Here is a 53,717-nt window from a genome sequence, read left to right as displayed (position 1 = left end):
GGTTAGTACTTTTTTTATCCCTTATATTGGTCATTTATTCGAGCTGAACAAAACCTGAATGGTGATTGGTGCGACTTCCAGCAGAAAAAATAGAGCAAAATACTAATTGACACTTAACTCATTATTAACACCGTTGTCATGTTACTGACGCATTGCTAGCATAAATCCACATTCACTCGACACAAGTGGATGACGCTTACATCGCTAATACATAAGCGAACGTCAAGGAATAGACTGTCGCTAAGTGTTATTTATCGGATAAAAAGCCGATACGTGTATCGTTGCGTTCAATGGAGTAATGCGTGCACGAGGAATAATTAAAACGCGACAGTACTCAGATGTTTTTTAAAGAAGGGATACTTTAAAGTGAGTAATACTATCCAAAAAACAGCGGTTGCCGCTGCAATCACGCTTGTCAGTGCCACCAGTTTTGCTGGAGAGCTCGGTTCACTGACTAGTGAAGTCAAGATTAATGATTATGAAAAAGGCCTCACTAAAACCGAAGTCACTATTGGTAAAGGGTCTTATAAACTCAGCGACGATTACAGCTTTCTTTTTGATGTCGACAAAGACTTCATTAAAAATGAAGGTGAAGCAAGAAAAGAAGGTTGGGATACCCAATTTGGCTTAGCACAAGGTGCAGGAAGTGTCGGCAGTTTTGATGCAACCATGTATTATTTATTCCGCTACGACGCATCATGGAAAGCCAGTGATGAGTCCGACTCTTCAGATACTAAACAATATATTATTGCACCTTACTTCAGTAAAGATGTCACTCTGGGTGGAAAAGATTTTTCATTCGGTATCGAATTATGGGCTCAGCTTGGTAACGCTAATGATGATAGTTTGAAAAATAAAAGTGGCGTCGAAACTAACTTTTACCTATCCGGCGATCTGTCTAAGCACTGGAACCTCGAACTCGCTTGGTATAACTTCGATTACTACGACACAGAGGAGGAAGAGTACGACTATCAGATTGGTACCGAAAACTATCTAACTTACTCGCTACCACTTCCTGCTGGCTTCATGTTTAATATCGAGAACTATGTTGAGGCCTATCATACGCCAGACTCAGATACAACATTGGCCTATGCGCATATCCAGCCTGAATTAGAATTTAAAAAAGCGGTAAATGAACATTTCTCTTGGCATGCAGGTGTTTCCTATGAAGCATTTAACTGGGAATTCAAAGATGCCCAAGGAAATGAAAAAGACAAAGATATCTTCGATAATAATGAGTTCCAAGCTTATTTAGGCTTCACCATCAAGTAAACGCTATACACTGCAGGCAAATTCACTGCCTTTTTCCTGCAGTGCTTCTTTTCTCCTCTACCAACACCACATTTGATAAGTCAGTCAAACTATCGATTTTTTCTCCCCTACCGAATGTGATTTTTCTTCTAGACTCAGTTTTTATCTCGCGCCTAAAAACAAAATAGTCAATACATTATAAGCACATCCAATAACTAAGGTGCTTATAATGAAAATAATACACTATGCGTTAATTCCTCTTTTTTTCTTTGTATCCTTAAACACCAACGCGACAGCCATTTTACACGCTTTTAATTGGCCGTATCAGCTTGTAGAAGCAAGAGCGGAACACATTGCTGAGGCTGGCTACAAAAAGGTGTTAGTGGCGCCGGCCATGAAGTCGTCCGGCACAGCGTGGTGGGCACGCTATCAACCTCAAGATCTGCGTGTTATCGACTCTCCTCTCGGAAATAAACAAGACTTTCAAGCCATGATCACTGCCCTCGACCAGCATGGTGTGGCTGTTTATGCCGATGTGGTGCTCAACCACATGGCGAATGAAAGCGGATTACGTGACGATCTTAATTACCCCAGCGCACACGTCTTAGAACACTACGCACAAAACCAAGAAGCGTTCGAGCAGCAAAAGCTGTTTGGGCAGCTCTCGCAGCATTTGTTTTCCAGCACGGACTTTCATCCTGAAGGCTGTATCACTCAGTGGCATGACCCAGGCCATGTGCAATATTGGCGTTTGTGTGGTGGAGAGGGAGATGCAGGCTTACCCGATTTAGACCCGAATCAGTGGGTGGTTGAACAACAGCGTACGTATCTATCAGCACTAAAAGCCATGGGCGTGAAAGGTTTTCGGGTCGATGCAGTCAAACATATGAGCATGTATCACATCAATCAGGTCTTTACGGATGCCATTCGTGAAGGCATGCATATTTTTGGCGAGGTGATCACCAGCGGTGGGGCCGGCGATCAAAGCTATGAGGCGTTTCTTTTGCCTTATTTACAACAAACCACCCATAGCGCTTATGACTTTCCTTTATTTTCACAAATGCGTCGCGCGTTTTCGTTCCAAGGTAGCCTCACTCAGTTGCATCATCCTGAAAGTGTTGGTCAAACGCTGGATAAACACCGCGCGATCACCTTTACCATTACCCACGACATACCGACTAACGATGGCTTTCGCTACCAAATCATGAACCCCACTGATGAAGCGCTCGCCTATGCCTATATTCTTGGCAAAGACGGAGGGAGTCCTCTGATCTATAGTGATGAGCTTTCTGCAAACGAAGACAAAGATAACGGCCGGTGGCAAGGCGTGTGGAAGCAGCCTGCGATGAAGGCCATGCTCCGCTTTCATAATGCAATGCATGGTGAGCCAATGACGGTAATTGGCAGCACCCAATGTCTGCTGTTATTTAAGCGCGACCAAGCCGGTATTGTGGCGATCAATAAGTGTGGAGAGCCTCAATCTTACACCATCAATACACGCGAATACCCACTTAACTGGTATCGCCCTTATTATGATGTGTTAAGTGATGCGACCACCACCGTCTCATCGGATTTTCACACCATCACCATTCCTGCCCGCTCGGCGCAGATGTATATGCATTAATCTATGTCGCCGCCGTCTTGCTATGCCAAGCGGCGGATTGACAGTCAGTGAAATCCGCCGCACTCTATCTTAAAAAGTGGACAAGCTGGGTGTCATGATGACTGTGAATTTTAAGCAAAAAATCCGTCCAGATCGGCCTTTTAGAACGCAAACAAACGGCGATTTGATGAAGCAGTTTGAAAGCGATCGTGGACGGATCATTAACTCTGCTGCCGTGCGCCGTTTGCAACAAAAAACCCAAGTTTTCCCTCTTGAACGCAATGCCGCCGTGCGCAGCCGTCTCACCCACTCTTTAGAGGTCCAGCAAGTCGGGCGCTATATCAGTCAACTGATTGCCGACAAACTGTCTGCCTCGCAACTCGCTCCCCCGCTCGACCGCTGCTTGGAGACCTTGGTTGAGATGGCTTGCCTCATGCACGACATAGGTAACCCACCGTTTGGACACTTTGGCGAACAAGCGCTCAGTGATTGGCTCAGTGAGCACGTCCCGTCTATCTACCGCCAACATTTTAATGACGAACTGCCTGAAGAGGTACAGCGCGACCTCTGTCATTTTGAAGGCAACGCACAAGGCATACGGCTGATCCATACCTTACAACAGCTGAACCTCACCTATTCGCAAGTCTCCGGCATTCTTAAATACACTCGGTGTGGTAGCGAGCCGAAACCTGCGAATGACGACGCGCGCGCTTACCTGAAAAAGAAGGTCGGCTATTTTCTCAGTGAACAAGCGTACATCGGCGATTTACAAGAAACGCTCGCCATCTCGCCCGGCTGTCGGGCCCCAGTCAGTTACATCATGGAAGCGGCCGACGATATTTCTTATGGCATTGCCGATTTAGAGGACGCCGTTGAAAAAGGCGTACTGACTCTCGCGGATTTGAAAGCGGCCCTAAAAGCAACCTTTGTACAGCTTACCCAGGCCAGTGAAGGGCATGACGCCAACACCATGGCGACCATGTTAGAGAACGCGGAAAAGCGCAGCCACGGTAGTGACAGTCAGTTTTTTGTCTTCTTGCGTGTGGAGGTCAATAAACGCCTGCCTCGCCATGCCGCCCAACGCTTTATCGACCATTTACCCGCTGTTATTGATGGCACCTTTAATCACGCGCTAATTGAAGATAACAGCGTCAATCATTTACTTGTGCAAACCTTTAAAAACGTCGCCAAAGCGCATGCCTTTTGCCACCCTGAAGTGGAACGCCGCGAGCTACAAGGTTATCGCGTCATCCATGGTTTGATGAGCATCTATCGTCCACTCCTCACCTTACCCAGTGAGGTGTTTACGGCTTTAGTCAACGGCGAGCCGGTCAAGCTACAAGCGTCGATATACACCCAGCGGCTATTTAAAAAGCTGCCTGAAAAACATAAAAAAGCCTATCGCGACGCGGTACGAAAACAGGCACTGGCGGAGCAGATCCCTTCTTCTACTGCGCGAGAGTTCTATTTTCGTACTCGCCTGTTGATTGACTATATCAGCGGTATGACGGACCAATACGCTTTCGACGAATACCGCGCCTTTCATGTGATTGAAGAGGGCTAAAAAAACCGCTCCGTGGTTGGGAGCGGTTTTTTGCGATATAGCCATTAGCCAAAGCGCTTTTGCCACTTATCAATCACCGTGGCACCTATCAAATCGCCTTGCACATTGACCGCAGTACGGAAGGTGTCGAGTGGGCGCTCAATGATCAGCAAAATAGCAATGGCTTCCAGTGGGATCCCCGCAGCCAGCAACACCAACTGCATACCCGACATCGAGCCTGACGGCATGCCCGGCGCGCCTACCGACGAAACCATCGCCATAATGAAGATCATCACAATGCCGGTCGTTGACAGATCAATCCCGAACAGTTGTGCCAAGAACACTGCAGCAATGCCTTCAAATAACGCGGTGCCATCCATATTCATCACCGCGCCCAACGGCAAGACCATGCTCGCGGTCGACGGAGTGACCTTGAGCTCGTCTTTGGCAGCCTGCATCGAAACGGGCAGTGTCGCAGCACTGGATGAGGTGGCAAACGCCATCGCCAGCGGTGCAGAAATGGCGCGAAACAGGCTCACAAAGCCAATGCCGCCAGCAACGCGTGCAATAAGCGGCAACACGATCACTGCATGGACCATCGTGAGTCCAAACACCAGGGCGGCGAAACTGAATAACTGGCCAAATAGATCGTTATCCCCTTGATGGGAGAATTGGAAAACAATTGCAAACACAGCAAACGGCGCCAGCTTGATAATCCCTGCCACCATAGTGTTAATGCCTTTATTCAGCCCGCGAATGGTCTCGAATAATGGGTGCGACTCTGGCAGCGCGACATTCAGCGAAATGCCGAACAAAATGGTGAACACTACAATTGCCAAAAGGTTACCCTGAGTCACCGCGGCAAACGGGTTCACCAACGCCATATTGATAAGTTTGGTGGCAATGGCTCCGACACCCGCGGCCTCTTGGTTGATAAAGCTAATGCTCTCATCCACAGGCGGTGCATTGGTGAGCGGTTGCCATTCGGGCATCATCAGCGCTGCGCCAAGACCAATGGTGATCGCAATGGTGGTGGTAAAACCGTAAAACAAAAGTGTTGCACCACCTAAGCGCTTAAGGCGAACCACATTGCCAATATTACTGATCCCTTCCAGTAACGAGAGCAATACCATCACGCCGACCACGGCTTTGAGTAGACCGATATAACTGACCTTGGCAAGCATAAGCAACGGATACCAAGTGGTCTGTTCCGCGTTCTCAATGGGGCCGAATACCGTGCCCACCAGCCAAGCTAGTGCGGCCGCCACCGCAATTTGCAATGGCAAAGAATGTCTAAGGGTTTTCCACATTGTCTTTTCCCTACTGGCAGCATTGCAGCTGCATAATGATGATTTGTCTATTTTTTTGGCGTCAAGAAGCGATAAAGCATACCAAGCTGTCAGACTGGGCTCATGTAAAAATTATGAACAATCTGGAATATCTAGTAACAAAATGGTTGGTTGGAAAGTTTGGCCACACTTTTCGCTACAAAATGGGGACAGACAATGATAAAAAGCCCGCCTAAAAAGACGGGCTTGTTGATAAGCACTATTTTTGCTTATTGGGGACGCTGATTTTGCGGATTGAGCTCAAGGTTAACAGGGGTCTCTAACTCTTGGTTCAACGCTTTTTCTAACTCAGCAACATTGGTGCCTGGGGTCGCTTCCAGCAACGCCACSCCATCAAGGTAACTGACAAAGTCGAGGCCGTATTTTTGTGCGAGCTGGCTGGCGCTTGCCTCACTGACTTTGACCAAAATCGAGCCAGTGACCGTTAATGGTGTGCTTTGTGCCGATACAGCGACTTTATCGCCGACCATGACACCCATTTGCTCGCCACTCATATTACGCGCGTTGCTGTCGGTTTCGACGACCACATAATCTTTGCCATTTAGCTGTACCGTGCCTGCGCTTACACCAAGGCTGATACCCATGACGGCGAGGGCTATCATTAATTTTTTCATACTTCGTCTCCTATTAACCACGGTGACCAATGACACGCAGTGACCATTGCGTCAATTTACCATTCACGCTGTTATTCGCCATCGACTTCATCTCACCCCCTAGGCTGTATTGACGCGTCTTGCCGTCTGTATCTGTGACGCAGAGTGTCCATTGCCCTTGCGATACTTCACCATTGAACTTATGGCTGAGCATCAAGTGGTCAGTAAAGCCTTCTGGGTAGGTGCTATCTAGCGTATTCGATAGCATGCTATTGCGTGGAGACATCAATACACTCCGAGTCCCTGCGGGCGACTCTAACTCGATGAGCAGATCAGACATACGGCTGTGTTCGATCGAAGTCCGCACTTGTACCGCCTCGATAGTGAGGTTATCAGCGACTTGCACACTGTCTGCTGTCGCCACCGCCCCAGCATCTGCAATCGCGAGTCCAGTTTCACCCTCTTGGTTGTGATAAGACCACGCCCAATCGGTGAACACTTGTGCAGGAAGTGGCTGATATGTCTTCGCGGCTTCGAGTGCCGCATTAACATCAATCAAACCAAATCCATAGGTTGGGCTATACCAGCGCCCCGCGGCATTTTGCTTCCAACCTTCTAGGCCAGTCACCGTGCGCTCGCCACCAAGTGCCGTTTGATAGGTTAAAAGAACATCGGCATCGTCTGCATCCACGCGTGTCGCGGTTGTCGCCAATAGGTGGCGAATATCGCGCTGCGACAGATTTGGATAGGCTGACATCATCAACGCAAATGCACCTGAGGTATTTGGCGCTGCAGAAGACGTACCATTCATCACACTGTTGAAATCACAGGTGTTGTCTATCTCTGTCCCACCGTGTAGATCGTGTGACTCATAAGGAATACGATCGTCGCGGTTATAGCCCATGGTACAACCGGTCAAATCTGTGGTGATATGCGCCGGTTTATCGGTCCCATACTCGCCACCCGGCGCGGTCAAGAAGACGCTGCTGCCTACTGAGGAATAGGATGAACGCTCACCATCGGCATTCAACGCACTCACCGTCACGTTCCAGTAATTCGCATTGCTGGATGATTGGTTGCTGTTTTGCCACGGTAACCCATGGTTATCGTCCGCTGGACGGAAGCGCTCACGATTAAATGAGGTACGCTTATAACCATTTCCCGCTGATTTGATGAAAACTGCGCCAAGTCCGCCAAAGGCTTCCGTGCTCATTTTTTTGTACTGGGCGTTTTGACGGCCATCATAGCTCATCGGATCATCACTGTAAGGATAACTGCGGATACCAGAGCCGCCATAGCTTTGGTTGAATACGCGGACATCATCCGAATAGCCTTCGCGACCATGGCTGATTTCCCACGCATTCTGGCTTTGGTATTCGAGATAGTTATAGCCTTGCAGGTTGGCAAGCGGTGCAACCCCCATCCCACCAATACCATTATCACGAACCGCCGCGATAATCCCCGCGACCGACGTACCATGGGCAGTATTGCGACTGCTCCACCCCTCCGGTGTAGGATCATCATCACGCTCTACAAAGTCATAGGACTTTCCAGCGCGGACGTTAGCGGCCAGATCGGGATGCGCAATTTCTAACCCATCATCGACGACGGCGACGTTAACGTTTTGTCCAAGCACTTCTTGACGATGGGCTAACCATACGTTGAGGTCATTGCCAGGTTGGCCTCCTTCGCGAGCAAAGGCATTTTGACCACGGTTAAGCAAATGCCATTGTTCGGCCGTAAAGGGATCGTCACCGGGCAAGCAACGCTCTTCACTGGTACGGCTGCCATCGATGCTATTATTGCCAACCAGTGAGACACAAGCTTGTGGGTCTGGATCGGTAGGAGGATCGACAGGATCTGGCACTTGGGCCATCGCCCATACCCCTGAGGTATGAAATAGTGCGCCGATAATCAGCGCAAGAGAGCTGTGTTTGTGCATTTATCATTCCTTTTTACACTAACTAGACGTGTCTCAATTCTGAGAGACCCATCATTAGTAAAAAGAAACAACCTCAATAGAAACAGGCTATTATAAGAAACGTGATCTTATGCCTAATTATTAGAGCATAAGATCTAATTAGTTGAACAAAACCTGCAAAAATTAACCTCTTTGTTACATAGGCATGCAAGGAATGTGAAGTGGAAAACACTTATCATGTAATAAGTTATACCTTTTTGTTTTATAAGACAGCATCAATCACTGGGTCACCCCTCCGTCTTACACAATTCACTGACCACATAATTTGCAATCGCGGTATCCTGTACCCCTGTCCCTGTTAAATCGCACACGGTGATCGCCGCATCACTTCGCGCAATGGGACGCCCCGATGCCACTGTGTTTCCTAATTCTTCCACACATCGTGACAGTGCCAGCCCTTTAAGCTCACCCAGCTCCTCCGACTGAGCACGTCTATCCACCAGCACCCAATCCGCATTGTGTAAAATATGAGGATCAAGCTCGCGCTTCTCTGCGCTATCCGAGCCCATTGCCGTGACATGGGCACCCTGAGGAATATCTTGCCAATGCAAAATCGGCTGTTTAGCCGGCGTCGTGGTAACAATAATATCGGCCTGTTGACAAGCCTGCGCCACATCTTGGTGGGGGATCACTCGCACCCCCAGCTGAGCTTCAACCTCCGCTTGATACCGCTTTGCTTGTGCACTGTCTCGCGCCCAAACATGAACCGTGTCTATTTCTCTAACCAGTTTCAGCGCGGCCACTTGCAACCTTGCTTGCGTGCCCGCGCCTAATACAGTGACCGTTTTGGCATTATCACGCGCGCAATACTTGGCACTTAACGCCCCCGCGAGTGCCGTGCGTACATCCGTGAGATACCCTTCATCAAACAGCACGGCGTCCACTACACCGGTGGACGCCGAGAAAACCACCATTAAACCATTGAGGCTCGGCAAACCTATCGACGGATTGTCGAAAAAGCCGGGACTGACTTTAATCGCAAACCGCTCAGCACCTTGAATGTGAGCGGTTTTCACATCAACTTCGCCGTTGTGCTCGTGAATGGCCATGCTTAACACTGGTGGCATAGTTACCTCGCCACGCCCTAAAGCACTGAACGCATTTTCAATCACGCTGAGACTGTGCCGATTAAACGTGGCGACAGATTCGATTTTCTGACGGTGATATAACTGCATACGGACTCCTTTGACACCCATCAAGATTCAACGACGAGCTAAGGACGAACCTGCTCACTTAATGCTGTAACCGCTGCCAGGGTGTCGGTTGACACATTGTTTCCACTGACCACGATCACCACTTTCTTGTCCTGCCAATCTAACTGGTGTTGACGCGCAGCGGCCAATCCCACTACCGCGGCACCTTCTACCCACCTATTTTCGCACTGCCACATATCGATCATCGCACGGGCGATATACGCTTCATCCACTTGATAATGTTGCGTCATCACTTGGGGCACCAGGGCAAAGGTATATTGGTTATTAAGGCCAATGCCTCCCCCGAGGCTATCTGCCAACGATTCAGATTCAGGCACAGCTACTGGCTTCCCCGCTATGATGCTTTCATGCATTGCAGCCCCGTCTCGAATGGAAATGCCAATCAGGTCGATATGTGGGGCGATGGTACGCGCCGCTAAGCCAATTCCTCCCACCAAGCCGCCCCCCGACAAGCCCGCAGCAATCACATCAACATCTGGCGCATCTTCGAGGATCTCAAGCCCAATGGTCCCTTGGCCGGCAATAATATCGGGATGGTCAAAGGGAGGGATATAGCACAAACCATCACGCGAAACGGCCTCAAGCGCGGCTTGTTCGGCTTCATCCTGCGAGCGACCCACTACCCACACTCGCGCGCCCATTGCTTTAACAGCGTCCACTTTATTGTCAGGCACCAACGAAGAGAGACATACGGTCGCCGGGATCCCAAGCTGCTTGGCCGCATAGGCAAGTGCACGGCCATGGTTGCCTGTCGAGCAGGTGATCACACCACGCTCACGCAGCGCCTTGGGCAACCGACTCAATGCATAGGTCGCGCCTCGTAACTTAAACGCGCCCGTCGGCTGGCTTGTTTCGAGCTTGAGCCAGATTTGGGCATGATAACGCTGAGACAGCATCGGGGAATAAACAAGCGGTGTGCGCGCCGCCACGGCTTGTATCGCTTGGCGGGCAAGGTATATATCATGCAAGCTCGGTGACACACTCCCTCCTAGTTCGCGTTGCTTGGTCAGTTAGCGCGGAGAAATACTACACGGTTAGTAAACAGATTAGTTGCCCAATCGCTGAGGATCCAACCCACTATTTTCGCCGTGAAATGAAACGTTACACGTACTTATCGCGTAAACTACAAGCGGATAAGGAGTACTTATGAATTGGATTGAAGCGCACGAAGCCGGTTTTAGACTCAGCCTTTTCGTTGCCGTCCTTGTGGTGATGCTTGTCGCCGAATGGCGCTGGCCAAAACGCAAACTGACTCGGACGCGGCGAGAACGCTGGTCCGGTAATATCTTATTGACTGTATTTAATACTCTTACGCTACGTGTACTCGCCCCGGTTTCTGCGGTGGGCGCGGCCAGTCTTGCCGCCGCCTCTGGTTTTGGCATTTTTAATCAGTTTTCGCACCCTGAATGGGTCGCGGTTCTCGTCACATTAGTTGTGATGGATATGGCGATTTGGTACCAACACAAACTCTTCCACCAGATACCATGGTTGTGGCGGCTACACTTGGTGCATCATGCCGATATGGACATTGATGTCACGACAGGCGCGCGATTCCACACGGTGGAAATTTGGCTGTCGATGGCCATTAAGTGCGTGTTAGTCGCGCTACTGGGTGCACCTGTTGTCGCCGTGATCGTGTTTGAAACGCTACTCAGCGGGATGGCAATGTTCAATCACAGTAATGTGCGCCTCCCCAAGCGTCTAGACGCTTGGCTGCGTCGCGTTATCGTCACGCCAGATATGCACCGCGTGCATCACTCCACCCGGTTTCATGAGTGTAACGCTAACTACGGCTTTAATTTATCGTGCTGGGATCGCTGGTTTAATAGCTATGTGCCACAGCCACGTAAAGGGCATCAAGGCATGCGAATTGGTCTAAACGAAGTCGGCCAAGCGACGGACGCTAGTCGTGTTTGGGGAATGCTGCGTTTGCCTCTCCGTTGGCGTATACTGCAGCGCGCCTATCAGAATAAAAAGGAGCACTGGGCGCATGAACCAGGTGATCGTCACATCCAAAAATCCCGCGAAACTATCCGCCGTTGAAGCCGCCTTTCGTGACGCTTTTCCCGATACCCTTTTCACCTTCACGGGCGTTTCCGTTGCCAGTGGTGTCGCAGAGCAACCAATGACCGCGCAAGAGACCTATGCCGGTGCCTGTAACCGCGTTCGTCACGCCAAAGCGGAGTATGACGGAGACTTTTACGTCGGAGTAGAAGCCGGCTTAGACGGCCAACATACCTTTGCTTGGATGGTGATAGATGATGGGACAACGCAAGGCGAGGCGTGCTCAGCCTCACTGCCTCTGCCGCAAAAGGCGTTAGACGCTCTCCATAAAGGCGAAGAGCTTGGCGATGTGATGGACAGAATGTTTGCCACTGAAAATGTAAAACAAAAAGGGGGCGCCATTGGCATGCTCACCGGGCATCGGCTTACACGTTCAAGCGTTTACCATCAAGCGCTAATCATGGCGCTGATTCCGTTTATGCACCCACACTTGTATCGCTAACACCAATAACAACGGCGCCCTGTGGCGCCGTTTCAGAACATTAGTCTAGCTCGTCGACCCAAGGCGTATCTGCCATTTTAGGATAACCTTCCAAATAGGTTATCTTTGCACCTGTCTCTTCTTTAATTTGCTTAGCAATATCGAGAATTGTTTTTTCTGTCCACTCTTCGGGCGTACCGACCATGGCACTTGCCATATCACGGCTAATTTGCATCAAACCACCTTCTTTCTTATTGAACGTGGCGTATGTGTCCAAATGATATCCATCCTGATATTGCCACAAACAAGCTGTAAGATTCAGATTCGACTGTCCTGAAATATCTCTAACAGCTTTAGCGGTCCAAACGGCACCATCGCAAGTGGCAACTTTCATACCCACAGAGCCTGTAGCTCCCGCCAAAGCAGCAAGTTGAGACCCCTGAAAAGGATTGGTTAGAGTGAAACGCCCAGGTTTCTCTGGCGGCTCTGAAAAATTAGGAATAGGGGTTGCTTCTGTTGCGCTATTAACATTTTTACCCAGCCCATCGCTTGCGGCTTCAGCGACAGTATAACGATCAGAATCTGTTTTGATATCGAAGATTCGGTAATACTCAACTGACTTGTTTTTCTCAAGTAAAGCGTTATTTACGCCACCACAACCAGCAAGTGCTGCGCACATACCAGCAACAACGAGTGTTTTTTTCATCTGACTCTCCATGTGTTAGTTGGATGCCCAATTATTCAAACTCACTCATGAATTACAAGTACATGCGTCTCACTATCAAACAACGGCGCCCTGTGGCGCCGTTGTTTGTCTATTTAAGGCTTTGTTGATTAGGTCGATGAGGTGGACTGTTCAGCTTCACGTTTCAATAAATCAGCCAGCCAGTTTTTGGTTTCGTCATCCATCCGCTTTAACTCATTAGAGCCGCGTGTCACGGTCGCGATCCCCACGCCTAGCAATTGACTCAACTGGCGCTGACTCATTCTCCCTTCTAACAACTCATGCAAGATATTAATCCGGGCCACCAAGGTATCTCGCTCATCGGGGGTCAGTAACGCTGTCAACAAGGCATCATCATTATCATCTTGTCCAGCACGGCGCACTAGCGCGATAACATCTTGCCAACCAGAAAATGCAGGCGATTGCGACATGGGTTCCTCTCGCTCTTTACGTGATGGTCGCGATTGTAACATTAATAACGCTGTGCCAACTCGTGGGCTCGCAAAAATTGCACGGGCTCACCTAAAAGTTGGCGATAGTAAATATCGAACATCAACACGTTCTGCACATAATGGCGCGTTTCATAAAACGGGATCGACTCGATAAAGGCAATGGCATCCATGTGCCCTTTCGAACGTGCCAGCCAACGACTCACTCGATGTGGTCCGGCATTGTATGCCGCAAAAGCGAGAACGCGATTGCTATCGAAGCGATCAAGCATCATTTTCAAGTAGCCACTGCCCAAGCGAATATTCACGCCAGGATCGCTAAGACTGGCCGGCCCTTGGTAATCGAACCCTAATCGACGAGAGGTTTCACGTGCCGTACGCGGCATCAATTGCATTAATCCTCTTGCGCCCACGTGAGAGACCGCGCGAGTGAAAAAAGCACTTTCTTGGCGTGATAGCGCCATCAATGTGGTTTTATCCACCCCGCGCTCGCGACTGAAAAATTCAAACCACCACTGATGGGCAAGCGGAAAACGCAACGACAAGTGATCCCACATTTTTCCAGCGATGGTGGCTTGTACCGCGAGATGATACCAATGCTGTTTATTGGCATAGGCCGCCAGTAGCGCAATTTGCTCATCACTGGCGCGCTGCAACACATAATACCACTCGCGCTTAGCCGCGTAGATTTTATCAAGCGCAATCAGCTCATCGACTCGCGCCAGCACATCATTGACAGGCATCAGTCCCGCCTCTTWCAACACGGCGGTACGCGAAGGGATATGAATCGGCTTTTCCAGGTGCTGAGCGGCAGCCACACTGTAAAAATTACGCTCACCCAACATGGTTTCAAACGCCTGGTTCGCCGCGTGACTGTCGCCAAGCTCTAATTGAATTCGCGCCTGCCAATATCGCCATTTTAATGACTGTTTCGCCTCATCACTGAGCAGTGAAAGCCATTGATTCAATACGTGCCAATCACCCTCCACCAGCGCCAAGCGAAACCGTCGCTCGAGCAGACCATCATCGTCGCTTTGTCTCAGCATACGATCGCGCCACGCAGCCAATGCAGGCTCATCGTCATTCATCAATTGGCCAATAAGATAATCGGCAATGGCTTGTCGTTCATCCTTATCGTAATGTTGCCCTTCTACGGTGCGGCGGAAATGACGAATGGCTTGTGCTTCGTCTTTGCGCGCCAGTCGCTCAAACGCGAGACGAGTAAGCGTTTGGTTAAAGGGGGTCACTTTGCTTCGCTTGGAAAAGTCAGCGACTTGATCAGGCTTGTCGTAAAGATCAATGATTTGCTTTCCCGTCGCTTGGTGGGTGTCGGGAAGTTGTCCTTGTAGGTAACGCATTAAACTGCGATTGCGCCCTTCAAAGGTCAGCAACATCCGCTGTAAGATTAAATCACCAGTGAGTTGCTTTTGCTCGGAGAGGTAATCAAACAAGGGGTCACATGCACTGTCGACCGATTGACCGGATAAGTACAGAGACTTGGCACCACTGCGCGCCAACGCACGGTTACCAGCTTGGCTGTGAGCATAGTAATACTGACATTGATAACGCTCTCCCCTTGGCACATCGGGTTGGAAAGCGACCAAGGTTGCCCAATCTTTTCGATCTGCTAATAGTGTGAGGTAATCGGCGCGCAAACTATTAGCAAACGGCATAGTGGTGTAACGCTGAATAAAGTTGTTCACCGAGTCATGCGACTTTTCTGCAAGGTTGCGAGTAAAATCACGATAATCTAAATATGGATAAAGTGGATAATCGCGCAACTTGGCTTTGAGGCGGCGAAATTGACGTAATTCACCACGCTCAATCGCATCAATGGCCGCCTCATATTGACGCTGTGCAGGCGTCATTTGCCCACTGTCTGGACTGGCCGACGCCAGCGTGAGAGAAGGAGAAAAAGCGGCCCCTAGAATAAGTCCTGGTAGCAGTGAACGGGAGAAGGCACGGACACCACGACGCGCTGCGTAAGATGCATTGCGCAAAGGCCCGGACAAAGCGATGAATCGTTCCATGTTAAAGGTCGCTCCTAATCAATTAACACCGTGACGAATGTGTCACATCCAAAATGTGTGACAACGAATAGACAACAATCCCATCAGCAAATTCCCTCGCGCTGTGGCAAATGGTTTGCCGCCCATGGGCTATATTACCCAGCGAATATGACAATCACTGTTAAACTTGGCAAAGTTAACGTTAGAATAGCGTCTTTTACACCACAACAATTAGCGTGAGCAGAAATGGCTGAGTACGTATATACCATGTCGCGGGTGAGCAAGATCGTGCCACCTAAGCGCCAAATTCTTAAAGATATTTCTTTGTGTTTCTTCCCAGGCGCCAAAATTGGGGTGCTAGGCCTCAACGGGGCCGGTAAATCGAGTCTATTGCGCATCATGGCCGGTATCGATACCGAGATTGAGGGCGAAGCCCGTGTGCAACCAGGCATTAAAATTGGCTACCTCCCGCAAGAGCCTGCGCTAGACGAAGACAAAACCGTGCGTGAAACCGTTGAAGAAGCGGTCTCGGATGTGAAGGATGCATTGACGCGTCTCGACGCAGTCTATGCGGCCTATGCCGATCCTGACGCCGACTTCGACGCCTTGGCGCAAGAGCAAGGTGAGCTTGAAGCACTAATACAAGCCAAAGATGGCCATAACCTTGATAATGCGTTAGAGCGTGCGGCCGATGCCCTGCGTCTGCCCGAGTGGGATGCACAAATCAAAAACCTGTCTGGGGGCGAGCGCCGCCGTGTGGCGATTTGCCGTTTGCTACTCGAGAAGCCCGATATGCTGCTACTCGACGAGCCAACCAACCACTTGGACGCCGAATCAGTGGCATGGCTAGAGCGTTTCTTGGTCGACTATACCGGCACGGTTGTGGCGATTACGCACGATCGCTACTTCCTCGATAACGCTGCTGGTTGGATCCTTGAGCTTGACCGTGGTGAAGGCATCCCTTGGGAAGGCAACTACTCATCGTGGCTTGAGCAAAAAGATGTCCGCTTGAAGCAAGAAGCCTCACAAGAAAAAGCCCGCCAGAAAACCATTGAGAAAGAGCTTGAGTGGGTACGTCAAAACCCGAAAGGCCGTCAAGCCAAATCAAAAGCGCGTATGGCACGCTTTGAAGAGCTTAACACCTCCGATTACCAACGCCGTAACGAGACCAATGAGTTGTTTATCCCACCCGGCCCACGCCTTGGTGATAAAGTCATTGAAGTTAACAACCTAACCAAGTCGTTTGGTGATCGCGTCTTGATTGACGATCTGTCTTTTAGCGTTCCGAAAGGCGCTATCGTCGGTATCGTTGGTCCCAATGGTGCGGGTAAATCAACACTGTTCAAAATGCTCAGTGGTACCGAAACACCGGATGCGGGCACAGTAGAGGTCGGTGATACCGTGCAATTGGCCTCGGTGGATCAGTTCCGTGACAGTATGGACGACAACAAAACCGTTTACGATGAGATCTCGGAAGGTGCCGATATTATTCGCATCAATAACTTTGAGTTGCCTGCGCGTGCTTATGTCTCTCGCTTTAACTTCAAAGGAAGCGATCAACAAAAACGTATCGGCGATTTGTCCGGCGGTGAACGCAACCGCGTCCACCTGGCCAAGCTATTGAAAGCAGGCGGAAACGTACTGCTGCTCGATGAGCCAACCAACGATCTGGATGTTGAAACCCTACGCGCCTTGGAAGAAGCTCTGCTCGAGTTCCCAGGCTGCGCGATGGTTATCTCGCACGACCGCTGGTTCCTTGACCGTATCGCCACCCACATTCTTGACTATCGTGATGAAGGCCAAGTGAATTTCTTCGAAGGTAACTTTGCCGAATACACCGATTGGTTGAAGAAAACGCTGGGCGCACAAGCGGCTGAGCCACACCGCATCAAATACAAGCGCGTTGCCAAGTAACGCCGCACTCATGAGGGCAGCCAACGCTGCCCTTTTTCTTTCGGGGCGATGTAATAGGCGCCTCACGCCCTCGCAGTCATATGGCCAACTTCCCCACCCACAAACCGCATTCCATCCGTTTAATAACGCCAAGACATCAAAAAATGTTTCAGAATCGATACGCCCACACAGATTATTAGGTCGCTCGCCATGCATCGCCTACACTTTAAGCAAAGGAATGAGGAGATGCGATCATGCCAGAGCGTAGAAAATTTTCCCGCGTGATGTATCGTGCCCCCGCGATACTCAAGCAAAATGAACAGTCGTGGCACGCACATGTACTCGACCTTTCTTTGAAAGGGGTGCTTTTGTCTCGCCCAGATAATTGGCAAGCCAACCCACAACAGACAACGTTTTCGCTGATCTTTTATCTGCATGACTCTGACGTAGAATTAGACATGGACTGCATTCTCGTCAATAACTGCGAGAATTACCTCCATCTTTATATTGATCACATTGACATTGATAGTGCCAGTCATTTAAAAAGGCTTGTTGAACTTAACGTTGGCAACGATGAGCTCCTTCATCGCGAGCTAGCGCAGTTGACCGACCCTATGACGGAGCCCGAGTCTTAGTTCCGTGTCGTCATGGGCGGTACCAAACGCAGGCCAGCAGTAACCAGTCATGACAGATCACATCCACATCGCCATCTCACACCCAAACGGTGTGAAGCATTATACGCTTTGCCCTACCCGCAAAAAGGTAGTGCAGACGTTGGCGTTGGTATTGTTGGCCGTTCTCACCGTGACCTTCGCCAGCCTCTATTTACTCTCCGAGCGTTCTACTGAAGCTGAAGCCGCCGTTAACCGTTTACGTGAAGAGCGTGCTGCATTGAATAACGAAGTGGCCATGCTGCAACAAAAACGCGATGAGCTGTCACAAACCATCGAAAACAAAGATGTCGAGCTAACCGCTCTCACCCAACGCGTCGTGACGGTAGAAGATATGTTAGGGCTGCAATCGGTGGCCAAAGACGCCTCACTGACCCATCGGCTTGATGTGGCAGCGATTAACTCCGCTGTGCGCTACACCATGCTTCAGCTCATTCCTAATGGTAAACCCATCCAGAGTTATCGGCGCTCCTCCGGTTATGGCTCACGGACGCATCCGGTCACTGGCAAAGAAAAATTCCATATGGGGTTAGACTTAACCGCAGACATCGGCACCCCGGTGTATGCCCCGGCCGATGGCGTGGTGGAATACGTCAGACCCAGCCGTCGCAAAGGCTATGGCAACTTTGTAAAAATAGACCATGCCTTTGGCTTTATGACCCTCTACGCCCACCTTGATAAGTTCAACGTACGCAGTGGGCAATTCGTGAAAAAAGGGGACTTGATTGCTTGGTCAGGCAACACAGGTTTATCCACTGGCCCTCATTTACATTACGAAGTGCGTTTTTTAGGACGGGCGCTTAACCCGCGCCGGTTTATTAAGTGGAGTGCTGAACAGTTTGATACCTTGCTCGAAAACGAGAAGCGCGTCAGTTGGGGACATTTAGTCGCGGTGGTGGAAAACTTGGTCGAAACACAGGTACAAGTCGCCAATATGCCAGACGCTGAGCCGCCACTGAGCACCGCGCAGCAGCGTGAGGCCGATGTACAAACCACTCCGACGAAAGCCTCCATGTAATGGAGGCCGTAGCGCGATGATAAAACCGAGCGTCTTTGTTCGGTTAACTGGCCGTATCATCGCCCACCACTTCGCTATTGGTACTTGCGCTCGACTACAAGTCTTCTAACACATCCAGGGCGTCGGAGAGTTTGCTAACGCCATAAACCGTCATCCCTTCAATACGCTGTTTCGGCAAGTTTGCTTTGGGCACGACTGCTTTTTTAAAGCCATGTTTTGCCGCTTCCATCAGACGTTCTTGCCCACTTGGAACAGGGCGGATCTCCCCGGCTAAACCGACTTCACCAAAGACCACCAGCTCTCTCGGCAGCGGGCGATCCCTAAAGCTCGATATCAGCGCTAACAGCAGGGCAAGATCGGCACTGGTTTCGGTGACTTTAACCCCACCAACCACATTCACAAACACATCTTGGTCAGACATTTGCAGCCCGCCGTGTTTGTGTAAGACGGCCAGAAGTAAGGCAAGACGGTTTTGCTCTAGCCCCACCGCCACCCGGCGTGGATTGGCCAATTGTGAATAGTCGACCAAGGCTTGTAACTCTACCAATAGAGGGCGCGTGCCTTCCCACACCACCATTACCGAGCTACCGGAGGTTTGCTCCTCACCACGTGAAAGGAAAATAGCGGAGGGGTTACTGACCTCTTTTAAACCCTGCCCTGTCATCGCGAACACGCCAAGCTCGTTGACCGCACCAAAGCGGTTTTTATGGCTGCGCAGCGTACGAAAACGGCTATCACTGGAGCCATCGAGCAAAATCGAACAATCAATACAGTGCTCCAGCACCTTGGGGCCAGCCAGTGTGCCATCTTTCGTCACATGCCCCACCATGAAAATCGCCACATTGTGTTGCTTGGCATAACGGGTCAAGGCTGCGGCAGACTCCCGCACCTGCGACACGCTACCGGGCGCGGATTGCACATCCGCGACATGCATCACCTGTATCGAGTCAATCACCATGATTTTCGGTTGTTCTTTTTTGGCCACCTGGCAGATGGTTTCTACGCCCGTTTCTGACAACAGCTTCAAGCGGTCTTTGGCAAGCCCCAACCGATCAGCGCGCATCGCCACTTGCTGTAATGACTCTTCCCCTGTGATGTACAAGGTCGGCAAATGGTGTGCGAGCCCGACCATAGTTTGCAACAGCAAGGTACTTTTCCCCGCGCCTGGGTTACCACCAATCAAAATAGCGGCACCAGGGACGATCCCCCCGCCGAGCACACGATCCAGCTCTTTAAAACCACTGCTCAGGCGTGGCACTTCTTGTAAATCGATATCCTGCAGGGTTTGTACTTGTCCTTCTGCGCTACCTGCATACCCGGCATACTTTTCATTGCGCGCGACCTGGGGCGATGCTGCCAGTCTTACTTCTGTAATGGTATTCCACGCGCCACAGGCTGAGCACTGCCCTTGCCAACGGGGAAAATCCGCGCCACAGTCGTTACATACGTAGGCTCGTTTTGTTTTTGCCATTCGCTCTCCAAGACGTATGATGTCAGCTAATTCACAAAATGATTGCTATCTTATTAATTATTCCGACACTTTTTCCGACGCGTGCCGTTAATATACAAGGACAATACTTTACCAGACTTTGCCATGAAGCAGGATGATTACCAGGGACTGATTGAGCAACTGCTTCCGATGTCCCAAACCCCAAAATTTGAGGTGCTGCTCGATAAGCTAACCGCCAACGAGCCAAGCTCTGCCAAACTTCTGATCAAAATGGAGATCAGACGTTTGATGACGCCATGCAACCGTACCATCGACCTGCGTGGCAAAGTGGATGGTGAGTGTCATCAATACGAGCTCAACGGCAAAAAGCATTGGCTGGATGATGTCGCGATTAACCGCTATTACGAGCGTTTGCCTTTATACAACGGGCAAATGACTCAAGGGTTGTGGGAAGATTTGCACAATACCCCTAATAACTTTCGCGTCAAACACGAACAAGAAAAGCAGACGCAGCAACAAGGAAAAGGCCCAGTCAGTGATAGCGCCCAGGCGGCATTATTACCCGAGAAACTCACCTTTGGACGTTATTTAGCGCGTAGTGAAAGCCGCATCCATTTTGCTACCCAAGTATTAATAACACTGAATACCGGCTATGAGGTACATGGGGTCACCAGCGACTTGTCTAACTCAGGCTGCCGAGTACGTGTCCCCGCGGCATTCGATTACCCGCCTAGCGCTGAAGTCATCGTTCGGTTCACAGCACTGGCGCAAAAGTATCAAGACCCTGATCTGGAACAAGGGCTGAGTTATCGCATTATTGGCGTCGATCAAAACAAAGAGTCCACCAGCAGTGCTTGGCTACGCTTACGGCTTGACACCAGCAGTGACGCGATTAAGCAGGCCCTCGATGCAGAAATGGCCTCGCCCGACTTTCGTGGCAAACAAGATGGGGAGGACAAGCTACTCACTCTCAAGCTGCAAAGCTATGAACAATCCTTCTTGCATCACACCAGCGTGCTACCGCTTTACTTTGCGCAAGACAAGTTAGAGTACGTATTACAAACGCGGCAAAATCGAGAGCTATGGGATTACTGGCACGACAGCCGCAATCAACCTGTCATTAATCATATTTTCGATGCACAGCGCTTGTCACTGCTGCAAGTGGAAGGGGCGTCAACCAGCCAGCTATTGTTATATTGCTTTTATGTAGAGAAAAACAAACAGCGTTTTTTCTATTCCGCTTCGCCCAGCGAAATGAGCGAAGATGAGCGCCACCTGTTCTGGCAACTGGGTGCCAAGCGCCATTCATGGCGGGTGTTTAAGGTGACCATGTCAGCCATAAACGCGGGTGACATTGAACGGCTACAAGATGTGTCGCCTGATTGGCTGAATACGCTCAAAACCCTGACTCATGTCGCGTTGGTGCAAGATGTGACTCATACCGAAAGCAAGGAGAGTTATTTAACCCACCCCAAACCGTCGTTATCCAGTCAAGCCTTGCGACGCTTTTTACACCAACGTAATCCAGTTTGTCTTGCCCAGCTCATCTCTTCTGACCGTCAACCACAACGTCGTGAACCACGTTATGCTTATCGCTCTGAGGTATCACTGGTGCATTCAGAACAGGGAGCGCTGAAGGGAAAACTGGTCGATTTTTCCTCGGGTGGGTTGAACCTGAAACTGGCGCAGCCTTTTCAAGGTGCGAAAGATGACTTGGTGTCTGTATCACTCGATGCGTTTGTCAATATTGACCCTCGTGCGCCTCTCGTCGATATGCCGTATCAAGTCATTCGAGTGAGTCCCAAACGAGACAATATCCAACTCAAGCTTACCACTGAAGCGCCCAACACCCGTCGTCGCCAGTACCTTCGCCGCTTGATTGAACACAACCTCGACAAACTGACCGTGCTGGATGAGCGTTTACCCGACCCTCCCTTGGTTTGGGCCATGCACCAATTATTGCTTACGCGCTTAACCGTACAACCCTACTTTATTCGACGCGACAACGGTGTACTCTCGGTGCCCGCAGTGGGTATCAACCTGCCACCCAGCCGTTTGCACCGCTTTCTCGAGCGCGCAGGCGGCGGTCGCCAACTGTCTTTTTATCCGGTGTTCGGGGACAAGATTCTCACCCGCACTCATGAAGTCACTCGCCCCTCGCAGCCTCTTAAAGAGCTGGTGCGCGAATACTTTGTCTGGATAGACATGCAAGATGATAAGGTGCGCGCCGTCCATACCTTTGCCGATAGTGAATTTGAATCAGACGACGCAAGGCGTAAGTTCATCCAGTTGGCGCAAAAAGGCGGCGCATTCGCGGTGCTACGCAATCGGATGACACCGCTAGCCCATGCTGAACAAGATATTGATGCCACGCAGTTATCCACGTTACTCAAACGCGATACCCACAAAGCACGCCAGCTAGAAGACGAATTTGTTGCCTTGTGTGCCTACGGTGAGTTGGTCGATGTGACCGATGAAGTGCTAATGCGCCTGGGACGATAACCGCAGGCGACATACGAATGAATCGGCACGATATCGACCGGGGCAACAGCAAAGAGAGGATGGCACCCAGTGGGTACCACACCGAGCGAGTGCCACACCAAGTGGGTGCCACACCCTTTACCCTATTAGCGTGGCTGCCAACTAATGCGATTTCGAATACTGGCAGAGAGCACGCACAACACCCCCCCCAACCACGCATGTTTGACCGCAGCTTGCGCTTTCGCATTCACTTTGGGTTTCGCATGATACGCAATGCCGAGACCCGCAGCGTCCATCATCGCCAAGTCATTGGCGCCATCGCCTACAGCCAACGTGTTCTCTGGGGCGATATCGTACTTTTGTGCCAACATGGTTAACACATCCGCTTTTCGTTGCGCATCCACCACTGCCCCGTCTACCTCGCCGGTGAGTTGACCATCACGGCATCCAAGCTGGTTCGACACGGCATAATCCAAGCCTAATCGCTGTTGAAGATGATCAGAAAAATGGGTGAAACCGCCAGAAGCAATCGCCACATACCAGCCGTGGGCTTTTAAACTGGCCACTAAGCTCGCCATTTCTGGCATCAACGGCAACTGCGCTTTCACTGTCTCAAGTATCGCCGCGTCAGCGCCTTTCAACGCCGCCACGCGTTGACGTAAGCTTGCCTCAAAATCAAGTTCGCCCAACATGGCACGCTCGGTGACCGCAGACACCGCGTCTCCAACCCCAGCGAGTGCCGCAATCTCATCAATACATTCTATTTCTATCGCGGTGGAGTCCATGTCAAACACCGCCAAACCAGGTCTGCTTAAATCCGGTAGGGCCTGTAAGTCCGCGCAGTCGAGCTCGAGCGCCTCAATCACGGTGCGATGTTCAGCCGTCAATTCACCGCGGATCAATAACACCTCATACGGCCCAACACGCCATCCATCGACGACCTCTAGCGCCTCCCCAGTAAAAAAACGGATATCGTCAAGCTGACGGGGGTCGATGGCTTTAGCAAACACAATCCACCCGCCATGCCGGTGGCGAGAGAAAAACGGCGTGGTGATGGAAGGAAAGCGACAGTAGAGTTGCGGTGAACGGTGAATTGCCAACGGTTTGGCCTTATCCATGGTCAATATTTTCCTTTCGGTTTCCAAGCAAGCTTGGTGAATGAATCAATCACAATGAGGCTGTGATACCATAAAAACCGTAGTAAGCTCCAGTGCTAATTGACTCTGTTTATCTGGCTTTGAGGAAGGTATGTTTTCAATTTCGCGCAAAACACTACGGCGGGTGACTTGGTGGAGTCTTTTGCTCATGACCATGGGGACTATTGCCGCTTTGATGCTTTACAGCACCACACTCAGCCAGCGTCAGTACCAAGCGCTATACCAGCAAACGGACCAATTAGCCCAGCTAATGACCCGCCAAGTGGGTGTGCAAGCCTATGATGCCTTAGTGGATAAGAATTACCAGCCTTTACAAGCCATGGCTGATGAGCTGGCAACCGAGCCGTTAATTCGCGATGCCAGTTTCTATCAGCTCAACGGCAGCCCTGTCGTGCGCTCAACCAACGCCTTACCGTTGGAAACAGCCGTTGGGTTGACCACTCCGCTGGGGTTGGAAAGCCAAGGACGACAGCAACTGATGACACCAATCAGCCGTGATGGCGACATTGTCGGTTTTCTCCGCCTCACCGTTGAGCATCACTCCGTTATCAATGAAGCCAAAAAGCAGCTGCAATCGAACATGACCGAATTTCGCTTCCTCATCGGCCTCGCACTCCTATTGGGAGCGCTATTGATGGCAATACTCACTCGTCGTTCTGCGCGTTTATCTTGGTAAAACGGCAAATTGGTAAAACGGCAAAGACACGGCGATCAGGGCAATAAACCGAGATAAAAAAAGAGATGGCCGTTCGCCATCTCTTTTTATCTAGGGAAGTGGTCAACGCGTTACAGGAACGACTTCCCGTAATCCATTGGTGATACATCAAAGTATTCCGCTAAGGACTGACCAATATCCGCGAACGTTTCGCGGCGACCGAGTGAGCCCGCTGGCACTTTTTTGCCGTAGACCAGTGCAGGGATATGCTCACGGGTGTGATCAGTACCAGGCCAAGTTGGATCGCAACCATGGTCAGCCGTTAGCAATAACACATCGTCTTCTTCAAGCATGTCCATAATTTCGGGTAAGCGACGGTCAAAGTACTCCAGTGCCGCGGCATAACCGGCAACGTTGCGGCGGTGGCCGTACGCCGAGTCAAAGTCAACAAAGTTGGTGAAAACCAAGCTGTTGTTGCCTGCTTCTTTGATCGCGTCTTTGGTTGCATCAAACAACGCTTCTAGACCTGTGGCTTTGATTTTCTTGGTGATACCGCAATGCGCGTAAATGTCTGCAATCTTACCAATCGAGATCACATCACCGCCTTTTTCTTCCACCAGCTTTTGTAGCACGGTAGGAGAAGGTGGCTCGACAGACAAGTCACGGCGGTTGCCGGTACGCTCAAACTGACCTTTCGCTGGCCCGATGAAAGGACGGGCGATCACACGACCGATGTTATAGTCTTCCAGTTCCTCGCGCACGATCTGGCACAGCTCATACAGGTTATCTAGCCCGTAGGTTTCCTCATGGCACGCGATTTGGAACACCGAGTCCGCCGAGGTATAGAAAATCGGCTTACCTGTTTTCATGTGCTCTTCGCCCAGATCGTCCAGCACTTGCGTGCCCGATGCATGGCAGTTACCGAGATAGCCAGGTACGCCCGCTCGTTCAACAATGCGATCAAGCAGCGCTTGCGGGAAGCTGTTCGTCAAGTCTGAGAAGTAGCCCCAGTCAAACAAGACAGGCACACCGGCAATTTCCCAGTGACCAGACGGTGTGTCTTTACCAGAAGACAGCTCTTTAGCATGTGCGTAAGCACCGATAATCTCTGCATGTGAATCCAAGCCTTCTGGGAAGTAACCTGACGACTCTTCACACGCTTTACCCAAGCCCAATTTGGTCATGTTAGGCAAAGATAATGGGCCTTGACGATCCGCATTATCCGCTTCGCCTTTCGCACACGCTTGTGCAATGTGGCCCAAGGTGTTTGCACCTTGGTCACCGAATTTGACGGCGTCTTCAGTGGCGCCAATACCAAATGAGTCTAAAACTAATACAATTGCGCGTTTCATGATCGCCTCCATTAGACGTCTTGTAAGCTGATGCGACGATAAACGTCTGGCGTTGCACTCGGCGCCTCATCAGCGACTTTCACTGCGGCTCGCACCGCATTCGCCGCTTGTTGCCATTGCTCTTCAGTCTGAGCATGGAGCATGGCGAGCGGGGTGTGCTCATCCACTTGTTGCCCCAGACGAATCATTTCGTTCAACCCAACGGCATAATCAATTTTATCGCTGGCAACCCGACGGCCGCCACCTATTTCTATAATAGCCATGCCCAATGCCCGTGTATCCATGGCACTGGCAATGCCTGATTGCTCAGCATAGACAGGCTTAATCACGGATGCAGTCGCGAGGTATTGATCTGGCGACTCAACAAAGTCAGCCGGCCCGCCAAGCCCTGCGATCATCTTGGCAAAACACTCGGCAGCACGACCACTATCCAGTGCCTGATCCAGTTTTTGTTTTGCTTGATTCACATCGGTTGCCAATCCACTGACCACCAACATGTCGGCGCATAGCGCCATAGTCACATTGTACAAACGTGGGTTACGGTAACGACCGGTCAAAAAGTCAACGGCTTCTTTGACTTCTAATGCGTTGCCGGCCGACGATGCTAATACTTGGTTCATGTCCGTCAACAACGCACTGGTTTTAGTGCCGGCACCGTTTGCCACACCTACAATCGATTTGGCCAATGCCTCTGAGTCTTCATACGTCGGCATGAACGCACCCGATCCAACCTTGACGTCCATCACCAAAGCATCCAGGCCTGCGGCCAGCTTTTTAGACAGAATCGACGCGGTGATCAGAGATATGTTGTCGACCGTGGCCGTCACATCGCGGGTGGCATACACACGTTTATCCGCAGGCGCTAATGAGCCGGTTTGCCCAATGATCGCCACACCGGCATCGCGGGTCACATCACCAAACACTTGGTTACTTGGCATGATGTTATAACCAGGAATGGATTCCAGTTTGTCCAGCGTGCCGCCAGTGTGGCCCAAACCGCGACCTGAGATCATCGGCACATATCCCCCACAGGCAGCAACCATGGGCCCCAGCATCAGTGAGGTGACATCGCCCACCCCACCGGTTGAATGCTTATCAACCACAGGGCCATCAAATTGCATGTGAGACCAATCTAAGGTCATGCCAGAGTCACGCATCGCACAGGTTAATGCCACTCGCTCATCCATGGTCATGTCATTAAAGTAAATCGCCATCGCAAACGCGGCAATTTGCCCTTCTGAGACCGACTCATCGGCGACACCTTGAATAAACGCGTAGATTTCTTGTTTGCTCAACGCAAGGTTGTCACGTTTTTTACGAATAATCTCTTGAGGTAAGATCATGCTTCCTCCTTACCGGCAAATGGGCAAGGCCTACCTTGCCCTGGGTATCGATTGACAATCGACAGTTAATAACCGCCTTCAGCTGCTTTTTCACCTTCGCCCAAGGTGTGCAGCAGATTTGCCAGTAAGCTAGAAGCACCAAAACGGTAGTGACGGCTATCAGCCCATTGTTCACCAAGAATACGGTCAGCCATTGCCAAGTATTGCTGTGCGTCTTCAGCGGTACGTACACCGCCCGCAGGTTTAAAGCCAACAGTCTCAGCCACGCCTTTATCGTTAATCACGTTGAGCATGATCTCCGCCGCTTCTGGGGTGGCATTCACCGCCACTTTCCCCGTGGAGGTTTTGATAAAGTCAGCGCCTGCATCAATGGCTATCTCAGAGGCGCGTTTGATCAGTGCTTCACTTTTCAGTTCACCGGTTTCGATGATCACTTTAAGCAATACATCACTGCCACACGCGGCTTTACATTGTTTGACCAGCTCAGCACCTACTTGTTCATCACCTGCAATCAGCGCGCGATACGGGAACACCACATCAACCTCATCGGCGCCGTAAGCGACGGCTGCCTTCGTTTCTGCCACCGCAATATCAATATCATCATTACCGTGAGGGAAGTTCGTCACGGTGGCGATACGCACCTCTGGCGTGCCTTGTTCGCGCAGTGTTTTCTTGGCGATAGGGATAAAGCGCGGATAGATGCAAATCGCTGCAGTATTACCAACGGCGGTTTTCGCGTTCTGACACAGGCTGATCACCTTTTCATCGGTATCATCATCGTTCAGTGTCGTCAGATCCATCAGTTTTAGTGCGCGTAGGGCCGCGGTTTGTAATTCGTTCATGGGTTATCTCCAGTCCTCATTCTTTTGCCAAACAGGTATAGGGTTGGCCACTGTATTAACAACCGGCTCTGTTTTCCGGTCATTGCTCAGCGGACTTGGCTCCATGAAGTTTGAGGCTGGACATCGCGCCGCCTTCAACCAACCATCCTTGTTGCCGCGTGCAAACACCTATGTGCTTGCGGTTCCGCCGTTGGACGTTTCCGATTGGGGCTAGCCACACCTTGTTGCTAACCATGAGAGGAAAATAAGGATTGTGGCGCCAGCAAACTTTGACGGCGTTCACTTATTTTACCAACGCCGTTTCAGCAAAACTAGATTTTACCGTTTATGTTGAAAAATACACTGTTGCGCGGTGGAACCAATCTTTCTAACTGAAAAAACGCGCCACAATCCACTGATAGCCGACGCCGCCCAAATACACCCCGACGATGCCCATCACACCGGATAAAACAGGCGGTGCGGGTATGGGGAGTTTTATCGCGCTAAACAGTACGCCAACCAAAAAACCAGCCACCAAGGCGAGAAGGACTTCCTGCATATCGTTACCTTTTTTGTTCGCTCGTATCTACCTCTGAGTATACACCCCTAGAGGATGTGGGCTGAGCGTATCACGCCAATGGCTGCAATAAAAAAACGCCACACAGGCAGCCTGTGTGGCGTTTTGATTAACATGATGTGCTATCGCGATAAAACGATTAGCCCGCCAAGGTTAAGGTAACAAATAGACCCGCAATGGTCGCCGCCATCAAGTTAGACAAGGTACCGGCGATCACCGCTTTCACACCGAAGCGTGCAATTTCTGGACGACGGTTTGGCGCGAGGCCACCCAAGCCACCTAGCAAGATAGCCACAGACGACAAGTTAGCGAAACCACACAGAGCAAAGGAGATAATCGCTTTGGTTTTCTCTGTCATTTCCATACCTGTTGCCGCAACAACTTGCGCACCTTCACCAAGGTATTGCGTGAAGTTCAGGTAAGCCACGAATTCGTTAACCACGATCTTCTGACCGATGAAAGAGCCTGCGACCACCGCTTCTTCCCATGGCACACCGATAAGGAATGCAAACGGGGCGAACAGGTAACCCAAGATCAGCTCCAGCGTGATGTCTGGGTAACCGAACCAGCCACCGATACCGCCTAGCATGCCGTTAATCAGGGCAATCAAACCAATGAACGCAAGTAGCATAGCACCAACGTTAAGCGCCAGTTGCATACCTGATGAAGCGCCGCCTGCGGCTGCATCAATCACGTTCGCTGGCTTCTCTGCGCCTTCAGCGGTCGCGTCAGCCATCTGCTCGACCGGCTCGTCGGTTTCAGGTTTGATGATTTTCGCAAACAGTAGACCACCAGGTGCGGCCATGAATGATGCCGCAATCAAGTACTCAAGCGGAACACCCATAGAGGCATAACCGGCCAGTACGCCACCGGCAACCGAGGCCAGACCACCACACATCACCGCGAACAGCTCTGACTGTGTCATGCGAGGTACGAATGGACGAATCACCAATGGCGCTTCGGTTTGTCCGACAAAGATGTTAGCGGTTGCTGACATAGACTCGGCACGTGAGGTACCCAGTGCTTTTTGTAGACCACCACCGAGCACGTTGATCACAACCTGCATAATACCCAGGTAGTAAAGCACGCTGATCAGTGATGAGAAGAAGACAATAACGGGCAGAACTTTCAGTGCGAAGACGAAACCGCCACCGCCGAACAGTTCAAACATTTTGTCAGAAACCAGCCCACCAAAGATGAAGCTGATCCCTTCGTCACCGTATGCGATGACGTTAGCAACGTATTGTGATGCGCCGTACAGAATGTCGCGTCCGACATCGACATACAGTACGAAAGCACCGAAAAAGAGTTGGATAGCGAATGCGCCACCCACGGTACGGAGGTTAATGGCTTTGCGGTTATCGGAAAGAAGAACAGCTATCCCTAGCAGTACAACCATCCCGATCACGCTCATCAGCAGGCTCATAGTATTGGCATCCTCAAAGTAAAAAGTTGGCGTCTCGACAAAGTGGAATTTGGTTTCCGGGAGAGATTATACGCATCGCAGTCACATTAAAGTAATATTCCAATCACAGTTCGCTGTAAAACTATTTTGTAATGCATCAATAAGTATGACTTTGATCTAGTTTTGTGAGCTTATGCAACCGCAAACGTTTGTCTTTTGCCCGTTCCCGCTCAATCAAAGCCAAACAATCTTTCAGCGTTGTCTGATGTTTCAGCCACCAGATGATCTCTGTCACAGCTTTTTAACGCTGCCACCACATCAGCAACCCGTGATACCTGAGAGGGTGTGTTCGGTTTTCCTTGAAATCCTGCCAAAGGCATGTCGGGGGCATCGGTTTCAAGGACAAGGTGCTCCAAAGGTAGCTGTGCAATGGCGCGGCGAGTTTTTTGCGCGCGAGAATAGGTGACGGTGCCGCCAACCCCGAGCATCAAACCCGCATCAATAAACTGTTTACCCTGCTGTTCACTGCCACTGAACGCATGTAACACCCCGCGTACGCCTGGGTAGGCTTTAACGGTGCGTAATAATTGGTTATGCGCTTTGCGGCTATGCAGAATAATGGGGAGATCATAGTGGCGTGCGAGCCAAAGCTGCCCCTCCAATAGCGCTTGCTGGCGCTGCTGAGCGGCATCCTGGTTCGCGACAAAAAAGTCGAGCCCGGCTTCTCCGACAGCGACACAGCGCGCAGGACGCGCGGCCAGTGCCTGATCAAGTTTATCTAGGCTGGTGTCAGTGTGAACATCGAGAAAACATGGGTGCAGCCCTAGCCCCGCGTAAACGCCTTGTAAGCGTTCAGTCAACGACAGCACTGCTGACCAGTTACTCTCGCTAACACCGGGGACCACCATCCGCATCACACCGCTTTCGCGTGCCGCCTGCCAGTATCGCTCCGGGGCGTCTCGAAACGGAGAAAAGTCAAAATGACAATGGGTATCAATCATGCTGAGACGTTTGTGTGGGGGTGTATTTTCTGAACGCTTGATAGGCACACAGCTTCGGCGGTTATCCTCGCCCAGCCCCATTCGCTGACACCAGGCATCGTAACCTGCCACCCAGCGTTTAATACGCGCAATCATCATTATTGGCATCCTTGCTTTGTAAACCTTTTGCCATTAAAAAGCCGTCTGGTTACAGACGGCAGTATAGCATGGGGGCGAACTTGGAGAGCGTTATCTTTCCCTTATGCGTGTTTTTCGCCACACGGGGGTGACTCAGTCTTCGCCCTTTACCGATTAGTGTTCGCGGGTCGCTCTGAGATCAATATCCGGGAAGCGCTCTTGCGTAAGGTTCAGGTTAACCATGGTCGGTGCAATGTACGTCAAGTTGTCGCCACCATCCAAAGCCAAGTTCGCTTGGTTTTTACGCTGAAATTCGTCCAGCTTCTTCTCATCCTTGCACTCCACCCAACGCGCGGTGGCCACATTAATCGGCTCATACAAGGCATCCACGTTGTATTCGGCTTTCAAGCGAGCCACCACCATATCGAACTGGAGGACACCAACCGCTCCGACAATTAAGTCGTTCGATTGCAACGGACGGAACACCTGTACCGCACCTTCCTCAGACAGCTGAATCAAACCTTTAAGCAGCTGCTTTTGACGCAATGGATCTTTGAGGCGGATCCGACGGAAAAGCTCTGGGGCAAAATTCGGGATCCCCGCAAATTTCAGATCTTCTCCTTGCGTAAAGGTATCACCAATTTGAATGGTGCCATGGTTGTGCAAGCCAATAATGTCGCCAGCAAACGCATCTTCAGCCCGTGACCGATCCCCTGCCATAAAGGTCACCGCATCGGAAATATTCACTTGCTTACCTAAACGTACATGGCGCAGTTTCATTCCTTGCTGATACTTGCCGGAAACAATGCGCATAAACGCGATCCGGTCACGGTGACGTGGGTCCATATTGGCTTGAATTTTAAACACAAATCCCGAGAACTTCTCCTCGTCAGCCTTGACCTCTCGGTCATGGGTCGGGCGCGCCATGGGCTTGGGTGCCCACTCAGTCAAGCCATCCAGCATATGATCCACACCGAAGTTACCCAGTGCGGTACCGAAGAAAACAGGCGTGAGTTCACCGCTTAAAAACAGCTCATGGTCGAACGCATGAGACGCGCCCATCACCAGTTCCAGCTCATCACGCAAATCTTGCGCAATGTCTGCACCGATCGCATCATCCAATTCAGGATTATCCAAGCCCTTGATGATACGTGCTTCCTGGATGGTATGGCCTTGGCCAGATTGATATAGAATGCTTTCGTCACGATGAATGTGATACACACCTTGGAAACCTTTCCCGCAACCAATCGGCCAAGATACCGGCGCACACGCAATATTGAGCTCACTTTCTACTTCATCAAGCAGCTCCATTGGGTCGCGGATATCACGGTCAAGTTTGTTCATGAAGGTGATGATCGGTGTATCACGTAAACGGGTGACTTCCATCAGCTTACGGGTACGATCCTCGACACCTTTCGCCGCATCAATCACCATTAAACACGAATCGACAGCAGTCAGTGTCCGGTACGTATCTTCCGAAAAGTCTTCGTGCCCTGGGGTATCAAGCAGGTTCACTAGGCAGTCGTTGTAAGGAAATTGCATCACCGAGGTGGTGACAGAGATACCACGCTCTTTTTCCATGTCCATCCAATCAGACTTCGCATGTTGGTTAGAGCCACGCCCTTTCACGGTGCCTGCCGTTTGAATGGCACGTCCGAATAACAGCACCTTCTCGGTGATGGTGGTTTTACCCGCATCTGGGTGCGAGATAATCGCAAACGTGCGGCGTTTATCAACTTCCTGTTGCAGCAGTGTATTTGACATAGCAGGTTATCTTCTTGTTGGCTTCAGGCGGCAATCAGGCGCCAGCTGAGGAGGTCATTCACAAAGGTGGCGTATTTTCGCTGATCTTGTAGTCAGCTTCAATTCACAAATCTGACTTCGCCGTGTTATCTGCATCCTTTAGGGTCAATATTGCTTGCCAAACACATCACAAATGTTGCCATTTGACCGCCTCGTGGTGTCGTTATCGGCCAAGCACGTGTATAATTAGCGCCACTTTCAGCTGTAACACAGTCAACAACGTCGACCATAAGGTCGCGACTATTGACAGCATACCGCCCACGAAGGCCAAACAGCCGCGCAGCGTGCTGTCATTAGTCGCGATGGTGAGCAGCTGAAAGCCGACACTTAGTGAGATAAACCAACGGGTTTATCCCTTAGCAACAAGGAAATAATCTGTGAATCCAATCGTAAAAACATTCCAATACGGCAATCATACAGTGACATTGGAAACAGGCGTGATGGCACGTCAGGCCAATGGTGCTGTCATGGTCAGCATGGACGATACCTCGGTATTCGTTTCTGTCGTCGGTAAAAAAGAAGCGGCTGAAGGCCAAAGCTTCTTCCCATTGACGGTCAACTACCAAGAGCGTACCTACGCCGCGGGTAAAATCCCAGGTGGTTTTTTCAAGCGCGAAGGCCGCCCTTCTGAGTCAGAAACACTGACCGCACGTCTGATTGACCGCCCTATCCGTCCGCTATTCCCGGACTCGTTCAAAAACGAAGTACAGGTCATCGCAACCGTCGTATCTGTTAACCCAGCGGTTAGCCCTGATATCGTTGCCATGCTGGGTACCTCGGCAGCACTGGCCATCTCAGGCATCCCATTCAACGGCCCTATCGGCTCTGCACGCGTCGGCTACATCAATGATGAACTCGTGCTTAACCCAAGCCCAGCAGAGCTAGACGAGAGTAAACTTGACCTCGTTGTGGCCGGGACCGAAGGTGCGGTGCTGATGGTAGAGTCTGAAGCTGACCGCCTAAGCGAAGAGCAAATGCTGCAAGCGGTGATGTTTGGTCATGAGCAACAGCAAACCGCGATCAACGCAATCAAAGAATTTGCCGCCGAAGTGGGAACGCCTACTTGGGATTGGCAAGCGCCGGAAGTTAACGCTGCGCTACAAACCCGTGTGGCTGAAATGGCACAAGGTCCACTGGCTCAGGCATACCAAATCACTGAAAAAATGGCCCGTTACGAGCAAATTGGTCAGGTGAAGCAGGAAGTGGTGGCTGCACTACTCGGCGAAGACGAGACCTTGGATGAACGTGAAATCCTAGGCATGCTTGGCGACCTGGAAAAGAAAGTCGTGCGTAGCCGTATCATTGCGGGTGAACCCCGTATTGATGGCCGTGAAAAAGACATGGTTCGTGCCCTCGACGTACGTACGGGCGTATTACCACGTACTCACGGCAGCGCCTTGTTTACCCGTGGTGAAACACAAGCATTGGTCACCGCCACACTCGGTACTCAGCGTGACGCGCAAACCATCGACTCTATCATGGGTGAGCGCCAAGAAGGCTTCATGCTGCACTACAACTTCCCTCCTTACTGTGTCGGTGAAACCGGTTTTGTTGGCTCACCAAAGCGCCGCGAAATCGGCCATGGTCGCCTAGCGAAGCGCGGTATTGCAGCGGTTCTACCAAGCCAAGATGAATTCCCATACACACTGCGTGTGGTATCTGAGATCACAGAATCCAACGGCTCTTCCTCAATGGCTTCTGTCTGCGGCACCTCCTTGGCGCTGATGGATGCCGGTGTACCGGTGAAAAAATCAGTGGCCGGTATCGCCATGGGTCTGGTGAAAGAAGACAACGATTTCGTTGTGCTTTCTGACATCTTGGGTGATGAAGATCACTTAGGTGACATGGACTTTAAAGTGGCCGGGACGGATGACGGTGTCACTGCGTTGCAGATGGACATCAAAATCGAAGGGATCACTAAAGAGATCATGCAAATCGCATTGAACCAAGCTAAAGGCGCACGTTTACACATCCTGGATGTGATGGACCAAGCCATCGGCTCGGCACGCGACGATATCTCTGAGTTCGCGCCTCGTATCCACACCATGAGCATCAACCCAGATAAGATCCGCGATGTCATTGGTAAAGGTGGTGCCGTGATCCGTCAGCTTACCGAAGAAACTGGCACCACCATTGAAATCGACGACAACGGCACAGTGAAAATTGCGGCCACTGACGGTGAAGCCGCCAAAGATGCCATTTCACGCATCGAAGCACTCACTGCAGAAGTCGAAGTGGGCCGTATCTATACCGGTAAGGTTCAGCGTATCGTTGACTTCGGTGCCTTCGTCTCAGTAATTGGCGGCAAAGATGGTCTGGTTCACATTTCTCAAATCGCTGATCAACGCGTTGAGAAGGTGTCTGATTATCTCGAAATCGGCCAAGAAGTGGACGTGAAAGTGCTGGAAGTTGACCGTCAAGGTCGTATCCGCTTGAGCATGAAAGAAGCGGCGGCAGAAAAAGCCCCCGCTGCTGATGCTGCGCCAGCAGAAGAAGCACCAAGCACTGACGCTTAGAGTCATATCGTCATTCATGATATAAAGGGGGCTGAGGCCCCCTTTTTTTTTACACGGAGATGCGCCTTCATGACCTTTTTTATTCAGCCTCGGGCGGTGTTTTACAAGCCTCTGGCGATACTGGCGCTGTTACTATTAACAGGCTGCACCAGCCAGTGGACATTTCCTCCTATGGCCGTCCCTTTACAGCCTACCCTGCAGCAGGAAGTGCACCTAGCACGGATTGATCAGCTGCTTGCGCGCAATGATTTGAGTGACGACGCACGCGCCCAATTGCATTATGAGCGTGGACTGATGCACGACAGCTTGGGGATGCGCGATTTGGCACGATTGGACTTTAACCAGTCTCTCTCACTAAAGCCGGATCAACCTGATGTGTTCAATATTCTTGGGGTCTATTTTACTCAAAACGGCCACTATGATGCTGCCTACGAGGCCTTTGACTCAACGTTAGAGCTGGATAATAGCCACAGCTATGCCGCGCGTAATCGTGGGATCGCCTTGTACTACGGCGGTCGCTATCGCCTGGCCCATCAAGACTTACTCCATCACTACCAAGAAGATCGCGACGATCCTTATCGCCTCATTTGGCTTTATTTGGTGGAACGCGATTGGAAGGGGGAAACCAAGGCACAACAAGCGCTGGCAACGCGAAAAGCGAATGCAGAAGCTTCGGGTTGGGGCTGGCAGCTTGTCGATATGTACCTCGGTAAGCTCAGTGAACGTGAGCTGCTGGAGCAACTTGCCTCGCAAGGTGAAGACAATGAACTGCTAGCAGAACGTTTATGTGAAGCTTACTTTTACCTTGCTAAACGCTATCAATTCCAGGGCGACAACGATCGCGCCGTGGCATTGTATAAGCTTGCCATGTCGGGCAACGTGTATGAGTTTGTCGAACACCGCTATGCGTTACTTGAGCTCAACCGACTCGCCTATCGCCGACCATAGCGCGTCACTCGATAGTGCCTCAAGCATAAAAATAGAGCAGGCTCACTGCTCTATTTTTGATCATGAGTAATACCAACAGGTATCCGGTTAGCTTGTCTGCGCACTGGGCGCCAAGGCTTGTGGTGGTTGCTTGTGGGGCTTACTTTTCAGCAATAGCTTTTCAAACTCATGCTTAGGCATGGGCGAGTGAAAATAATACCCTTGAATCGTGTCACAGTGCAGGTTAGTGAGCACTGACGCCTGCTGACGGGTTTCGACCCCCTCTGCCACCACGGTCATTTCCATGGCTCGGCCGAGATGAATAATGCTTTCCACCAGCGTCACCTGTTTACTCAAGGCATCCATATCGTGAATAAACGCACGGTCAATCTTAAGCTCATCAAGCGGAAAACGGGCAAGGTAAGACAAGGATGAGTAGCCGGTGCCAAAATCGTCAATCGATAGGGCAAAGCCCAGTGATTTTATCGCATTGAGCATATTCAGCGCATGCTCATCGTTTTTCATCACCGCGCTTTCCGTTAACTCAAAAGTAATATCTTCTGGTTTCGCCCCCGTGGCTTTAATCAGCTTTTCCATGTGCTCGGTCAGCTTGGGGCTGCTAAATTGCTCTGGCGATAAGTTAATCGCTACCCGTCCCGGCAATATGCCTTGTTGACGCCAGCGACGCACGTTTTGGAAGACCTCGCGCATCACATGACGGCCGAGCGCTTCAATCAGTCCGCAGCGCTCTGCGACCGGAATAAAACGCCCAGGACTGATATAGCCCTCAACTGGGTGTTTCCAACGCACTAAGGCTTCAGCACCGTTGATACGATAATCACTGGCACTGACTTTAGGTTGATACCACACTTCCAGGCCGTTATTTTGTAAGGCCTTTTGTAGCTCGATTTCCAACCACAGGCGCATCCGTGCCTCTTTACTCATGCTGTCATGATAGGCGACCACACGGTTTCGACCTTGCTCTTTAGCCTCATACATCGCGGTATCCGCATTTTGCAGCAGCTGGCGGGCGTCTTTACCATCGTCGGGATAACGCACCATCCCCACTGAACACGCCAAGTACTTACTAAAATAATGCAATTCAAAAGGCTGACTAATGGCCCCGACCACTTTGTCAGCCAACTGATCAGGCGCATCTTCCGTTGCAGGCTTAGGAAGCAACACCGCAAACTCGTCACCGCCTAAGTGGCCAATGATAGTATCTGCCGAGAGCAAGGCGCGTAAGCGCTGAGCAATATCCTGAAGCACACGATCGCCGACATGGTGTCCGAGAGAATCATTGATATTTTTAAAATTATCGACATCAAGGTACAACATGGCCAATGGCGTTTGTGCTTTTATTAGCCTATCCAGCTCTCGACTGAAGCCGTAGCGGTTATATAGACCTGTTAATGCATCCGTATAAGCGGATTGTTGCTCACCGACTTTGCTGACATCCTCTTTTTCAGTGGGTTTTAGGCGCTTAACCGACGAGTCAGTGATTGTCGGCTGTAGGCGCAGCATATGCGCTTTTTTGCCCAAAAGGTGGATCGGTGATTGGCACACGGTCAGCGGCACGCTGTTTTTTGCACTCACCACCGACACACCTTGCCCATGGGGCGCACGCAATAGGCTGTCAATAGTGGTGGTCGTTGCCTCTGCCACCACAAGATAGTCTGATAAAGGTTCACCCATCAGCGCGTCGATACTACCGACGCCCAGTAGCCCAGCCGCCGCAGGGTTCGCTGATAATATACAGCCATCTTCAACCACGCAGCAGCCGTCATCGATAAGTTGACTAAGATGGTGGTATTTTTCCTCCGCCTCTTCGAGCGCACTGGCTAATACTTGGCGTTCGGATGTATCTGCGGCATGAAAGATCACGCAGGGCTTACCACTTTCATCAGCGACATTTGGTAATGGTGCAACACTGAAGTGAAAGCTAGCACTATGATAGTTGTCAGTAAGAAGCACCTCTCCCTCGGCGCATTCACCCCGTCTGGCTTTGTCATAATGCGGTTTGACCGACTGATAAAACGCCTCGCCTAGGGTATCGATATCGGATAACCCCTTTAACGACGGCAAGGCCAAGCCAGACAGCTCGCTGTAGCGTTGGTTGGCGTAAAGATAGCAATCATTGCTGTCGAGAATGGCAAAAAGAAACGGACTGTTATCGGTTAAGCAGTAGAACCAATCATTTAACGACGATATTGGCATGAAAAGCTCACATCTGGGAATCACTCTCGACCATCTCATTGGCGAGACAAGCGTCTCATATATTAGACACTTTTAACTTTGTTGTCAGTAGCACTTTATGAGGCACGCGTCATGGGTTCAAGCTTTTATCACTATATACCGCATATTTTACTGTAAAAATAGATAAAGGACTCAAAATCAGCAAACAGGGGAGACTGTGTCGCCATATTGCACAATTTGCTGACTATTTATGCATTTAGCTGCGTAAGCATCAAACACAAACGACAGTCACCTCTTGCACGGGATCGGGAATCCGTTATTCTGGCTACACCATTTAATAACCACTACCTCTGTGATGATGATTCGTACAGAAGCGCCCGCCGACCTGGTTCGACTAGACGGTTGGTGGCGAGAGACGCTAATGCGCCCCATGCAAGCCGATCAGCTCCAACAGCTGCGCGAAACGGGGCAGATCTCGCTTTCTCTCCTTGCAACTGATGATATGGGAGAGATATTAGGGCACATTGCCATCACCGACGCTCAAACCGCCAATAACACCCAAGAAATTACGTTATGGCATAGCCCAGATGCAGACTTGGTGATGCCACTGTTAGACGAGGCTGAGTCTACTTTGTTTGAACTGGGCTATAGCCTGTTAAAAATTGCGCCCAGTGACGTTGCCGAAAAGGCAGAATTTGCCCCCTTAGACCCGGATGATACTTGGTGGTATAAACAACTCGCCGCCGCGACTTCAACGTAAGAGTCACCAAACCATGTTAACGGATATCCAACGTTTACAAGCCATGGATCTCGATGTGTGGCAATTGCGACACCCAGAAATCTACGGCCGAGAGCAAGAAGTGATTCAATTGCCTGACCACTGCCAATTATTGTTGGTCTGCGATCACGTACTCACTGATCAAGACGCATGGCTATTTGGCAATATTCTCAAAAGTATCAAACTAAGCGCTGATCAAGCTCGTCAACTCCCCCATGCCGCCTTGGCTGCGTTGGGTGATCATCATCTTAGCTGGTGTTGGTATATTGACTCGCCCGAGATCATTGTCGATGGCGTCAAGAGCTTGTATTCACTTCCTTTAGCGCAGATGCACGATAACCCGATGGCTAAGCGCGATCTTTGGCGTCAGATTTGTCAGTATGAGTGATTACCAGATTACCCCACTCGATCATGACGATATTGAGAGGATCACCGCTATCGAGCAGCGCGCCCACCTCTTTCCATGGTCTGCGTCACAATTGGCGGTTTCGCCTCGCCAGTTTGACTATCACTACGTGCTGCGCTTGGCCACTACGCCCTCAACCATCATCGGGTATTTTTATGCGCGCTGTATCGCGGGTGAGGGCGAAGTGTTGAATATCGCTATCGATCCTGATTATCAGGGGCAAGGATGGGGATGGGTGCTTTTAAACGGGATGATAACGACACTACGTCATGTTGGGGCGGACAGTATTTGGCTAGAAGTACGAGAGAGTAACATACCTGCCAAAGCACTTTATCAAAAGCATGGTTTCCGAGTGGTTCACCGCCGGCAACAGTATTACCGCTGTGCCGACGGTCACCGTGAAGATGCTTGGATAATGGAAAAGCGACTGACTTAGTCGCGACGCTCGTGACCACCGTGCGCGTGGTCACTATCAAGCCGAATGGGAGGGAGAATATATCCCTGGTACCCTTGGCAGCCCAACTGATGAAAATACTGATGCTGCTCTGACTGCTCGATTCCCGTGGCAATCACCTTTATTTCCCGAGACGCGGCAATATTCACCAACATACGAATAAACACATCGTCAACATCACTCGACGGCTGACCAAAACCAATATCGAGCTTCACGTAGTCTGGGTCGATATTTTTAATGTATTCGACGTTATCCATATCACGCCCAAAGTGGTCCACGCCGACCTCAAAGCCTTGATCACGAATGAGTTGAAACAACGCCTGGCAAGCTTCTAGGTCTTGATGCACTGCCCTTTCTGCCACCTCAAATGTCAATTTATTGGCCAAGTAGGTTTTCAACAAAAAGTTTTGCAGCCAATCATGGAAGGCCTGGCTTTTAACACTTTCTAACGTCAGGTTGACCGCTAACTTATCCGTAACAGGGTTGGCTTTTACGTATTCATCGACCCGAGCCAACACATGCCTATCAAACTCTTCACCCAGTGCGTACATCGAGATACGGTTCAACAATTGCCCCGCGGCCAGCCAACTCTCATCAACCCAAAGATGCGCATACACCTCTTGGTGCCAGTTATGTTGATTATCGCGATGGCGAACCGGCTGGGCATAAAGCGCGAGTGGATTTTTATTCAGCGCATCAAGTAATATCTGCCGCCATTGCTCTCGAGTACGACTGTCAGCTTGTTCATCAGAGGGCCAGAAATAGACGTCACCTTGGCGCTTAGCCTGTTGTAAGGCATTATCCGCTTTGGCCATCAGGCTGGCCGTATCATCCGTACGGGTTTGCGCCAAACCAAGATGAAACCCTTGGTTAACAGGCAAAGCAATATGCTCCAGCTCTTGGTTTATGGCGCGCAATAGTTGCCTCAAGTAGCGACGCACTATGCTCTCTTCATCAATCGTCAGCAGTATCGCGATCTCGTTATGACTTAGACGCGCCACTAATTGATGGCTTTGTGCCAGCTCCCCTTGTGTTAACGCTTCTCCCAGCAAGCGCCAACACTGATCACGATATTGGTAACCATAACGTGCGCGCAGTCGCGATAACCAAGAAACTTCGATGAGCACAAGCGTACAACCCACGCCGTCTTTTATGTAACTTTGTAACTGATGCTGGAAGTAGCCTCGGTTAGGTAATCTTGAGACAGGGTCAACCATCAATTTATCGCGCAAGCGTGCCAATTCTTCTTGCTGCGATTGCTGGACTTTGGCAACTTGCTGACCGGCAAGGTTAAACGCACTTTGTAAGGCCGCCAAATCATTAACACGCGTCCTAGCCCGCGCGGGATGAAAATCACCATGACCTAATGCTTTCAACCGTTTTCGTAGCTCACCCAGCGGTGCAGTCACGCTAAGGAACATGACCGACGCCCCTAAGCTTATCAGTACACTCACTGCCATTAACCCTAGGACCAGCTGTAAAAGCCGACTCCACAGGGTCTCAATGTTTCGCTGTGGCCCTATCGCTATGGTCAATTGCGCTAACTGAGTCCAACCATTAGTCACTGAGACTGAGCGGGTACGGGTTGTGAGCCCTGTCAGTTGGGTAAACCATCCCGGTGCGTCCAGGCTCGGTGAGTCAGACTCCCACACTTGACGGTCTCCCGAGAGCATAGGTTTGACAATAATCTTCTCCACCTGAGGCATCGTGATAAAGTGAGAAACCAGTTTATTGAGCCTTTGCGTATCACCCTGTTCAAGCACCACAGGTAACGCCTCTGCGAGTGACTGGCTTAATAAACGTGAGTGTTGCTGCTGCTCTCGCTCTATCTGTTCGACACCAAAATGAAAGACCACTGCCGTGGTCACCAAAAGGATGACCACGGCAGCGGTGATGACAAACGAGAGCACACGTTGATGGAGCGTCATTCCACGCCTCTTTTCATGTTTAGGTTATCTCGCTGAACTATTGCTCTTCTGACGAATATATAGTCCATCGTTTCTCTGTTACCCCATGTTCGCCTGACACAGACGCTATCACACGGCGATTTTGTTCATTCGCTCGGTCACTCTCGTCATCAATCAGCGGTTGGGTTTCCCCAAATCCCTGCGCATCTACGCGGTTTTTATCAATATAGAACTGTGTCACTAACACATTGGCAATGGCTTCCGCTCGGCGTTGAGACAGCTGCATATTGTAAGACGCATTGCCCACCTTGCTCGCATGACCCTCTATTGTCACGGTTGCTTGGGGATAGCGACGCATAAAGTCAGCAAGACGGCGAATATCTGCATACTGATCTTCGCGAACTTGGGCAGACGCAGTCGCAAACTGAACGTTGAGTTCAAACGACTCTTGCTCGATTCGCTGACTTGGGCAACCCTCATTGTTCACCTTGGCTTGTTCAACACTGTCACCACATTGATCGCGAGCGGCAATCACGCCGTCTTTATCGCTATCCGTTAGATCACGAGTTTGCGTCACAGTGTCTTCCATAGGTTCAACAGTTTGCGGGGCACAGCCACCAAGCAATAGTCCAGTGATTAAAACGATGCTTAGCTGTTTCATTGTTCACGCTCCTGGCCCGTCAAAGACTCTGTATCCCAACTTGCAGGCACATCGACCCGTAAGGAGGCTAAAAGCTGCCCTGTTGCGTTCAAAATACGATACTGCGCATAACGTTCGTCCGCTTCTTTGCTCAGGTACTCTCGGCGTGTTTCAAACAGCTCATTTTGCGAATCCAGCACATCCAACAATGTGCGCGCATTCAGACGAAACTCCTCTCGGTAAGCATTACGGGTGTCCGTTGCCGCTTCGACATGTTGACGCATAAAATCGCGTTGCTGTTCAAGATAGGTACGAGCATTCCAAGCCAATTTTGCGCCCTCAATGACATCACGATGCGCCATTTCATTGATTTCACGCGCCTCAATGGTTTGATAGGCCGTTTGTCGTTCACGCGCTCGGTCAGCGCCACCGTTGAACAAGTTGTAACGCATACGCACCATTGCCTGGACATTGTTGTTCTCTCCGCCAACATCTGGCGGGCCGGCACCGTCTTCTCCCCCCACATTATCGTTCCAGTTAGCGTCTACTTCTAAATTGAACTCAGGCAAGTAAGCCGCACGCGAGCCGTCACGAGCCGCATTCGCCGCCGCAATATCCGCTTGTGCCGAGCGTAGCCTTGGATGTGTCTCCAGTGCGCGCGCCAGCAACGCATCTAATGACGAAGGCAACATGGATTCATCTGGCCTCGGCAGGTGAAGATCTTCAGGGGCTACACCCACCATTTTAGTGAACGCACTGCGCGCGTCCGCTAAATTATTACGTGCAGACATTAAATTAGCGTTAGCTCGCGCTAAACGCCCTGTTACCTGCGATAAATCACTGGCTTTAGCAAATCCACCTTCGTTGCTCTCTTTGATGGCATCGTAAATCTCTTGGTGATTCTCCAAGTTTTTCTCCGCCAACGTCACCACTTCATCAGCCACAAGTACATCTAAATACACGCGTGCCACTTCCAACGCCTTGTCTTCAGCGGTCGCTATCAGTGCCCACTGTTCAGCAGTGGCTTCATTCTCGGTGCGAGAGACCTCGTTTTGTGTGCGAAAGCCATCAAAAAGTACCTGACGCAACGACACGCCCAGCTCACGGCGCGTCAAATCAACCTCATCGTCGGTGGTGGTATCTCGGCGAGTGGCTGGTGAGTCTGTGCGCTCCCAGCCCATACCCGCGGTTGCATCCAAGGTAGGGTAATACCCCGCTTGTGCTTGCTCGATAGCTTGCTCACTGGCTTTATATCGTGCAAACGCTTGGCGAATTTGCGGATGAGATTCCAAAGAGCGCGCCACCGCTTGCTCTAGGGTTTGCGACATCACAGCCGGCGAGCTTAAGCTCATTGCCAGGGTAAGCGTCGCGATACGCTTTTTATTGACCACATGCGAGAAATTCAGCACGTTGTTACTCCTACTAGTCTATTTCTCAGCGCTCACGTAGTGCGTTTTCTTTTGCTCGTAAGATAGGATTGAGTATGTACTCAAGCACGGTACGCTTCCCGGTTATAATATCCACCGACGTCAACATGCCGGGGATAATCGGCATAGGCGTACCATCTTCCCTGGTTAAGTGTGATGATTCCGTTCTTATCCGTACTAAATAAAAGCTATTGCCTTCTTCATCCTGCGTCGTATCCGCACTGATGTGCTCGACGGTGCCGTCCAGGCCGCCGTAACGAGTAAAGTCATAGGCGGTTACTTTCACCACCGCTGGCAGGCCAGGATGAAGAAAGGCGATATCTTTTGGCAAAATTTTCACTTCGACGAGCAGCTGATCTTCTGTTGGCACAATTTCAATCACATCTTCGCCCGGCTCAACGACCCCACCGAGGGTATTGATATGTATTGTTTTCACCGTGCCATCAACCGGAGAGGTGATAACCGCTTTATTCACCTTGTCTTGAGCGCCTACTTTCGCTTCTGTTAATCGTGATAAACGTGCCTCTGTTTCACTCAGTTTAGCCCGTGTTTCACTGATAAATTGCAAAGCCGCTTCTCGGCGTTTTAATATCGCTTCATCCAATGAGGCTTTTATCTTTGGCCGCGAAAGCTTTAAGTTGGTCAGCTCACCGTCCATATCATTGATCTGTCTTTCTAGTTTGAGAAGTTCCACTTCTGAGACAATCTTCTTTTCCACTAAAGGACGTGTGATATTGATCTCACGCTGCATAATTGACATCGAGTTGGTCAAGGTTTTTATTTTAGAGGCGACCTCTTCCAGCTCTTGTTTTTTTTGTACAATTTGACGAGCTTGGATTTCTAATTGGTTACTGAGACTCTCAAGACGACTGCGGTATTCCGATTTTTGTCGTGCAACCAAATTCGGTTTTCTGCTGGTTAATTCATTAGGAAACGTCATCGGCCGCATGGTGACATCGATTTGTTGTTGCCACGGCTTACTGGCCGGTTGTAGCGTGACACTATCAAGCTCATGATACATCCGCGTCACCGACGCGCGCAGGCTATCAACCTCTTGCTCTTGTTGAGCAAGGTCAGAGCGAAAGCGTGTGTCATCAATACGCGCTAAAGGCATCCCTTTTTCAACCAGTTGACCTTCATCCACATACATGGCTTGTAAGATGCCACCATCTAGGCTCTGAATAAGCTGAACATGAGACGGCGGAATAACCTTGCCATTGCCGCGCGTCACACGATCAAGCTCAGCAAAAGCGGCCCAAACAATAAAACTGACGATAAGGAGCAAAGCCACCCAAACGACGGCTCTGTACTTGAGCGGCGTGTCTGTCATCATGGCGCCATAAACGTCATCAACCATGTCGAGATCGGTGGGTTGACTCGTTTTTTTAACCATTTTGCCCATTACACACTTCCTTTATTGAGCTTGCTCAATACCTTATCGCGCGGGCCATCCATTACAATTCGACCTTTATCCATCACAATCACACGCTGCGCCATGTTAAGGAGGGCCATATTGTGTGTCACCATGACCAAGGTGCGCGACTTCGCAGCGACTTCCATCGCTTTAATAAACTGGTTTTCGGCATGTGCATCTAGGCTGGCCGTCGGCTCATCCATGACGAGCATGGGGGGCTCGTTAAGTAATGCTCGCGCCAAGGAAACCGCTTGCCGTTGGCCGCGAGACAGTCTTTCACCGCGCTCCCCGACTTGTTTGTCCAAGCCTTCATGATCTTGCGCAGTAAACAAACTCACGCCTGACAGCTGAACCGCACGCATCAGTTGGTGTTCGGTCACTTGGCGTGTTCCAAACATGATGTTTTCGCGAATGGTGCCGTGGAACAGCGTCACATCTTGGGCCAAATAGCCCACGTTGCGACGCAGGTCTGATGGATGTATCTGGCGACTATCCACGCCATCAAACCGTAAGCTACCTTGGTTAGGTTGAAAAAGCCCCGCTAACAGCTTCAGTAAGGTCGTTTTTCCTGAGCCATTCTTCCCCAAGATGGCAATCACCTCACCCGGTTGAATCCGAAAGTTAAGCGGATATAGGGCAGGCTTTTCTGTCTCTGGATAGTTAAAAGCCAGATTATCCGCACTGAGCTCGCCTTTTAAGCGCTTGCGACTGACCAAGTGTCCTTTGTCAGCAAATTCGTCCTCTTGCTCCATCATCGCATTTAGCTGCCGCAGTGACGTACTGGTTTGATTCCAACGATTGAGCAAGCTGGCCATTTGCGCCATCGGTGACACCGCCCGGCTGGAAAGCATCACTGCAGCGATGATCCCGCCCATGGAGATATCCCCGTCCGCCACCCGGTATACCCCCAGGATCACCACCGCGATTGCCATCATTTGGGTGATAAAGGTAGCAATGTAAGAGACATTATTGGTGATTTGTTTGACTTTAAAGTTCCAATTGGCTGTATGCGCGGTCATTTGTTGCCAACTACGCTGCACAATCCCTTCCGCACCACTGGCTTTAACGCCCTCTAGTGCCGAGAGGCTTTCGATCAAATGGCCATGGCGCTCGGACGCGTACTTGTTACTCTCTTCAATGGCCGCACGTAGTTTAGGCTGCACCGAGACGGTATACCCTAAGATCAATAAACCCGCCACGACAGGGACGATCGCAAGATCCCCAGCCACCAAATAGATAATGGCAACAAAAAAGACGGCAAACGGGAGGTCCACCAAGGTCGTGATGGTCGCTGACGTCAGCATATCGCGCACTGAGTCAAATTCACCCAATTGCTTTGCGGTTGCACCGACACTGCTTCCTCGATTGACAAGCGGTGTGCCCATCAGCCGCGCGAACAGGCGAGAGGAGACGATAATATCGACCTTCTTACCCGCCATATCAATCATATATGAACGAAGCTTGCGCATTAAAAAGTCAAAACAATATGCAAGCGTCGCGCCACTGGCTAACACCCACAAGGACTCAAACGCCAAATTGGGGACGATTTTGTCGTAGACGTTCATCACGAACAACGGCGAGACCAGCGCGAATAGGTTCACTAGCACAGAGGCTAATAACGCATCGCGATAGATAGGTGCTGCGTCTTTGACCGTTTGCCAAAACCAGTGGATTTTATTGTCGTGAAGGTGCAAGTCGACCGATTGATCGCCGCGATATTGCCGCTTAATCAAAAAGCAGTAACCCACATACATCGACTCGAGCGCCTCGAGCCGCATGGTTTGTTCGCCACCATTTTCTGGTAACTGAATCAACGCGGTACCCGCTTCATTATCGATCTCTCGTAATACACAGGCTTTTTGATCGGCGAGCAAGAGCACACAGGGTAAGAGCAGTGGCCCTAAATTATCCAAATTACGGCGTGACAAACGSGCAGCAAGACCCGCTCGGCCCGCCGCTTGCGGAAACATATCTGGAGTGAGTAACGCATTGGTCATCGGCAAGCCCGCGACTAACGCATCGCCCGAGCAGGGTGTGCCATAGTGTTCGGTAAGCAATACCAAGCAATCCAGCAAGGGATCGTCGGTAGGCTGCTCACCCGCGGCTATCTTCCATTGCACGGATTGATTATTACTTGATTGGTCAGTCACTTACGTCTCTCTTTTGACCGAAAAATAACAGGCAGCGACATGATAGCCGCTGCCTGATGGCGATTACCAGTCCGCCGTATCTACTTTGATTTCGAGGTCTTGGCTGTCTCCTACTGAAAGTTCAGCATGATCATCACCTTGCGTCAATCGTAGCTCTCCTTCTTGACCACCAATCAAGGTGTTGATCACGACTTCTTGTTGACCACCGTTGGTGACGACGCTCAGGCTTTCAATATCAATATGTTGATCCATTTGGCTATCGCCGTCGGCATCAATACCGATAGTTAACGTGCCCTCAGCCTCACCACTGTCTGTGGTTTGCCATGAAATAGATACCTGGCCATCTTTAATGAGCTGGGTTAAATCATCGACAAACGCGAGGGTATCTTGTGAATCACCTTGGTTGTCAAAATCAATGATCACATCGGTTTCTGACTCATCTCCGTCGGCAGAAGATGGCATATCCTCGAGAGACCACTGGAATTTATCGCTACCGGTACCACCGATTAATGTGTCTTCACCTCGCCCACCAATGAGGGTGTCATCACCGCCTTGGCCGTAGAGGATATCATTACCCTCTCCGCCTTCGAGAGTATCGTCGCCACCTCGGGTATCCCCATCGACATTAAATAACGCGTGGTTATCTTTAATGTACTGATACAGCTCGATGTCAGAAGGCGCTGCGCCATTTTTCATTTCAAGGAATGTAGTCAACGCCTCCACGCCCGATCCATCTGGTAGCGACTCAGGCCGTGTCAGACCATTTTCACCCCAAGGTAGGTTGTCAGTGTTAATGACATCGCCAAAGAGTATATCGTCACCGGCATTACCGATTACCTCATCATCACCGACCGGAAGCATATTGATCTCTTTAGCGCCTTCATCGAGTGCTGCACTCAGATCATTGGCAGTATAAACAACCTCAACCTCACCCACATTAACTGTATGAGAGTGATAGTATTCATCATAAACAGTGTCTGTACCTGATATATCGGTATTATCAAAATACTTTAGCACATCAGCGTTTATACCATCACCGATGCCGATGGCTCTCACCGTCGACTGTTGCGCTAATTGCTGATAGGCCTGAATGGAGTCCACGAGCTCAGCGCGATCCATTTCCCATCCAGTCTGCATACCACTACTGGTTGAGAAAGTAGGCTTGCCATCGGTTAAGAAGAAAGACAGATTTTCACTGTTAGCATTCGAATGACTGTTAAACCAATCAGATGCTTTGTTAAAGGCAGCTTCGTAGTTGGTCCCTCCGCCAGCATGCAATTGGTCGATCACATTATCGATACGCTGCTCAAACTGGTGCTCACTCAATCCCGTGAAATCATCAACATCAATTTTTATATCTGCGTATCTATTGAAGTCCACCAACGACAAGTTAATCTCACCAGGATGATCGGCGATATTCGCCAGCATTGATTTCAGCGACGCTTTGAGTACATCGAGCTTAGACTGATGACTCCAATCCTCAAGGCGGTCTCCCATGCTGCCTGATGTATCAACAATTAATGCGATATTGTAGTTTGTTGGTGCGGTCGAGTTATCTTCCACCCCTCCAATATCACTAAGAATAACATCATCACCTGAGCCTCCTTCAATTGTGTTATCACCATTAGGATCACTCGGTGGCAGCACGGTTGTGCCTGGTTGCGCCGTTGTATATTCAGGCAAGTCGACAGGGTTACCGTTTTCATCAACTTCTGTCGCACCAACAGTCACGGATAAATCAGGCGCACTTCCTTCAGGCAACTCAAGCGTGACGGAGAAACCAGCATCCGAGCCTGGGTTTGGCTGCAATGCATCAATCGGCACTTGCCAATCACCTGAATCAAGCTGCTCGCCATCTGGTACGCTGCCTCCTTCCGGCAGCCCCGATATAATCACTGATGTGATTTGTTCAGAGCCGTCGCTATCGTTCAACGTCACATCAACATCTAGCTGCACAATATCCGCAACTTTGGTCAGCTCACCATCGTCAACGACATACTTACCATCCGCAAAATAGACAGTGTCGATACTGTATAGATCATGATTAGCATTTTGCGTGTGGTCATCTTGGTAAACTAAGCGAACCGCATCGTTAAAACCGTTAAAAGTCTCTACTTGATAATCTTCACGGTTTCCTTGGAGGTAGACAGTGTCATCACCACTTCCTCCATAATAAGCCGTTGAGGCAGCACTCGCATTTCGTGATACAAAGACATCATCACCATCATTTCCACGCAACGCATATGAACCATCGCCATTACCACCAACAATAAGATCATTCCCATTGCCCGTATTTACATCAACAGCACCTGAGCTACTATCACCAACGCTAACTATTTGATCATATTGGTCAGATGACCCACCATCATGCTGTTCTGCGTAATCGATAAGCTCATTTGCCGAGTGGTTATCGCCTGAATACGACAACGAAGCAGAGACCGACAAACCGTTCGAGATCGGCAGTACAGAAATTGGAATCTCTTCCGTAACGCTCGCCGTGTCACCATTGCCACTCTCGGTGCTAGTTGCCGTCACTTGCAGGTTGATCTCGCCTTCATGCGGTTCAGACACAGAGATGGAAAGATTAGACAAATCCCAATCTTTGATAGAGACAGAGCCATTTTCGACAATCACTTCCTGATTACCGTCGGACAATGTCGATCCTTCAGGAATATTACCTAACGTGAGGCTCAGCGTCTCAGAGTTATCTTGATCTACCAAGCTAGCATTGATTGGTGGTAACTTAATCGGTTGGCCAGCGTGCCCTTCACCCGGTTCATTAATAATGTAATAGCCGCCGGTGCCATCGCCTTCGTAATCTTTGACACTTAAGCCACCGTCTTCTAGCGCATCGACATTGGGCACAAGATCAAAGTTGCTGGTATTTAAATCAACGGCAGCGCCATCGTCTACGGCGACTTCAATGTCGAACCCACCCGGACCATTTTGGTTATGGGTGTAAACGTCTAACGAATAATAGCCACTTTCTGATGGCGTAAATTCGCCGCTGAATTGCCCCCTTCCACTTGCACCACCTGGAGAGGTACCGTGACTGCCAAATCGACCCTCCGCAACCACTTCGCCACCAATGACGATTGCAGCACTGTCATCCGCATACCCGCCAAAGCTGTAGCTTTTACCTGCCTCTAGATAGATTAATCCTGAAGTCACCATGGCCTGGCTCGCATCGAGCCCCGAACTGGAGTCGACAGAAGCGCCGTTGGTCGTTGACTCAGAGTCTGGATCTCCAGCGCCATTCACGGCATTGATCAGCGTCTCGGCATCAACACCTTGACCTGCACCATTTGGACTACCCACATCAACCGAATTCCAAATTGATGCGTTAAGAGATGTGGAAACAAAGTCCAACTCGAGCGTACCCAGTGAGAGCTCAGGGGCATCAGCCACAGGCGTCACACTGATATCGAGCGTTGCCTCCGTGGTGTCGCCGTATTCATCTTGAACGACGTAGGTGATATCCGGTACGTCACCACTCCAATGCTCTGCTGGTGTAAAGGTATAATCTCCATTCTCGCCAATGGTAATTTCACCGACATCAGCGATCGCGACTGACTCACCCGCGGCGTGGGTTTCAGTTTGACCAGTAATGGTGAAGGAGGTGACGGTGAGCGAATCCCCATCGCTATCTGTTGCATTACCGTCTTGTAAAAGGTTACCCGTTAACACGCTATCTTCATCAGTCGACACAGGTATGTCGTCTGAATCAGGTGTCGCGTTTATTCTTGCACTATCACTGCCTGGTTCTGATGTATTGCCGTACTGATCTTCCAGCTCTGCGGTCACGGTGAAGGTTTCACCTTCCGCTGGCGCATCGAACGAGGTCGATACGCTGCCGTTGTCGATGTCGCCCTCGACCAACACTATCTCTTTGATGGTGGTGCCATCGCTGACACGGATGGTGTCACCGGCCACGGCTCCGGCTGGCAAGCCGACTTCAACGTCGACCTGGCCATCGAGCTCGTCACTGCTGATCACGCCATCATTGTTGGCGTCTTCGGTGATGGTGACCGTCGGCGCAGTGTTGTCGTCACCCGCCTGGGTGTCAATCACGGCGCTATCACTGCCTGGTTCTGATGTATTGCCGAACTGGTCTTCCAGCTCTGCGGTCACGGTGAGGGTTTCACCTTCCGCTGGCGCATCGAACGAGGTCGATACGCTGCCGTTGTCGATGTCGCCCTCGACCAACACTATCTCGTTGGTGATGGTGCCATCGCTGACACGGATGGTGTCACCGGCCACCGCACCGGCTGGCAACTCGACGTTAACGTCGACCTGGCCATCGAGCTCGGCACTGCTAATCACGCCATCATCATCGGCATCTTCGACAATATCGACAGTCGGCGTGAAGAGTTCATCGATATTCTTGTCATCGCCATCTATATTGATCGATTCAAAATCACGCAGCTCAACACGATCTCCGGTGTCACTGTTTTCAACAATGACGTAACCATTACTATCTTTGCTGAACGATAGGTTGTCGACACTCGCATTAAATACCGCCTTGTCATTCCCTGCGCCACCGTCAATGACGAGTTGATCGTTAGCATCATCAGTAATGATATTAACCGTATCATTGTCTCCGCCGGTCAGTACGTAATCATCACCTGTTTCGGTATTGGCATTGGCCCAGTTGCCGTGCCAGTAATGAACCGCCTCCGACAGTTCGCTTTGATTTCCTGCATCATCACTTTGTACCGCCTCTAAACGAACATTTTCGTTAATGCCAATACTGGCAATACTTTCTAGATCAACAGTCCACGAACCGTCTGCCTGTACTGTTGCCTGAGCGAGTGGTGTCCCAGTCTCACCTTCGAAATAAATCGAAATCGTCTCACCAGGCTCACCCGTTCCGTGCATAGTGACGTCACTGTAATCACTACCAGCTGAGTCATCGGTGATATTGGTGATGACTGGGGGATTGGGGACGGTGGTATCAACCGTGTGCGTGGAGGTCGCGGTGCTGTCTACCGTATTGCCCGCGTCATCCGACGAGCTCACGACAACCTCGAACTCGGTGTCCGCCGCTAGGTCGCTGCCGGCCACGTCCACGCTCCACTGGCCATTTTCATCCACGGTGGTGGTGTACTCGGTGCCGTTGATGGTCATGGTGACCGGATCGTTTGCGGCGATGTCGCCGCCGCTCGCGCTGCCGGTGACAGTGATGGTCTCACCCGCTTCTTGCGCGTTGATCACGTCATCATTGGTGATGTCGTTCACGCTGACCGTGCCGGCATCCGCGTATGTATCCAGCGTCGCGGTGTCATCCACGCTGCCCTGGTTTCCGGCTTCATCGGTCACCGTCATGGTCACCGTCAGCTCGCCATCGGCCAGGCTGCTCACGTCTTGGCCTGTGACGGTCACGTTGCCATCACCATCCACGCTGATGTCGTTCGCATCCACGGTGATGTCGGCCGTGTTGGCGTCGCCGTCGCTGATCACGATTTCCGGCTTCATCGGTCACCGTCATGGTCACCGTCAGCTCGCCATCGGCCAGGCTGCTCACGTCTTGGCCTGTGACGGTCACGTTGCCATCACCATCCACGCTGATGTCGTTCGCATCCACGGTGATGTCGGCCGTGTTGGCGTCGCCGTCGCTGATCACGATGCTGTCTATCGCCGCACCGTCTTCCACCGTGCCGCTGAAGGTCACGGAGGTTTGTTCGCTCTCGTTGATCAGGTCATCGGCATCGTCGAACGCGATGCTGTTGCTGCTATCGCCACCTTCGCCTGGGGCCGCCGTATCCAGCGTCGCGGTGTCATCCACGCTGCCCTGGTTTCCGGCTTCATCGGTCACCGTCATGGTCACCGTCAGCTCGCCATCGGCCAGGCTGCTCACGTCTTGGCCTGTGACGGTCACGTTGCCATCACCATCCACGCTGATGTCGTTCGCATCCACGGTGATGTCGGCCGTGTTGGCGTCGCCGTCGCTGATCACG

40 protein-coding genes are annotated in these 53,717 nt (G+C 50.7%); 15 read left to right on the top strand and 25 right to left on the bottom strand.

What is annotated here, in order from left to right; translation table 11 throughout:
• The first annotated feature begins 366 nt into the window (after nucleotides 1-366).
• The 3 genes from BZG73_RS12390 (at nucleotide 367) to dgt (ending at nucleotide 4,418) form a co-directional block, all read left to right on the top strand.
• Nucleotides 367-1,272 carry a hypothetical protein gene (locus BZG73_RS12390; protein ID WP_077578337.1) on the top strand — a complete coding sequence of 302 codons (906 nt, stop codon included), beginning with the start codon at nucleotides 367-369 and terminating at the stop codon, nucleotides 1,270-1,272.
• A gap of 208 nt (nucleotides 1,273-1,480) precedes the next feature.
• The gene (locus BZG73_RS12385; protein WP_077668458.1) at nucleotides 1,481-2,875 is read left to right on the top strand and encodes an alpha-amylase family protein; all 1,395 of its coding nucleotides are present in this window, start codon (nucleotides 1,481-1,483) and stop codon (nucleotides 2,873-2,875) included.
• Nucleotides 2,876-2,969: 94 nt separating this feature from the next.
• Nucleotides 2,970-4,418, top strand: coding sequence for a dGTPase (gene dgt / locus BZG73_RS12380; RefSeq protein ID WP_198531453.1), 1,449 nt, complete (start codon nucleotides 2,970-2,972; stop codon nucleotides 4,416-4,418).
• 44 nt (nucleotides 4,419-4,462) lie between these two features.
• On the opposite strand, the gene BZG73_RS12375 is transcribed toward dgt, so the two are convergent.
• The 5 genes from BZG73_RS12375 to eutB all read right to left on the bottom strand — a co-directional run bounded on the left by BZG73_RS12375 (nucleotide 4,463) and on the right by eutB (nucleotide 10,514).
• Entirely contained in the window at nucleotides 4,463-5,707 is a 1,245-nt protein-coding gene (locus BZG73_RS12375; protein ID WP_077668457.1) for a dicarboxylate/amino acid:cation symporter, read from the bottom strand.
• 248 nt (nucleotides 5,708-5,955) lie between these two features.
• A complete protein-coding gene (locus BZG73_RS12365) occupies nucleotides 5,956-6,360 on the bottom strand; it encodes a hypothetical protein (protein WP_046075156.1) in 405 nt (134 codons plus the stop codon).
• A gap of 13 nt (nucleotides 6,361-6,373) precedes the next feature.
• Complete coding sequence (locus BZG73_RS12360) at nucleotides 6,374-8,281, bottom strand: S8 family serine peptidase (RefSeq protein ID WP_201247905.1); 1,908 nt, start codon at nucleotides 8,279-8,281, stop codon at nucleotides 6,374-6,376.
• A gap of 266 nt (nucleotides 8,282-8,547) precedes the next feature.
• Nucleotides 8,548-9,495: a cyclodeaminase gene (locus BZG73_RS12355; RefSeq protein WP_077668456.1), complete on the bottom strand. Its 948-nt coding sequence runs from the start codon at nucleotides 9,493-9,495 to the stop codon at nucleotides 8,548-8,550.
• Nucleotides 9,496-9,533: 38 nt separating this feature from the next.
• A complete protein-coding gene (gene eutB / locus BZG73_RS12350; RefSeq protein WP_077668455.1) occupies nucleotides 9,534-10,514 on the bottom strand; it encodes a hydroxyectoine utilization dehydratase EutB in 981 nt (326 codons plus the stop codon).
• Between the two features lie 166 nt (nucleotides 10,515-10,680).
• On the opposite strand from eutB, the gene BZG73_RS12345 reads away from it, so the two are divergent.
• Together BZG73_RS12345 and yjjX are read left to right on the top strand one after the other, a co-directional pair.
• Entirely contained in the window at nucleotides 10,681-11,577 is an 897-nt protein-coding gene (locus tag BZG73_RS12345; RefSeq protein ID WP_077668454.1) for a sterol desaturase family protein, read from the top strand.
• Nucleotides 11,525-12,040: an inosine/xanthosine triphosphatase gene (gene yjjX / locus BZG73_RS12340; RefSeq protein ID WP_077668453.1), complete on the top strand. Its 516-nt coding sequence runs from the start codon at nucleotides 11,525-11,527 to the stop codon at nucleotides 12,038-12,040. The genes BZG73_RS12345 and yjjX overlap by 53 nt, the downstream gene beginning before the upstream one ends.
• Nucleotides 12,041-12,080: 40 nt before the next feature.
• Here the strand turns inward: yjjX and BZG73_RS12335 are convergent, their stop codons facing one another.
• The 3 genes from BZG73_RS12335 to sltY all read right to left on the bottom strand — a co-directional run bounded on the left by BZG73_RS12335 (nucleotide 12,081) and on the right by sltY (nucleotide 15,222).
• A complete protein-coding gene (locus BZG73_RS12335) occupies nucleotides 12,081-12,725 on the bottom strand; it encodes a hypothetical protein (RefSeq protein WP_046075151.1) in 645 nt (214 codons plus the stop codon).
• Nucleotides 12,726-12,853: 128 nt separating this feature from the next.
• Complete coding sequence (gene trpR, locus BZG73_RS12330; protein ID WP_046075150.1) at nucleotides 12,854-13,174, bottom strand: trp operon repressor; 321 nt, start codon at nucleotides 13,172-13,174, stop codon at nucleotides 12,854-12,856.
• Nucleotides 13,175-13,215: 41 nt separating this feature from the next.
• Nucleotides 13,216-15,222, bottom strand: a complete 2,007-nt coding sequence (gene sltY, locus BZG73_RS12325; RefSeq protein ID WP_077668452.1) for a murein transglycosylase — start codon at nucleotides 15,220-15,222, stop codon at nucleotides 13,216-13,218.
• A gap of 225 nt (nucleotides 15,223-15,447) precedes the next feature.
• Here sltY and ettA point away from each other — a divergent pair, with 225 nt between their 5' ends.
• The 3 genes from ettA to BZG73_RS12310 all read left to right on the top strand — a co-directional run bounded on the left by ettA (nucleotide 15,448) and on the right by BZG73_RS12310 (nucleotide 18,783).
• Nucleotides 15,448-17,115 (top strand): energy-dependent translational throttle protein EttA, encoded by a 1,668-nt coding sequence (gene ettA / locus BZG73_RS12320; RefSeq protein WP_077458796.1) that lies wholly within the window; start codon nucleotides 15,448-15,450, stop codon nucleotides 17,113-17,115.
• 233 nt (nucleotides 17,116-17,348) lie between these two features.
• A complete protein-coding gene (locus BZG73_RS12315; protein ID WP_046075147.1) occupies nucleotides 17,349-17,729 on the top strand; it encodes a PilZ domain-containing protein in 381 nt (126 codons plus the stop codon).
• Nucleotides 17,730-17,778: 49 nt separating this feature from the next.
• Complete coding sequence (locus BZG73_RS12310) at nucleotides 17,779-18,783, top strand: M23 family metallopeptidase (protein WP_046075146.1); 1,005 nt, start codon at nucleotides 17,779-17,781, stop codon at nucleotides 18,781-18,783.
• A gap of 94 nt (nucleotides 18,784-18,877) precedes the next feature.
• Here the strand turns inward: BZG73_RS12310 and radA are convergent, their stop codons facing one another.
• Entirely contained in the window at nucleotides 18,878-20,254 is a 1,377-nt protein-coding gene (gene radA, locus BZG73_RS12305) for a DNA repair protein RadA (RefSeq protein WP_046075145.1), read from the bottom strand.
• 123 nt (nucleotides 20,255-20,377) lie between these two features.
• On the opposite strand from radA, the gene BZG73_RS12300 reads away from it, so the two are divergent.
• Nucleotides 20,378-22,735, top strand: a complete 2,358-nt coding sequence (locus BZG73_RS12300; RefSeq protein WP_046075144.1) for a PilZ domain-containing protein — start codon at nucleotides 20,378-20,380, stop codon at nucleotides 22,733-22,735.
• Nucleotides 22,736-22,860: 125 nt separating this feature from the next.
• On the opposite strand, the gene serB is transcribed toward BZG73_RS12300, so the two are convergent.
• A complete protein-coding gene (gene serB / locus BZG73_RS12295; RefSeq protein WP_077668451.1) occupies nucleotides 22,861-23,832 on the bottom strand; it encodes a phosphoserine phosphatase in 972 nt (323 codons plus the stop codon).
• Between the two features lie 130 nt (nucleotides 23,833-23,962).
• On the opposite strand from serB, the gene BZG73_RS12290 reads away from it, so the two are divergent.
• Nucleotides 23,963-24,547: an AhpA/YtjB family protein gene (locus BZG73_RS12290; protein ID WP_077578328.1), complete on the top strand. Its 585-nt coding sequence runs from the start codon at nucleotides 23,963-23,965 to the stop codon at nucleotides 24,545-24,547.
• A 110-nt stretch (nucleotides 24,548-24,657) separates the two neighbouring features.
• Here the strand turns inward: BZG73_RS12290 and BZG73_RS12285 are convergent, their stop codons facing one another.
• From BZG73_RS12285 to prfC, 7 genes are all read right to left on the bottom strand, one after another.
• Nucleotides 24,658-25,878, bottom strand: coding sequence for a phosphopentomutase (locus BZG73_RS12285; protein ID WP_077606454.1), 1,221 nt, complete (start codon nucleotides 25,876-25,878; stop codon nucleotides 24,658-24,660).
• Between the two features lie 11 nt (nucleotides 25,879-25,889).
• Nucleotides 25,890-27,221, bottom strand: a complete 1,332-nt coding sequence (gene deoA, locus BZG73_RS12280) for a thymidine phosphorylase (RefSeq protein ID WP_046075140.1) — start codon at nucleotides 27,219-27,221, stop codon at nucleotides 25,890-25,892.
• Nucleotides 27,222-27,286: 65 nt separating this feature from the next.
• Entirely contained in the window at nucleotides 27,287-28,063 is a 777-nt protein-coding gene (gene deoC, locus BZG73_RS12275) for a deoxyribose-phosphate aldolase (RefSeq protein ID WP_046075139.1), read from the bottom strand.
• A 367-nt stretch (nucleotides 28,064-28,430) separates the two neighbouring features.
• Nucleotides 28,431-28,601 carry a XapX domain-containing protein gene (locus tag BZG73_RS12270; protein ID WP_046075138.1) on the bottom strand — a complete coding sequence of 57 codons (171 nt, stop codon included), beginning with the start codon at nucleotides 28,599-28,601 and terminating at the stop codon, nucleotides 28,431-28,433.
• Nucleotides 28,602-28,758: 157 nt separating this feature from the next.
• A complete protein-coding gene (locus BZG73_RS12265) occupies nucleotides 28,759-30,045 on the bottom strand; it encodes a NupC/NupG family nucleoside CNT transporter (protein WP_046075137.1) in 1,287 nt (428 codons plus the stop codon).
• Nucleotides 30,046-30,254: 209 nt separating this feature from the next.
• Nucleotides 30,255-31,163, bottom strand: a complete 909-nt coding sequence (locus BZG73_RS12260) for a TatD family hydrolase (RefSeq protein WP_158075307.1) — start codon at nucleotides 31,161-31,163, stop codon at nucleotides 30,255-30,257.
• Nucleotides 31,164-31,316: 153 nt separating this feature from the next.
• Nucleotides 31,317-32,906 carry a peptide chain release factor 3 gene (gene prfC / locus BZG73_RS12255; protein ID WP_046075135.1) on the bottom strand — a complete coding sequence of 530 codons (1,590 nt, stop codon included), beginning with the start codon at nucleotides 32,904-32,906 and terminating at the stop codon, nucleotides 31,317-31,319.
• A gap of 416 nt (nucleotides 32,907-33,322) precedes the next feature.
• Between prfC and pnp the strand changes: the two genes are divergently transcribed.
• A complete protein-coding gene (gene pnp / locus BZG73_RS12250; protein ID WP_077578323.1) occupies nucleotides 33,323-35,461 on the top strand; it encodes a polyribonucleotide nucleotidyltransferase in 2,139 nt (712 codons plus the stop codon).
• Nucleotides 35,462-35,530: 69 nt separating this feature from the next.
• Entirely contained in the window at nucleotides 35,531-36,409 is an 879-nt protein-coding gene (gene nlpI / locus BZG73_RS12245) for a lipoprotein NlpI (protein WP_046075133.1), read from the top strand.
• A gap of 87 nt (nucleotides 36,410-36,496) precedes the next feature.
• On the opposite strand, the gene BZG73_RS12240 is transcribed toward nlpI, so the two are convergent.
• Nucleotides 36,497-38,605: a sensor domain-containing protein gene (locus tag BZG73_RS12240; RefSeq protein WP_077668450.1), complete on the bottom strand. Its 2,109-nt coding sequence runs from the start codon at nucleotides 38,603-38,605 to the stop codon at nucleotides 36,497-36,499.
• Nucleotides 38,606-38,939: 334 nt separating this feature from the next.
• Between BZG73_RS12240 and BZG73_RS12235 the strand changes: the two genes are divergently transcribed.
• Genes BZG73_RS12235 through rimI form a run of 3 tightly spaced genes read left to right on the top strand, consistent with a single transcriptional unit; the run spans nucleotide 38,940 to nucleotide 40,204 of the window.
• Nucleotides 38,940-39,344, top strand: coding sequence for a GNAT family N-acetyltransferase (locus tag BZG73_RS12235; protein ID WP_131825923.1), 405 nt, complete (start codon nucleotides 38,940-38,942; stop codon nucleotides 39,342-39,344).
• A gap of 13 nt (nucleotides 39,345-39,357) precedes the next feature.
• The gene (locus BZG73_RS12230; protein WP_046075130.1) at nucleotides 39,358-39,750 is read left to right on the top strand and encodes a DNA polymerase III subunit psi; all 393 of its coding nucleotides are present in this window, start codon (nucleotides 39,358-39,360) and stop codon (nucleotides 39,748-39,750) included.
• Complete coding sequence (rimI, locus tag BZG73_RS12225) at nucleotides 39,743-40,204, top strand: ribosomal protein S18-alanine N-acetyltransferase (protein ID WP_077668448.1); 462 nt, start codon at nucleotides 39,743-39,745, stop codon at nucleotides 40,202-40,204. Before BZG73_RS12230 ends, rimI begins: the two co-directional genes overlap by 8 nt.
• On the opposite strand, the gene BZG73_RS12220 is transcribed toward rimI, so the two are convergent.
• From BZG73_RS12220 to BZG73_RS12190, 7 genes are all read right to left on the bottom strand, one after another.
• Nucleotides 40,201-42,150, bottom strand: a complete 1,950-nt coding sequence (locus tag BZG73_RS12220) for a bifunctional diguanylate cyclase/phosphodiesterase (protein WP_077668447.1) — start codon at nucleotides 42,148-42,150, stop codon at nucleotides 40,201-40,203. The genes rimI and BZG73_RS12220 overlap by 4 nt on opposite strands.
• A 37-nt stretch (nucleotides 42,151-42,187) precedes the next feature.
• A complete protein-coding gene (locus BZG73_RS12215; protein ID WP_046075127.1) occupies nucleotides 42,188-42,790 on the bottom strand; it encodes an OmpA family protein in 603 nt (200 codons plus the stop codon).
• On the bottom strand, nucleotides 42,787-44,178 hold the full coding sequence (locus BZG73_RS12210; RefSeq protein ID WP_235606063.1) for a TolC family outer membrane protein: 1,392 nt from the start codon (nucleotides 44,176-44,178) through the stop codon (nucleotides 42,787-42,789). The genes BZG73_RS12215 and BZG73_RS12210 overlap by 4 nt, the downstream gene beginning before the upstream one ends.
• 25 nt (nucleotides 44,179-44,203) lie before the next feature.
• Nucleotides 44,204-45,598: an HlyD family type I secretion periplasmic adaptor subunit gene (locus BZG73_RS12205; protein WP_231637435.1), complete on the bottom strand. Its 1,395-nt coding sequence runs from the start codon at nucleotides 45,596-45,598 to the stop codon at nucleotides 44,204-44,206.
• Complete coding sequence (locus BZG73_RS12200) at nucleotides 45,598-47,760, bottom strand: type I secretion system permease/ATPase (protein WP_077639208.1); 2,163 nt, start codon at nucleotides 47,758-47,760, stop codon at nucleotides 45,598-45,600. Before BZG73_RS12200 ends, BZG73_RS12205 begins: the two co-directional genes overlap by 1 nt.
• Nucleotides 47,761-47,823: 63 nt before the next feature.
• On the bottom strand, nucleotides 47,824-53,235 hold the full coding sequence (locus tag BZG73_RS12195) for an Ig-like domain-containing protein (protein WP_077668446.1): 5,412 nt from the start codon (nucleotides 53,233-53,235) through the stop codon (nucleotides 47,824-47,826).
• On the bottom strand, nucleotides 53,150-53,717 hold a 568-nt coding region (locus BZG73_RS12190; RefSeq protein WP_131826200.1), incomplete at its 5' end, for an Ig-like domain-containing protein. The genes BZG73_RS12190 and BZG73_RS12195, both read right to left, overlap by 86 nt.

The sequence above is a fragment of the Salinivibrio siamensis genome, from assembly GCF_001996005.1.
Taxonomy (GTDB): Bacteria; Pseudomonadota; Gammaproteobacteria; order Enterobacterales; family Vibrionaceae; genus Salinivibrio; species Salinivibrio siamensis.
Note: the sequence above shows the minus strand (reverse complement) of the source record. Positions and strands in the feature narration are given on the sequence as shown.

Bases quoted from the DNA above. Each gene is read 5' to 3' on its own strand.
- BZG73_RS12335 (WP_046075151.1), bottom strand. From the start codon at position 12,725: ATGAAAAAAACACTCGTTGTTGCTGGTATGTGCGCAGCACTTGCTGGT.
- BZG73_RS12270 (WP_046075138.1), bottom strand. From the start codon at position 28,601: ATGCAGGAAGTCCTTCTCGCCTTGGTGGCTGGTTTTTTGGTTGGCGTA.
- BZG73_RS12230 (WP_046075130.1), top strand. From the start codon at position 39,358: ATGTTAACGGATATCCAACGTTTACAAGCCATGGATCTCGATGTGTGG.
- BZG73_RS12195 (WP_077668446.1), bottom strand. From the start codon at position 53,235: ATGAAGCCGGAAATCGTGATCAGCGACGGCGACGCCAACACGGCCGAC.
- ettA (WP_077458796.1), top strand. From the start codon at position 15,448: ATGGCTGAGTACGTATATACCATGTCGCGGGTGAGCAAGATCGTGCCA.
- BZG73_RS12235 (WP_131825923.1), top strand. From the start codon at position 38,940: ATGATGATTCGTACAGAAGCGCCCGCCGACCTGGTTCGACTAGACGGT.
- BZG73_RS12260 (WP_158075307.1), bottom strand. From the start codon at position 31,163: ATGATGATTGCGCGTATTAAACGCTGGGTGGCAGGTTACGATGCCTGG.
- nlpI (WP_046075133.1), top strand. From the start codon at position 35,531: ATGACCTTTTTTATTCAGCCTCGGGCGGTGTTTTACAAGCCTCTGGCG.
- BZG73_RS12205 (WP_231637435.1), bottom strand. From the start codon at position 45,598: ATGGGCAAAATGGTTAAAAAAACGAGTCAACCCACCGATCTCGACATG.
- BZG73_RS12360 (WP_201247905.1), bottom strand. From the start codon at position 8,281: ATGCACAAACACAGCTCTCTTGCGCTGATTATCGGCGCACTATTTCAT.
- dgt (WP_198531453.1), top strand. From the start codon at position 2,970: ATGATGACTGTGAATTTTAAGCAAAAAATCCGTCCAGATCGGCCTTTT.
- BZG73_RS12240 (WP_077668450.1), bottom strand. From the start codon at position 38,605: ATGCCAATATCGTCGTTAAATGATTGGTTCTACTGCTTAACCGATAAC.
- BZG73_RS12290 (WP_077578328.1), top strand. From the start codon at position 23,963: ATGTTTTCAATTTCGCGCAAAACACTACGGCGGGTGACTTGGTGGAGT.
- BZG73_RS12215 (WP_046075127.1), bottom strand. From the start codon at position 42,790: ATGAAACAGCTAAGCATCGTTTTAATCACTGGACTATTGCTTGGTGGC.
- BZG73_RS12265 (WP_046075137.1), bottom strand. From the start codon at position 30,045: ATGAGCCTGCTGATGAGCGTGATCGGGATGGTTGTACTGCTAGGGATA.
- deoA (WP_046075140.1), bottom strand. From the start codon at position 27,221: ATGATCTTACCTCAAGAGATTATTCGTAAAAAACGTGACAACCTTGCG.
- BZG73_RS12310 (WP_046075146.1), top strand. From the start codon at position 17,779: ATGACAGATCACATCCACATCGCCATCTCACACCCAAACGGTGTGAAG.
- trpR (WP_046075150.1), bottom strand. From the start codon at position 13,174: ATGTCGCAATCGCCTGCATTTTCTGGTTGGCAAGATGTTATCGCGCTA.
- deoC (WP_046075139.1), bottom strand. From the start codon at position 28,063: ATGAACGAATTACAAACCGCGGCCCTACGCGCACTAAAACTGATGGAT.
- BZG73_RS12385 (WP_077668458.1), top strand. From the start codon at position 1,481: ATGAAAATAATACACTATGCGTTAATTCCTCTTTTTTTCTTTGTATCC.
- rimI (WP_077668448.1), top strand. From the start codon at position 39,743: ATGAGTGATTACCAGATTACCCCACTCGATCATGACGATATTGAGAGG.
- BZG73_RS12220 (WP_077668447.1), bottom strand. From the start codon at position 42,150: ATGACGCTCCATCAACGTGTGCTCTCGTTTGTCATCACCGCTGCCGTG.
- serB (WP_077668451.1), bottom strand. From the start codon at position 23,832: ATGGATAAGGCCAAACCGTTGGCAATTCACCGTTCACCGCAACTCTAC.
- BZG73_RS12300 (WP_046075144.1), top strand. From the start codon at position 20,378: ATGAAGCAGGATGATTACCAGGGACTGATTGAGCAACTGCTTCCGATG.
- BZG73_RS12285 (WP_077606454.1), bottom strand. From the start codon at position 25,878: ATGAAACGCGCAATTGTATTAGTTTTAGACTCATTTGGTATTGGCGCC.
- radA (WP_046075145.1), bottom strand. From the start codon at position 20,254: ATGGCAAAAACAAAACGAGCCTACGTATGTAACGACTGTGGCGCGGAT.
- BZG73_RS12345 (WP_077668454.1), top strand. From the start codon at position 10,681: ATGAATTGGATTGAAGCGCACGAAGCCGGTTTTAGACTCAGCCTTTTC.
- prfC (WP_046075135.1), bottom strand. From the start codon at position 32,906: ATGTCAAATACACTGCTGCAACAGGAAGTTGATAAACGCCGCACGTTT.
- BZG73_RS12375 (WP_077668457.1), bottom strand. From the start codon at position 5,707: ATGTGGAAAACCCTTAGACATTCTTTGCCATTGCAAATTGCGGTGGCG.
- yjjX (WP_077668453.1), top strand. From the start codon at position 11,525: ATGAACCAGGTGATCGTCACATCCAAAAATCCCGCGAAACTATCCGCC.
- BZG73_RS12315 (WP_046075147.1), top strand. From the start codon at position 17,349: ATGCCAGAGCGTAGAAAATTTTCCCGCGTGATGTATCGTGCCCCCGCG.
- BZG73_RS12355 (WP_077668456.1), bottom strand. From the start codon at position 9,495: ATGCAGTTATATCACCGTCAGAAAATCGAATCTGTCGCCACGTTTAAT.